The following is a 56,703-nucleotide window of genomic DNA, read 5'->3' as shown; positions in this document are numbered from 1 at the left end:
CTTGCGCACTCGCAGGTTGTCGCCGCTGCCCAGCTGATACCGCTGCAGCAGCAGGTCCTGAAATACGTCCAGCGTTTGAATGAGGCCCCAGGCAAAGGAGAGTATCAGCACCATCTCCACCACGCGCCGCAGCACCTCAAACGCCTTGGGATGCAGGGGCACCAGCGGCAGCACCAGCGACACGGCCAAAATCGGGAAAAATATTGCGCTGGCTGTACTCAGGTGCTGCACCACCGACCGCGCCAGGGTCGAGTCTTCGCGCCGGCCGTAAGCCCGCAGGCCGGCAAAGATGACCAGCTTGGCCACCAGCCCAATGGCCAGGCCGCCCAACAGGATGCCCAGGGTGGTAAAAATCTCAGGAAAATGCTCTAGGAGGTGGTCAAATTGTTCTTTCATACCAATTGCCGCACGGGTGGCGTGGGCACAACACAGGTGAATGAAGTGTACCCCCGGCGGCCCCGAAAGGTTAGGTGCCCGTGCGGCCAACGGCAGCCCCGCGCAGCCGCCGGCCCCGGGATTCGCCTTATTGCAGGCCGAAAGGCACTAAAAGCAGCTGCCTGAAGTTTGAGGCGTCCAATCAAATGATTTTACTTCTGCACATGCGGCAATTTGTTACGCTTCGCGCGCTTTGGGTTTTAGGCGCTTGGCTGGGTGTTTTTGGGGTGCAGTCGCTTCATGCTCAGCGCTTCGCGGCAATTGGCGACTATGGCCATGCCAGTAATTCGGAAGAGCAGGTGGCGGAGCTGGTGAAAAGCTGGAAGCCCGAATTTGTCATCACCCTCGGCGACAATAACTACGAGCAGGGCGCGGCCAGCACCATCGACGAAAACATTGGCCGCTACTACCACGAGTTTATTGGGGCCTACCGCGGGCGCTACGGCAGTGGCGCTGCCACCAACCGCTTCTTTCCCTCGCTCGGCAACCACGACACCTATACCCGCCACGGGCAGCCCTACCTCGACTACTTCTCGCTGCCCGGCAACGAGCGGTACTACGACTATGTGCGCGGCGATGTGCATTTCTTCGTGCTCAACAGCGACCCCTCCGAGCGCGACGGCACCGGCAGCACTTCCCGGCAGGCCCAGTGGCTGAAGGCCGAAATGGCGGCCTCCCGCTCGCGCTGGAAAATCGTGTATTTCCACCATCCGCCGTACTCATCGGGCACCCACGGCAGCAGCCCCAACATGCGTTGGCCTTTCCGCGAGTGGGGGGCCTCGCTGGTACTGGCCGGGCACGACCACCACTACGAGCGGTTGGTGGTAGATGGCCTCACTTACTGCGTCAACGGCCTGGGCGGGCGGAGCATCTACGGCACCACCGTGGCCTTGCCGGGCAGCCAGGTGCGCTACAACGCCGACTACGGCGCTCAGCTCATCGAAGCCAGCGCCGACAGCCTGCGGCTCCGCTTCATCACGCACACCGGCAAGCTGGTCGATGCGTTTACGCTGCACCAGGGCCTGAGCCCCGAGCCTCAGCTGCTGGCGGTGCTGCCCACGCCCTTTGTCGAAAAGGCCACCCTCGAATTCTCGCTGCCTACCGCCGATGAAGCCACCATCCGCCTGCTCGATGCGGCTGGCCGAGAGGTGGCCGTGTTGCACAAGGGGGCCCTGCGCGCCGGCCACCACCAGCTGCAATGGTCACGCGGAGGGCTGGCGTCGGGTACCTATTTCGTGCAGCTGCTGAGTGGCCACTTCAAACCCGTGATGCGAACAGTGGTGCTGTAGCAGCGGCCAGGACTGGGGCCTCAGCGCTTGTAAGAACGCGCCGTGCGGTGCACTTCCCGCCGCCTCGGGTCAGTTCCCTTCCGCAGACCAACCTCAGCGGCCAATCTCACGTTTGAGCCTCATCATTTTCATATTTCTATTTGATGAAGCTCTTCTTTTCCCTCGCGCTGTCCGGGACGCTGTTCTTGGCCCCGGGGCCTTCGGCCGTTGCCCAGCAGGCTCCTTCTCCCTACCGCACCGACCTTTTGAAGGACGGTGCCATCACTACTGGCCTCACGGCGCTGAGCGTAACCGGGCTGTTGCTGGTACAGAAAAAAAGCGGCCTGACCGATGCCGAATTGGCTGCGCTCGACCGCAACGACGTGCCCAAGATTGACCGCTTTGCCGCGGGCAAGTACAGCGACCGCGCCCAGCTGCTCAGCGACGTGCTCTGCTACCCTACGTTCCTGGTGGCGCCGGGCCTGCTGGCCCTCAACCCCAACGTGCGGGGCCGCTACGGGCAAGTGCTGGGCCTCTACCTCCAAACCATGCTCGCCGCCGATGCCGCCTTCACCATGACGGTGGGCACCGTGTACCGCTACCGCCCCTACCTGTACGGGCCCGAAGGCGGTAGCGGACGCAACGGCAAGATTGCCACTAACTCATTTTTTGCCGGCCACGTGGCCCATACCGGTGCGGCTACCTTCTTTGCCGCCAAAGTGTTTCACGACTTCAACCCCGACTCACCTGCCGAGCCCTACGTGTGGGGCGCTGCGGCCCTGCTGCCGGCCGCCGTGGGCTACTACCGCATCGAAGCCGGCAAGCACTTCCTCACCGATGTGATGGTGGGCTACGCCGTGGGCGCTACGGCGGGCATAGTAGTGCCCCAGCTGCACAAAGTAGCCGGGCGTGCGGGCGTATCGGTAATACCCCTGCAGGGCGTGAACGTGAACGGTCATTCGTACAGCGGCTTGTCCTTTAGCAAACAGCTGTAGCCGGAACTGCCTGCCAGATACCATTCATATAGCAAAGGCCACAACAAACATTTGCTTGTTGTGGCCTTTGCTATTTTGATTAGCTAGCGCATCAAATGCCAGAAATGCCGTTACGATTAATTACCGGGGCATCTTGGTTTTTGTTTTGGTCGCTTTGCGGGTTTTCCGATTGGTGTCGGTACCTGGCGCACCTTTTATCTCCTGTCCTACTTTGCTGGTAGGGTCAATAGGCTGCGAAGTAGTGCCAGCAGTGCGGTTGCCGGTGGGCGTGCGGGGGGTAGTGGTGCCGGGAGCAACAGGAGCGGTATCAGTATCCGTGTTAGCCGCACCATTGCCCGTAGCTCCGCTAATTTGTTGGCCGGTTTTGCTGGTTGGGTCTACCGGAGCTTCGGTGGTGCCGGCTGTGCGGTTGCCGGTAGGCGTATTGGGCGTCGTGGTCTGCGCTTGGGCGTTGATGCCAAAAGCGAGCGAAAGGGCCAAAGCTGGCAGCAGGTGCTTTATCATGAGATAATACGTTGAGTGGAAATAAGGAAAGGAAGCAGCGTGGTGCTTTTCTAAAAGGAGTAGTGGGTGTACGCGGCTGAGGTAAGGAGGTTAGCCACGTTTGATAAAGTCTAAGAGGACGAATGTGTACCAGTCCTCGTTCTTTTATAGTCAGCCTGCTGCTTCGGGCGTGGCCTATTAATTCACTCAGGTGCTCTAAGCGCATGGCTAGGTTGATTGCTATTCCGGTGCAAACCCTTCCGCTTGATGAATTTCTTAGCTGCAGCGTTGCACTTTTTTGTGCGGGTTTAGCTGTGGATAATTGGCTAGTTAAGACGAGCTGCATGCTGGCCCTTGCCCATACATATCTGAGCCGTATCAAGGAAAGCATGCCAGCCAGCGTGTTTCCAAAGAGACACTCTGCTTAGCTGACTAGTGCTATTCGCGGCATCAGTTATATAATGAGGACTAGTCGCTTAAATGCTCTACAACCGCTCGCCGCAGCGCCAGCAAAACTCAGCGTCGGGCCGGTGGCCGGCAGCCTGGCATACGTGGCAGACGGCCAGCTTAAATGCTGGTTCTGGCTGTGCCGGGCCGCGTGGCGCCACCATCTGGGCCGATACAATGCCCGTGGGCACGGCAATGATGGCATAGCCCAATATCATAAGGAGCGAAGCCAGCGTTTGGCCCAGAATGGTGACGGGCGAGATGTCGCCGTAGCCGACCGTCGTGACGGTGACCACGGCCCAGTACACACTTTTGGGGATGCTGGTAAAGCCGTTTTGCCCGCCTTCCACCACGTACATCAGCGTGCCCACCACAATGGTCATAGTGAGCACCGATGTGAGAAAGACCATGATTTTGTAGCGGCTGGCTTTGAGCGCATTCGTAATGAATTCGCCTTCGCCCACAAACTGACCCAGCTTGAAAATGCGGAACATGCGCAGCAGCCGCAGCGTCCGGATGGCCAGCAAGTACTGGCTGCCCGTGAGAACCAGCGCGGCCAGGGCCGGTATGGTGGCCAGAAAGTCAATTATCCCGAGCCAGCTGAGAGCATAGGCCACTGGCCGCCGCACCACCAGCAGCCGCGCCAGGTATTCCAGCAGAAATGCAATGGTAAAGGCCCATTCCAGCCCTCTTAGCAGGGCCCCGTACTGGCTGCTAATGGACCGCACGCTGTCCAGCATCACGGTGCCCACACTCAGCACGATTATAGCCAGCAGCAATACGTCGAAGGCCATGCCGGCCCGGGTGTCCGATTCGAATATGATGCGGTAGCCGGTGCGTTTCCATCCGGGGGCCGTGTCGCGGGGCTGTAAATCCATGAAGGCTCTATACTGGGGTGGGGGCAGCCAAGTGAAGAATTGGGAAGTAAGATGGGCCGACTACCTGGCCACCGTGCCCAGCACGGCGCTGCTTTCCAGCATGCGTACGCCTTTGGTTTGCATGTCGGCCCGGGCCGCCTCGAAACCCTCGGCGCTAATGGCCCGCGTGGCATCGGTAATCACGAAGGCCGCAAAGCCTGCGGCCTGGGCATCGAGCGCCGAAAAATACACGCAATAGTCGCCGGCCAGGCCCACTAGGTATACGTCGGTTACGCCGCGGCCGCGCAGGTAGTCGGTGAGGCCGGTGGCTTTGCGGTGGCCATTGTCATAAAAGGCGCTGTAGGAATCGATGTCGGGCGCCATGCCTTTGCGGAAAATGGCTTCCACCCGCCGGGTGTCCAGGGACGGGTGCAGGGCAGCGCCGGGCGTTTCCTGCACGCAGTGGTCGGGCCATAGCGTCTGGGGCAGGCCGTGCAGGTCGATGTGGTCGAAGGGCGCGCGGCCGGCGTGGCTGCTGGCAAAGCTCTCGTGGCCGTCCGGGTGCCAGTCCTGCGAGGCTACCACTAGGTCGAACTGCGGCTGCAAGGCATTGACCAGCGGAATAATGGCATCGCCGTCGGGCACGGCCAACCGGCCACCAGGCACAAAATCGTTTTGGATATCGATGAGCAAAAGGGCTTTCATGGGGCCAAGGTCGGGGAGGAGCCGGAAAAACCAAGTAAGTCGCGGCGAGTTACGTCTACGTTGCTGTCCATAAAGTCTCCAACTTCCTCCCCATGCCCGACCTTCAAAATCAGATTGCCTTGGTTACCGGTGCCACGTCCGGCATTGGCAAAGTCACGGCCACCGAGCTAGCCAAAAGCGGTGCCCACGTAATTATCCTGGCCCGTAACCCCGAAAAAGCCACGGCCACGCAGCGCGAGATAAAAGCCGCGGCCGGCCACGACCGAGTCGATGTCCTCCTGGCCGACCTCTCCGATTTCGAGCAGGTGCGCCAGGCCGCCGCCGATTTCAACGCCCGCTACCCCCGCCTCGACGTGCTGGTAAACAACGCCGGCCTCATTTTCGGTAGCCAGCGCCAGCTTTCCGCCGATGGCAACGAGCTGGGCTTGGCCACCAACCATCTGGGCCCGTTCCTGCTCACGGCGCTGCTCTTCGAGAAGCTGCGCGCCAGCCCCGCGGCCCGGGTCGTCAACGTATCCTCAATGGCCTACCGGTTTGCCAAGCCCAACCTCACCGACATTCAATCGGCGCAGAGCTACGGGGCCATGCGCGTGTACGGCAACACCAAGCTCTACAATATCATGTTCACGCAGGAGCTGGCCCGCCGCCTGCGCGCCCACGGCATTGCCAATGTCAGCACCAATGCCCTGCACCCGGGCGTGGTGGCCAGCAGCTTCGGCGAAAGTGCCGGCGGCTGGCTGAGCAAGCTGGCCCAGTTGGGCCGGCCGTTCATGATTTCGGTGGAGAAAGGCGCCGAAACCAGCCTGTTTCTGGCCAACGCGCCTGAAATGGCCACCATCAGCGGCGGCTTCTTCGACAAGAAGAAGGCCGTGCCCGTGCAGCACCCGTTCAATACCTCAGACCACGCCCGGCAGCTCTGGAAGCTAAGTGAACAGCTTACCGGTACGCAGTTTTTGGCGTAATTGGCGGGCTGGTTCCTCACTCTGCTTTCTCCGTGGCCCATGCCCAACGCTCCGCTTGACCTTGCCGCCTACGTTGCCCGCGTAGGCTACCGCGGCCCCCTCACGCACTCCCTCGAAACGCTGGTGGGCCTGCACCGGGCGCAGGCTTTCCGCATTCCTTTCGAAAACCTCGACATCCACCTCAACCGCCCCATTGGCCTCGAGCCAGCCAGCCTGGTCCAAAAGCTGGTGCACGAGCAGCGCGGCGGCTATTGCTACGAGGCCAACGGGTTGTTTCGGCTGGTGCTGCAGGAGCTGGGCTTCGCCGTGACCTGCCTGGTGGGCCGCAACCTGTTGGCCGGGCCTCCCTTACGCCCCCGTGCCCACCAGGTGCTGCTGGTAGAGGTGGAAGGCCAGCCCTGGCTGGCCGACCTGGGGTTTGGGGCCAACGGGCTCATCGAGCCCATTCCGCTGGAAGCGGGGCCCGAGCATCAGCAGTTCTTTGACCGCTACCGGCTGCAGGCCGCTCCCCAGCACAACTACCACCTGCAGCTACAGATGCAGGGCCAGTGGCAAAGCCTCTACACGTTCACGCTCGATGAGGCCCAGCCCAGCGACTTCCAAATGATGAACTTCTACTACTCGCAAGCTCCCGACTCGCCTTTCCGCAAGCAGCGCATCACCACGCTGGCCACTCCGGACGGCCGCATCAGCCTCATCGACCGCGAGTTGAAAATACGGCGGGCCGACGGCAGCACCAGCACCACGCCAGTAACCAGCGACGCGGCTTATGAGCAAACCCTGGCCACTCACTTTGGCATTCGGCTGCCGGCCGCGCTGCCTATTTAGCTGGCTTTGGGTCCGCGGCTTGCAGCACGCTCACCCACTGGGCTTCGGTTTTGGGCTTTTGGGTGTCGGCGGTAGTTTTCAGGGCGGCGGCCAGGGGCGGAGCGGCAGACTGCAACGTTTTTAGGTTTAGTTTGACGGGGGCGAGCCGTGCCTCCGGGCTGAGCAGGTAGTACGTCGACTTGTCCTCAATTTCGTCGGTGCGGCGGTCCTGGCTGTACGCTCCATAGTAGTCCGCTTTTTTCACCGTCTTGACGTAGTGTTTCAGCAGCGTGTAGCTGCCCTCGTGCAGTACTTCCACATAATCGGGGCGGTGGTGCTGCTGTGGGGCTTCCCGGAAGCGCCGGAACTCGCGCTGCCGCGCCGGTCCGCGCGCCGAGGCCGGTTCCTGAAGCACAAAGCGCACCACCTGGTGGTCGTCGAGCAGGAGGGAGTCTTTGGGGTGCTTGGCGTCCAGCATCAGCAGGCGGTGTTGCAGCACGTCGTATTTCAAGGGTACCGGGGCCAGGGGCATGCCGTTGTTCAGGGTCAGCAAAGCGGTTAGCCAGCGGCTATCGGCATAGGGTGAACCCACCACGCCTAAGCTGGTGGCCCCTTCTACTCGCAATGACGAGCCAGAGGCTATAGTAGCCATATTGGCCTGAACAGTAGCGGCATCCTTGCCCAGGCTGCCAGCCTGCCCATAGGCAGTGCCGGCCGCCAGAAACAAGAAGGCCGACAGCGGCAAAAAGCGAATGTTCATCAGTGAAAAGAGCCTAATATCAGAAATCGCAGAATCAATGTACTGCTTATTTCTGAATAGGCCGAGCTGCCAGCCAATGCCGCACTGACTGGCGCTTAGGCAAGGTGGCTACTCGGCTTTTGTAGGGCGCGCCACTCGTCTTCTAGAATGCCCATTTCGATGAGGCTCCAGTAGCCATCGCCGTGGCGTACCACGTCGCGCATCACGCCTTCCTGCTTAAATCCAGATTTCAAGTAGCAGTTGATGGCCGCGTGGTTAAAGTCATATACTCCCAGGCTGATGCGGTGCAATTTCAGGTCTTCGAACCCGATGCGCAGCAGGGCCTTCACCATGCCCTGGCAGATGCCGCGGCGGCGCTCGGTGGTGTTGCCCACCAGCACGCGGGTGAGACGCCCGGCGCGGTCGCGCTGGCTGATGCCGCCCAGGGAAATGTGCCCCACCGTGACGCCCGTTTTGGAATCAACGGCTTTGTAAATGAACACGCTGGGGTCGGCCAAATTGTTGGAACCTTCAATGTACCATTCGAGCCCCGCCCTGGTGAGCGGAAACGAAAACATCGAGCCGCTCCATTCTTTCATTAGCCGCTCATCGGCAACCCATTCTATCAGCTGGTCGAAGTCGGCGGGGGTGAAGGGTTCCAATGCAATCATATAAAGCGCGTAGTGCGGAGAACAAGGCCGAAAATAAGCCCGCAAGGTAAGGCGCGCACCAGCCTACCTAGCTAACTATCTACCGTAGGAGTATGTTAACGCCATTCTTTCCCTATTCATCCCCTTCCTTTCATGAACTTATCCAATAACACCATCTTGCTCACGGGCGGCGCTTCCGGCATAGGCCTGGCGCTGGCGGCCCGCTTCCTGCAGGCCGGCAGCCAGGTCATTGTCTGTGGCCGCCGCGCCGATAAGCTGGCCGAGGCGCAGCAGCAATATCCGGCCCTCATCACCCACGTCTGCGACCTCGCCAATGCCGCCGACCGCGTCGAGCTTATCCGATGGGCCACGGCGACTTTTCCAGCCCTGAATGTGCTGGTGAACAACGCCGGCGTACAAAACCGCATCCAACTGGCCGACGACGCCGAGGAGTGGGACGTTCGCCGTCAGGAGCTTGTAATCAACGTGGAAGCGCCCATGCACCTGGCCACGCTGGCCATTCCGCATCTGCGCCAGCAGCCGCAGTCCTATATCATCAACGTTACCTCGGGCTTGTCCTTTGCGCCAGCGGCCTTCGCGCCCATTTACAGCGCCACCAAGGCGGCTCTGCATTCGTTCACGCTGTCGCTGCGCCACCAGTTGGCACCTACGGGCATTGCGGTGCTCGAAATTGTGCCCCCGGCTGTGGACACCGACCTGGGTGGCCCCGGCCTGCACACCTTCGGCGTGCCCGTCGACGACTTTGCCGATTCCGTAATGGCCCGCCTCGCCGCTGGCGAGCAGGAGGTCGGCTACGGCACTTCGGAAGCGGCCCGGCTGGCATCGCGCGCCGAACTGGACGAGCGGTTTCGACAGATGAATAACCACTAAAGCAACCTGAGTAAGCTTTAACTAAGCTTGCGCCATCACTGCGCTAATACAAAAACAGGCCGTTGGGCCGAGCACTGCGCTCGGCCCAACGGCCTGTTTGGTAACACTAAGATAAGACCCGAGTCGAGGGACGATTGTCCCACAAAACGTGCTTATGAGTTAGTCGTCGTTGTCAGCGTCACTTCGATGTTGCCGCGGGTGGCGCGCGAGTAGGGGCACACCTCGTGGGCTTTGGCTACCAGCGCTTCGGCCTGCTGCTGGTCGAGGTTGGGGATGTTCACGATAAGGTCAACGGCCAGGCCGAAGTTCTCACCGTCTTTGCCGAAGCTTACATCGGCCTCCACAGTGCTGCCGGTGATGGGCATTTTGCTCAGGCGAGCCACCAGGTTCAGGGCGCCGTCGAAGCAGGCCGAGTAGCCGGCGGCGAATAGCTGCTCGGGGTTGGTGGTGTTTGGTTTGCCGGGGCCGCCCATTTCTTTGGGCGTGCTCAGGGGCAGGTCAATTACGTTGTCGGAAGAGATGGCGCGGCCGTCGCGGCCCCCGGTGGTTTTGGCTTTGGCGGTGTACAGGCGTTGAATGCTCATTGGGCTTGGTAAGGGTAAAAGGGTAATGCAGGTAAAGTGAAAACGTCTAATTTTTAAGTCAATAGGGTGACCAGTTGCTGGAGCTGGGTGCGCAGAACTGCCAGTTCGGGTGGAGCCATCTGCAGGCGTTCGGCTACCTGCTCCGGAATTTGCTGGGCGTTACGCTCCAGGCCGCGGCCCGCATCGGTCAGCGTAACCACCACCGACCGTTCATCGCGCGGGTCGCGCTGCCGGCTTAGCCACTGGCGCTGTTCCATGCGCTTAAGCAGGGGCGTAAGGGTACCGGAATCAAGCAGTAGCTTCTCGCCCAGCTGCTTCACCGACAGCGTATTGTGCTCCCATAACACCAGCAGCACTAGATACTGAGGGTACGTCACGTCCAACTGCTCCAGTAAGGGTTGGTAAGTTTTCGTGATGAGCCGCGAGAGGGCATACACCGAGAAGCACAGCTGATTATCCAGCTTGAGCAAGGGGTTTGGCGCACTTTCCGGAATCTTATCCATGATGGTGAAACTATAATTAGTTGCGTAAGTTTTAATTGTGTACAATCAATTAATAAATAAAACTAACCAGCTGCTGATAGACAGCTGATTAGTTTTATTCGACTGTGGTTTCAATAGCTTGTCGCAGGCTAACTAGAGCGAATTAGCCCGCCAGCTGCAACACCCGCTGGCTGCGCTCGCGCACGGCTGCCGTGAGGGCAGGGTCGGTGGCCATGCGCTCGCCAAAGGAAGGCACCAGCTCGCGCAAGCGCGCCTGCCACTCGGGAGTAGCCACGCGCTCCGAGAAGCACTTCTGCACCAAATCGAACATGATGGCCACGGCCGTGCTGGCCCCCGGCGAGGCCCCAAGGAGCGCCGCCACCGAGCCATCGGCTGAAGTCACCATCTCGGTGCCGAACTCGAGTACGCCGCCCACCTTTTTATCTTTTTTGATGACCTGCACGCGCTTGCCCGCCACTTCCAACTGCCAATCGGCTGGGTTGGCTTTGGGGTAGTATTCGCGGAGCACGGCCGTGCGCTCCTGCGGCGATTGCAGCACCTGGCCAATGAGGTAGCGCGTCAGGCCAAGGTTGCGGGCGCCAGCGTAGAGCAGCGGCCGAATGTTGCCCACTTCGATGGAGCGGAACAAATCGGTGTAAGAGCCCTTCTTCAGAAACTTGGTGGTGAAGCCCGCGTAGGGCCCAAACAGCAGCTCTTTCTGGCCGTTTATTTGGCGCGTGTCGAGGTGGGGCATCGACATGGGCGGCGAACCCAAAGCCGGTTTGCCGTAGACCTTGGCTTGGTGCTGAGCAATGACCTCGGGGTTACGGCACTTCAGCCACTGCCCGCTCACGGGGAAGCCGCCGTAGCCGTTGGCCTCGGGAATATTCGTTTTGTCGAGCAGAGGCAGCGTGCCGCCCCCGGCCCCGATAAACACAAAGCGCGCCCGCACAATGCGGTCCTGGCGGGTGGCCAGGTCTTTAACTTTTATGCGCCAGATGCCATCGGCCTTGCGCCGGAAGTCCTCCACCTCGTGGCCCAGGTGAAACTCCACACCGGGCTGCTCCTTCAAATGCTTGAACAGGCAGCGGGTTAGCGAGCCAAAGTTAACATCGGTGCCAATAGGCATGTGGGTGGCGGCCACGGGCTCGGTGGCATCGCGGCCGTCCATCACCAGCGGAATCCAGTTGGCAATCTGGGCGGGGTCCTCGCTGAACTCCATGCCTTTGAACAGGGGCGAGTGTAGCAGCGACTCGTAGCGCTTGCGCAGGTAGTTCACGTTGTCGGCGCCCCACACAAAGCTCATGTGCGGAATGCTCTGAATAAACGTGGTGGGGTCGGGCAGCTTGCCCTCATGCACCAGGGAGGCCCAAAACTGCTTGCTCATCTCAAACTGCTCGGCAATCTTGTCGGCTTTCGAAATGTCGATGCTGCCATCGGGGCGCTCCGGCGTGTAGTTGAGCTCGCAGAAGGCCGAGTGCCCGGTGCCGGCGTTGTTCCAGGCGTCGGAGCTTTCGGCGGCCACCGCGTCGAGGCGCTCATACACAGCAATGGTCAGGTTGGGGTCAAGGGATTTGAGCAGCACGCCCAGCGTAGCACTCATAATGCCCGCGCCGATGAGGACAACATCAGTCACGGGTTTGGCGGGATTTTGGTCCGTTGGGGTCATAGAAAAATTAAGGGAAAGGCCGCAGGCAATACGGAGGCCAGCCGTGCAGGGCTGTTTGTTCCTGAAAAAAACCAGTAGCTACCTTGCGAAGGTGAACGGTAAAACTCCCCTCCTCAGACGAGGAGGGGATGCTGGCGCAAAGTGCCAGCTGGGGTGGTTGAACTCGTTGAACGAAGAAAGAACGATTCTACTGCGAGTCGTTCGGGTGTCGTTCAACGAGTTCAACCACCCCCGTTCGAGCCGTTGGCTCGAACATCCCCTCCTTACTAAGGAGGGGAGTTTGACCGTTCTGTATTGCTTTCCCATCCCACCCATGCCCGACCTCGAACTGCCGCTGCTGCCCCTTCCCACCCGCGTCGACCCCGCCAATACCGCCGCTCCGCGGCTCCTCATCATCTACACGGGCGGCACCGTAGGCATGGCCGTGAACCGCAAAGGCGAGCTGGTGCCCATGCAGTTCCGGCGCCTCGACCGCAAGATGCCCGAGCTGGCCCGGCTGCCGTTTCAGCTGTCCCTGCTCAGCCTGCCCGAGCCCATCGACAGCAGCAACGTGACGCCCGCCGACTGGCTGTTTCTGGCCCAGCTCATTGGCCGTCACTACGCCGATTTCGACGGGTTTGTGGTGCTGCACGGCACCGACACCATGGCATACTCCGCCGCAGCGCTCAGCTACGTGCTTGAGCACCTAGGCAAACCGGTGGTGTTCACCGGGGCGCAGGTACCGGTGGGCGCCAACCGTTCCGATGCGCAGCGCAACATCATCACGGCCCTGGAAATTGCAGCCGCCCGGCACCCGCGGGCCCACACGGTGCGCGTGCCCGAGGTGTCTGTGTTTTTCAACGACATTCTAATTCGCGGCACCCGGGCCAAAAAAGTGGAAAGCCAGCAGTTTGCCGCTTTCAGAAGCGAGAACTACCCGCCGCTGGCCCGGGCGGGCATTGGCCTGGATTTCGACGACAAAAGCATCCGCCTGCTGCCCGGTGCCCGCCTCCAGGTGCATACCAACCTCGAAACCGGCGTGGCCGTGCTGCGCTTGTTTCCGGGCATCACTGAGGCCGTGGTATCGGCCATTCTGGGCGTTGCCGGCCTGCGAGGCTGCGTGCTCGAAACCTACGGCTCGGGCAATGCGCCCACGGCTCCGTGGTTTTTGCAGTGCCTGGCCGCGGCCCGCGCCCGCGGCGTGTGGCTGCTAAACGTGAGCCAGTGCGAGGAAGGCCGCGTGGTGCAGGGCAAATACGAAACCAGCGCCCATTTCGCGGACTTGGGCATCATCGGCGGCGACGACATCACGACCGAAGCGGCCGTTACCAAGCTCATGTTTGTGCTCGGTCTCGGGCTGGGGGAGGAGCGTACCCGGCAGCTGCTCACTCAGGACCTGCGCGGCGAAATCACGCTGTAAATCAATGAGCAATGAATAATGAGCATTGAGCAATAAGCCGCCCGCGTTAATTGTTCATTCCACATTGCTCAATGCTCATTGTTGCGCCCTATCTTTGCGCCACCAACCACCATCCTTGAGGGGTGTCCGAGTGGTCGAAGGAGCACGCCTGGAAAGTGTGTATGGCTCAAAAGGTCATCGTGGGTTCGAATCCCATCCCCTCAGCAAAAAGCCCGTTTCATCTTATGAAACGGGCTTTTTTATTGGGTTTTGTAACCAATGTTTAGGGTTTATTCAGCTTGTACCGTGGTCACACTTATTTCTGTGCGTGCCGTGTCGGCGGGCCGCGCAAAGGTGACCGACTGGTTGCGGCTGGCGCCCGGTGCCAACCCTCCAAAGCGGCCTTTGGTAGCGCCGACAACTTGGCTTTGCGCGTTGTAATAGGTCATCGTGTAGGTGCCTTCTGTGATTTCGGCTATCGTGGCGCGATTGGTAAATGTGAAAGTGTAGCCTTCGGGCCGCACCTGCACCTGGCTGGCCACCAAGCTGCGCAAGTTGCGCAGCTCGTAGCGCAGCAGCTCACGCACCAGGCGGGCATGCTCGGGGCTGTGCAGGCCTTGCTCGCGGTAGGCCGCGGGGCTGTCGATGACCGGGTTGCCGGTCTGGGCAAAAGCAGAAGTTGAGAAAGTCAACCCCATCAAAATGAGCAAATAGCGCATCGTAGGCAGAAATAAATCTAATTATTGTTCTGCTAAGGTAGGTTCGCAATCAGGCTGTGGAGCTTATATGTGATTGAAGCTGGGGCGTGGCCGCGGTGTTATCGCTGTGCTACGCCGCAACGCAAGCGCCCAAAACCCGTTACCTTGCCCGGCGTATTCGCACCAATTTGCGCCCTTGCTCATGGCCCCCACCACACCTGTCACGGCTGCTACCAGCGCCGTTGAAAAAGACAACAAGCGCATCACCCGCGGCTGGACCTTCTACGACTGGGCCAACTCGGTTTATCCGCTGGTCATTACTTCCAGCGTGTTTCCAATTTATTGGGGCACGCAGGCCGTCGATGCCCAAGGCAAAGACATCGTTAACTTTCTGGGCTACACGTTACCAGGCTCGTCCTTGCTGACTTATGCCATTTCGTTTGCCTTCTTGCTGATTGCCATTGTCAGTCCGTTTCTGACTTCGCTGGCCGATTACTCCGGCCGTAAGAAGCTGTTTCTGCAGGTGTTTTGCTACCTGGGCGCCACTGCCTGCGCCGGCCTGTTCTTCTTCACCAAAGGCACGCTGGTGCCTTCCACGTTTGTTTTCATCGCGGCTACGGTGGGCTTTTCGGGCAGCATTGTGTTCTATAATTCTTACCTGCCGGAAATCAGCTCGGAGGAAAAATTTGATTCATTATCAGCTCGCGGGTTTTCCATGGGCTACATCGGCTCGGTTATTCTGCTGGTGCTGTGCCTGGTGCTCATTGAGGGCCACGAACACTTCGGGCTGGAAAAAGCATTTGCCACCCGTCTCAGCTTTCTGCTTACGGGCATTTGGTGGGCCGGCTTCGCCCAAATTCCCTTTGCCACCCTGCCCGCCGACCCCGGCCGGCCCGCCGGCAGCACCAACGACAGCAGTTGGGTACTGAACGGTTTTCGGGAGCTGGGCAAGGTGTGGGCCGAACTCGAGCACCAGCCCAACCTGAAGCGCTTTTTGCTGGCCTATTTCACCTACAATATGGGCGTGCAAACCGTGATGTACGTGGCCACAATTTTCGGCGACAAAGTCCTCAACTTGGAGACGCAGGCATTGATTATCACCATCCTGCTGCTGCAGATTGTGGGCATTTTGGGGGCGTATCTGTTTGCCAAGCTCTCGGAGCGCATCGGCAACACCCGGGCCCTGAGCTGGGCCGTGTTCATCTGGATGCTGATATGCGTGGCCGGCTACTTTGTGCAAAAGGGCTGGTCATTTTTTGCGCTGGCTGCCGTTATCGGTCTCACCATGGGCGCCGTGCAGAGCCTGTCGCGCAGCACCTACTCCAAGATTATGCCCGAGAACAGCCCCAACAACGCGGCTTACTTCAGCTTTTTCGACGTGGTCGAAAAGCTGGGCATCGTTATCGGGACGCTCTCCTTCGGGGTTATCGCGCAAATAACCGGCTCGATGCGCAACAGCATTCTTTCGCTGATTGTGTTCTTTATCCTCGGGCTGGGCTTTCTGCTTACGCTGCGCGGCAAAAAACTGCGCGATACCACCGGCGCCGATGCCAGCACCGTGCCCGGCCCGCCGCCCGCTTCGCCCGTGACCAGCACCCCCGCTACGGCAAAGTAATTCGGGCGGCTTAGCGTCTCCTTCACTGCTCTTCTACGGCGCATGCCACCGCATGTGCTCCCATCCACCAAACCCACCTCATGCACACCTCCTCCCTCCAGCAAAATATCCTCGCCGAGCTCGACCACGAACTGGCCAACACCCGCAAAATGCTCGAACGCGTGCCTTTCGAACAGGCCGACTTCAAGCCCCACCCCAAGAGCATGTCGCTGTGGCAGCTGGCAACCCATGTTGTGAACCTGCTGGCTTTCAAAACCTTGTTTGTTCAAGCCAATTCCCGCGACTTCCTCGACCCCAATGCCCCCAAGCCCGGCCCCACGCCCACGTCTAAGGAGGAATTACTAAGCCGTTTCGACGAGTACAGCACCATCCTGATTGAGGCGCTGCACAGCAGCAACGACGAAAAACTCACCAACCACTTCCAGCTGCATCGCGGCGACCAGATTCTAATGGACCGCCCCAAAGGCGCCGCCTTGCGCATCATGGGCCTGAACCACAGCATCCATCACCGGGGCCAGCTCTCGGTGTACCTGCGCTTGCTCGACATTCCGGTGCCCGGTTTCTACGGTCCCAGCGCCGATGAAGCCGGCGGATTTTAGGGCCATAGCGAGCCTGCTGTCATTGCGAGGCGGAGCCGTGGCAATCCGTCCTGTAAGAGCCCGACAGTTCAATGAAACGACAAGCCCCGGTACTGCGCAGTACCGGGGCTTGTCATGTTATTAAGTTCGTCCCTGAGACCAGGACGGATTGCCACAGCTCCGCCTCGCAATGACGGACGCTTTGCCGCTACTTTTTCTCGAATACCTGCTTGCCTCCCACCCAGGTTTCCAGCACGCTGGCATTGCGCAGCTGCTCGTTGGGGGCCGCCAGCAAGTCCGTGCCCATCAGCACGAAATCGGCGAGCATGCCGGGCTTGATTTGACCTTTGCGCTTCTCCTCAAAGCCCGCGTGGGCGGCCCAGGTGGTCATGCCGCGCAGGGCATCGGGGCGCGAAATGGCGTTTTCCATCTGGTAGCCGCCTTTGGGAAAGTTCTTGGCATCTTGCCGGGCCACGGCAGAGTGGAAGCCATACAGCGGGTTGATGTCCTCAACGGGAAAGTCGGAGCCCAACGCCAGCTGCCCGTACTGCTTCAGCAGCTCGGCGTAGGCATATGCTGTTTTGGCGCGCTCGGCCCCCAGGCGCTCACCGGCCCAGTACATATCGGAAGTGGCGTGAGTGGGCTGCACTGAGGGCACAATGCCAAACTGCCCAAACTTGGGCATGTCGGCCGGCGTCACCACCTGCGCGTGCTCAATGCGCCAGCGCCGGTCTTTCTGACCTTTCAACGCCTCGCCGTAGATGTTGAGGATGATGCGGTTGGCCGAGTCACCGATGGCGTGGGTGTTCATCTGGAACTTCGAGGCGGCCAGTTCCTTCGCCAAAGCGCGGTATTCTTTTTCGGTGGAGAGCAGGAAGCCGGTTTCCTTGGGCTTATCGGCATAGGGCTCTACCAGGCAGGCGCCGCGGGAGCCCAGGGCCCCGTCGGCGTACACTTTAAAGGAGCTGACCGCCAGCTGGTCGGTGAGAATGGGGCCGTTTTTGAGGTAATAGTCTTTGTTGGCGGCCGTGGGGTTGAGCATGGCATACAGCCGCAGGTGCAGCTTGCCTTGCTGCTGCAGGTCGGCCATTTGCTCGATGTTGGCTCGGTCGAGGCCGGCGTCGGCTACGCTGGTCAGGCCCACGGCGAGGCAGTTTTGTTGGCCTTGCAGCAGTAGCTGAGCGGCTTCGGCAGGGGTAGGCTCTGGGATTTTATTGCTGACCAGTCGGGTGGCATTGTCTACGAGTAAGCCCGTGAGCCGGCCCTGCGCATCGCGCGCAATGGTGCCGCCGCTGATGGGCGTGGCCGCCGTGACCCCGGCCAGGTCCAGCGCCTTTTGGTTGACGAGCGCCGCATGCCCGTCCACGCGAATTATCAGGACGGGAACGTCAGGAAACAGGCGGTCCAGTGCTTCCTTCGTCGGAAACTGCTTGGTGGGCCAGTCGTTCTGGTCCCAGCCGCGGCCCAGCAGCCACGCCGCCTGCGGAAACTTCTGGCGGTGTGCTTGCAACTTCTCGAGTACGTCTTCCCAGGAAGTGGTACCCACCAAGTCGGCGGAGCTCAGCCCCAGCGAGTACCGGTAGAAGTGGCAGTGCGCATCATAAAAGCCAGGGTAGATGAACTGGCCTTTAGCGTCTACTTCCTTGGCTGCGTCAAACCGGGATTTGAGGTCAGCTGATGTACCAACCGCCACAAACTTGCCATCTTTTACTGCAAAGGCCTCGGCTTTCGCAAAAGTGGAATCTACAGTGTAGACCGTGGCATTGGTAACGAGCAAATCCACTGACTCACGTGAGCCTTGGCAACTGGCCAAGGCGCTCATCGCCAGTAGCGCCACTCCCAACTTTTGCCCCAACGGCTTGGTAAAATTCATCATAGGTAACGAAGTGATTTTAAATTTCAAACAAGAACGTCATGCTGAGCTTGCCAAAGCATCCTCACCGCAATACTAATTGAGTTTAGTAGTGCAGTAAAGATGCTTCGGCAAGCTCAGCATGACGTTATCTAGCTATTTGCTGAAGGGCCCGGTGGGCTATTCGAAGCGCATGTGCTTCACCGACTCGCCCGAGTTTTGCAGCTCCTGCAGCGACTCGATGCCGATTTGCAAGTGGCGCTTCACAAACTCAGTGGTCACTTTGGAGTCCGACTCCGACGTTTTCACGCCCTCGGGCGTCATGGGGTTGTCGCTCACCAGCAGCAGGGCGCCATGCGGGATGTCGTTCATGAAACCTACCACAAAAATGGTAGCCGTTTCCATGTCGACGGCCATGGCGCGCACGCGGCGCAGGTAGTCCTTGAACTCCGCATCGTGCTCCCACACGCGGCGGTTGGTGGTGTACACGGTGCCGGTGAAGTAGTCGAGCTCGTGCTTTTTAATCATCGACGACACGGCGCGCTGTAGGCGGAAAGAGGGCAGAGCCGGAATTTCCTTGGGCAGGTAGTCGTCGGAAGTACCGTCGCCGCGGATGGCCGCGATGGGCAGCACCAGGTCGCCGAGCTTGGTTTTTTTTAGGCCGCCGCACTTACCCAAAAACAGGGCGGCTTTGGGCTTGATGGCCGAGAGCAAATCCATTACCGTGGCCGCCATGGGCGAGCCCATGCCGAAGTTGATGATGGTGATGCCATTGGCCGTGGCGGTTTGCATGGGCTTGTCGAGGCCGCGCACTTCGCAGTCGAACTGCGCCGCAAACATGTGCACGTAGTTGCTGAAGTTGGTGAGCAGGATGTACTGCCCAAAGTCGCTCAAGGGCACGCCCGTGTAGCGGGGCAGCCAGTTATTGACAATTTCTTCTTTGGTCTTCATAAAGGGTAAATGAGTGTTTGAGCGACTGAGTGAATGATGGAGAAAGGACGCAAAACCCGATGCCACTCAGTCGCTCAGCTACTCAGTCACTCGATTTGGCCCCGTACCTTTGGAGGTGATGCAAGCCCTGGACCTGCCGCCTTTCGAGGCCAAACTTACACAATCGGCCACGAATCAACCGCTCATCTGGGATGGGCTCCGGCGCAAGCATGTGGTGCTCACCCCCGAAGAGTGGGTGCGGCAGCACGTGGTGCACTACCTCGCCAACCACCTCGGCTACCCGCGCGGTCTGCTGGCCCTGGAGCGCGGCCTGCGCTACAACCAGCGCCACAAGCGCACCGACCTGCTGGCCCTCGGCCCCGAAGGCAAGCCCCTGCTACTGGTCGAATGCAAAGCGCCCTCCGTGGCCATCGACGCGGCAGTGGCCCGGCAGGCCACCACGTACAACCAGACCATTGGAGCGCCGCTGCTGCTGCTCACCAACGGCCTGGTGCATTACTGCTGGCGGGTCAACTTTGAAACCCGCACCAACGAGCGGCTGGAAGAGATTCCTAGCTATGCCGCTGCGGTGCTGCTGTAGTCGCAGGCATAGGCGTGTAGCGCGAACTTTGTAGTTCGCGTCCCCGCGCCATCTGAGTTCGTCCACTGTCGCGGGGACGCGAACTACAAAGTTCGCGCTACATACACGCCGGAACCGCGCTAGCTTACGGTGGGCGGGCTGGGGTTGGTGATGGGCGCACCGCCCGACAACTGGCTCACCATGTCGTCAAGGATGGATTTGCTGTAGCCAATGCGGTTGGCGTACTCCATGCATAGGCCGTACTCGCGGGCGTCTATCTGGCCATCCTGCAGCATCATTTGCACCAGCGTTTGCAGCTCCAGGGTGCGCTGGATTCCTTCAGATGGCACGATGAAGCTGAGCACGCCCAGGTTGTCGGCAATCGGCATTACCTGGTCGGCGGTCAGGCCCAGTTTGGTACCAATTTGGAGCAAAAAGTCTCCTTCGTCCTTGCTCAAGTCGCCATCAGCGGCGGCTATCAAAACCAGGTTCTGGAAGAAGCCCAGCTTCTTCTGTGGGGTATTTAGTACGTCTTCGAGTGAATGAGCCTCTTGCATCTTCTTGGGTGGGTAAGTCAGTGAGAAAAGCGCCTTAGAAAGGCGGCTTCTTTGAACGGCGCCTCACCCGGAAGGTTATTGCCCGGCAAACTGGAATCTTGCGGGGCTGCTGGTATGGCCCCATTGCGTGTGCAAGAGTGAAGACTACTTATAAAGCCGGTTATCGAGCAGGCCATTCACGTAAAACTGCACGCAGGCCCGCAGCTCATCGCCGTATTTCTGCACCAGGGCGGGGTCTGGGTTAGCCACTGGCTGGTTCGGGATGAAATACGGCTGGTAGGGGTAAAGCTTCACTGTGTTGTCTCCTTTTAGCTCGGTCACGAAATCGGAGTGCACCAGGAAATAGGAATCGTCGTCGTGGAACAAGGCCCGCCCCGGACTGGCCGCATCAAACACCGAAGCGCCGAAGGGCAGCAGCGCCTTCTGCTCGGTGTGCAGGCCCAGCACGTCCAGCACCGACGCCGGAATGTCGGCTTGTTGGGTGATGCGCGTTGGGTTGGCCGTGGGCAGCGCGTGGCCCGGGCTAAACAGCAGCAGCGGCGTTTTGTGGTCGCCCAGGGAGTTGTAGTAGTTTGGCCGGTCAGTTTGCGAGGTGTGGTCGCCGGTGAGCACAAATAGCGTGTTGCTGAACCAAGGTGCCTGGCGGGCGGCCTGGAAGAAACGCCGCAGCGCAAAATCGGAATAGGCAATGGTGGGGTGAATGGGCAGCGTGCCCTTCGGGAACTTGCCCTTGTATTGGGCCGGTATCGTGAACGGGTCGTGGGCGCTCAGCGTGAATAGCGTAGCAAAAAAAGGTTGTTTGGTGGTGCCCAATTGCTGGTTGAAGTATTGCAGGTAGGGTTCGTCGAAAATCCCCCAGTGCCCGTCATAGTCGGGGCTAGCCGCGCCGCCAGGGTATTCATTTAGGCCATAGTAGCGCTGCATGCCCGCAATGCCGGAAAAAATATCGAAGCCCATGGTGCCGTTGGCCCCGGCGTGGTAAATGGCCGTGGTGTAGCCGTGGCGCCCCAGCATGTCGCCCAGCCCGTGCAGCTCCGCCGTCTGGAAGCTGGACGTGATGAAGGGCTCCTCCATCAGCGAAGGCAGGCCGGCGAGCACCGCCGGCAGCGCCTCAATGGAGCGGCGGCCGTTGGCATAGTTGGCCCGCATAAGCAACGACCCAGGCGCCGTGGCCAACGAATCAAAAAATGGCGTGTAGCCGCCCTGGCCGCCGTTGTCGACACCGGTATATTCCGAGGCCAGGCTTTCGAGCAGCAGCACCACCACGTTGAGCGGGACTGCCGGAGCTGGCCGCTGCGCCAGCGGCACCGCCCCCAGGTTGGCTAGCACGGCCGCATCGGTGGGGAAGTAGTTTTTGCGCTCCACCTTGGCTTCGTCCAACGATTTGAGCACGGTGAAGGTGCTGTTCAGGGCCAAGTGGCCCAGCACGGCGGGCTGCTGGTCAAACGCCGCACCGGTGCGCAGCGGCTTTAGCTGCCAGCCCCCGCGCAGGCCCAGCACCACCAAGCCCACCAGCAGGATAATCTCGATGCCGCGCAGCACCCATTGCTTGCGGGTTGCCGCGGCCCGTTCCTCGGCCGGGGTGGGCATGGGGCAGAGCCGCCACAGCAAGTACACCATGCCCCCCAGCGGAATTAGCAAGTACCAATAGTGCTCCACAATCTGGCCCGACTGCCGCGCAATGTCGCCCCCTACCGTCGTGAACTCGTTGCTCAGGCGCCGGCCAATAAACTTGAAGTATTCCCAATCGATAACGTTGAGCAGGAAACCGGGAAAGTTGACCAGCACAAAGAGCCAGCGCAGCCCCCGTTGCCCACGCCGCGCCGATACCGGTATTACCACCGAAAGCAGCACCAGCAGCAGGTTGAGCCACAGCAGGGCCGCAATATCAAAGCGCAGCCCGTGCACAAACGCCAGGAGCACCGCGCCGGCATCTATGCCTCCGAATGTGCTGAAGTTGAGCAAGTAAAAGCCCAGCCGCAACAGCGTGTACACCCCCAGCAGCAAGGCAAATCGACGCATCAACAGACGGATGGCAGGCGAAGGAAGCATCAATTGAGAATTAATAATTGGCAATTAATAACTGATGTTATGCATTGGGTGAAGTACCACCAAAGGTGTAGCGCTACTGCCCACTGCTTAACCGCAATCAAGAATTTAAAGAACATGCTCAACACATAAAGGCCTTCCCAACTGATAGTTGAGAAGGCCCTCTTAATTAATGACTGTTAGTCAATCTAAACAGCGGCCAGTTCGAGCACGGTTTCAACGTTCACGAGGGGCAGGCCCCATGCGTCGGCTACGCCTTTGTACACTACTTCGCCGTGCACCACGTTCAGGCCGAGGCGCAGGGCCTCGTCGCGGCGGCAGGCTTCCTGCCAGCCTTGGTTGGCCAGTTTCACGGCGTAGGGCAGGGTGGCGTTAGTCAGGGCCAGGGTGCTGGTGTAGGGCACCGCGCCGGGCATGTTGGCTACGCAGTAGTGCACCACGTCGTCGATGATGAAGGTCGGGTTTTCGTGGGTGGTGGGGTGGCAGGTTTCGATGCAACCGCCTTGGTCCACGGCCACGTCAACTACCACCGTGCCGGGACGCATGCTCTTCAGCATGTCGCGGGTGATGAGGTGCGGCGCCTTGGCACCGGGAATCAACACCGCGCCCACAATCAGGTCGGAAGTTTTGATGGCTTCGCGGATGTTGTACTCGTTCGAGTACTGCGTCACCACGTTTTTGGGCATGAAGTCGTCGAGCTCGCGCAAGCGGTTCAGGCTGATGTCCATGATGGTAACCTGCGCGCCGAGGCCTGCAGCTACTTTGGCAGCCTGCGTGCCTACTACGCCGCCGCCCAGTACCAGCACGTTGGCCGGCTTCACACCAGGTACGCCGCCCAGCAGAATGCCGCGGCCTTTCAGGGGCTTCTCCAGGTACTTGGCACCTTCCTGCGGAGCCATGCGGCCAGCTACTTCGCTCATCGGAATGAGCAGGGGCAGGGCGCGGTTGCTGAGCTCCACGGTCTCGTAAGCGAGGCAGATGGCCTTGCGCTCAATCATGGCGTGGGTCAGCTCTTCGCCGCTGGCGAAGTGGAAGTAGGTGAAGAGCAGCTGATTTTCTTTGATGAGGGGATACTCTTCGGCAATAGGCTCTTTAACCTTAATAATCATCTCGGCCTGCTCATACACATCGGCGATGGTGGGGAGCATGGTAGCGCCGGCCGTGGTGTACTCGTCGTCGGAAAAGCCGCTGCCTTCGCCGGCGGTATTTTGCACGAGGAGTGTGTGGCCGTGCTTGCGCAATTCGGCGACGCCGGCGGGCGTGAGGCCCACGCGGTTTTCATTGTTTTTAATTTCCTTAGGAACGCCGATTATCATGAGCGGAGTGGTGGGAGTGAAGGTTGAGGCTGAGGTGAGAATTCGTGGCGTAAAGATAAGGGGCCGCCGCCCCTCAGGCATTGCAAAATACTTTGGCATTGCGCCGCCACGCCTAAACCACCCCGCAAGGATTAGCGTTCGGCTAACAGCCCGGCCATATCCAGCGCCCGGGTATACATCTGCACGCTGCCATCGGGGGCGATGGGCCACTGGGCCTGCGGCCGGTCCCAGTACAATTCCACACCGTTGCCGTCGGGGTCGTCCAAATAAATGGCTTCCGAAACGCCGTGGTCAGCCGAGCCCGTGATGGGGTAGTTGGCCGCCGCCAGTTGTCGGAGGGCCTGGGCTAAATCGGCCCGCGTGGGGTAGAGAATGGCCGTGTGGTAGAGCCCTGCGCCGTGCTTGCGAGCAGGCGGGCCGCCGAGGCTGTTCCAGGTATTCAAACCAATGTGGTGGTGGTAGCCACCCGCCGAAATAAAAGCCGCTTGGTTGCCAAAGCGCTGCATGACTTTAAAGCCCAAAATGTCGCGGTAAAACGCCAGGGATTTCTCCAGGTCCGTGACCTGCAGGTGGATGTGGCCAATGCGCGTTTGGGCGGGCACTTCATAATCAGGGCCTGCGTGCTGAGGCGGGTGCGAGGCTGCGTCTTCCATATGAACAGTGGGTAAAGTAGTTAGAGAACGGGGTGTGAGGTAGCAACTTTTAAATTCACCAGATTTTTGAAAAAACTGGCCGTGGTCTGTTTCGTTGAGGGGGTAAGGCTTCTACAGCTTACCCAAGAAAAAAGGTCTCACCTAAATGGCAAGACCTTCGTTCGTTCAACAAAAAAAACGTGAATACAAAGACCGTTTTTTCTGTAATGTTCTACAGGACTAGAGATTACTGCGCCGCCTCAAAGATTAGCCTCGGTTTCGCTGCTTGGGCGTCGTAGAGAAACAGTTTGTTACCTTCTAATTCGTACCGGGCAGTCTGAGCCAGCGCCGATAAATAGCGGTTGGACAGGAAAGGACTGGCGCAGCTGCTCTGCATGGTGCCCATCTGAGAAAGCGAGAGCTGTTTGGTAGCAGTAGTCAACGCAAAACGAGCCGAGATGGCATCACAGGCCGCCAAGCCCACTGCGCGGTTGTCGATGCGTTTGAGTTGGATGTAGGAATCGTAGTCGTAGCTAAAGCTGGAAACCATGACCGGCGTCTCGTCCACTTGTTTCAGCATCCAGCGCGTTTCCAGCAGTTCGTACTGGGGCTTTGCCTCGTTTGCCGCTTTGCCACAGCCACCGAGAGCGGCAGCCATGCCCAAACCCAGGATGGCACACAAACTATAGGTTCTCATCCGCTTTAGGGTCAGAAAAGCCATGGGTAAAAAGGAGTTGGGCTCCAGGTCTCCTTACTTAAACGGAACGGCCGTGCTGCTTTCCTTCACCATACTGTTACCGCTAAGGTCGCGCACTATGTTAGCCTTCAGCGTGATTTTTGCGTCGCCGCTCAGGTCGTTTGAGGAGATGGTTACGGCGTCGCTCATCTGGCCCAGCTGGCGCTGGCTGTAAATGAGGTCGACGGTGGCGCTTTGGCCCGGCGCAATGGGTGTAGGAGGCGTCTTGTAGCCTACGCAGTAACAGCCCGAGGTGAGTGAGCCCAGCACCAGCGGCGTCTTGCCAGTGTTCTTTACGGTGAAGCGGGCGGTGGGCTGCTGGCCGGCTTCCATCTTGCCGAAGTCGTGGGTGGTTTTGTCTACCACCATGCGCGGCGACTGCGCCAGCTGAGCGGCCGTCAGCGTGGGCTTGATTTCGTCTTTGGTCAGCACCGAGCCTTTGATGGTGAGCACCTTGCTGGGCTCGGTGGCGTTGCTGGTTACGGTCACGGTTTTGTTGAACACGCCGGGTCGGCCGGCGCTGCTGTACATGGCCTTGATGATGCCGGTTTTGCCGGGCAGCACGGGCGTCTTGGTCCAGTCGGGGGTGGTGCAGCCGCAGCTGGCCTGCACGTTGGCAATGACCACGGGCTGGTTGCCGGTATTTTTAAATTTGAATTCGTGGGTCGCCATTGTGCCCTCGGGCACATTGCCGAAGTCGTGGTTGTCGGATTCAAATTGCATCACGCCCTGAGCGTGTGCGCTGATGCCAAGTGCCAGCAGGCAGAGGGTAAGTAACTGTTTCATAATCTTGCGAGTTGAACTGATAACCCAGGCGTGCACAGCTTCGTGCCCCTTAATTACGTTTAACAATAAAAGCGGCCGAATGATAATGGCCCTGCTCGCGAGTGTCCGACTGGCCAGGGCATTAGCCCCCAAATATACGCCGAAACCCCTCGCCCAAATCCCGCGCACGGCCTACCCGCTCCCGATTCCGTATTTTTGCACCGCGGCCCTGCCGCATCGTCCTTCCTGTTTTATCCCACCCTTCCCTTTTGTTTACTATGCCCGCTGCCGAAACCGCTGTGCCCGCGCTATCCACACCCCTTTCCAAAGTCGATTTCCTCGATGACTACCGCTTGGCTTGGGAAAGCCGCCTGGCGTCCTTAGCTGGCCGCAAGGAAGTATTTATGGGCAAAGCCAAGTTCGGCATCTTCGGCGATGGCAAAGAGGTGCCGCAGCTGGCTATGGCCCGCGCCTTCCAAAACGGAGATTTCCGCTCGGGCTACTACCGCGACCAGACCTTCATGGTGGCCATCGGCCAGCTCACCTGGCAGCAGTACTTCGCCCAGCTCTACGCCAACCCCGATGCCGAAGCCGAGCCCGCTACCGCCGGCCGCGCCATGAACGGCCACTTCGCCACGCGCATGCTCGACGAAGACGGCAACCTCATCGACCTCACCCAAACCAAAAACTCCTCGGCCGACGTGTCGCCCACCGGCTCGCAGATGCCGCGCCTGCTGGGCATGGCCTACGCCTCAAAGCTGTTCCGCCAAAACCCCGAGCTGCATTCGCTCACCACGCTGTCGAACAACGGCAACGAGGTGGCTTTCGGCACCATTGGCAACGCGAGCACCTCGGAGGGCATGTTCTTCGAGACCCTCAATGCCGCTGGCGTGCTGCAAGTGCCCATGCTGGTGAGCGTGTGGGACGACCACTACGGCATCTCAGTACCCGCCGAATACCAGACCACCAAGCAGAGCATTTCGGAAATCATGTCCGGCCTGCAGCGCGAGGGCGAAGGCCTGCAAGGCTTCGAGATTTTTGTGGTGCGCGGCTGGGACTACCCGAGCCTAGTAGACACCTACCAGCGGGCCGCCGCCATGTGCCGCGAGCAGCACGTGCCCGTGCTCATCCACGTCACCGAGCTCACGCAGCCCCAGGGCCACAGCACCAGCGGTTCGCACGAGCGCTACAAGAGCAAAGACCGGCTGAGCTGGGAGGAAGCCCACGACTGCCTGCATAAGCTGCGCGAGTGGCTGCTGGCCGAAGGCCACGCCTCCGAAGGCGAGCTCGACGAAATTGAGAAAACCGCCGCCGCCACCATCAAGACGGCCCGCACCGCGGCTTGGTCGGCTTTCTTCGATGCCATCAAAGCCGAGCGCGACGAAGCCGTGGTCTTGCTAGACAAGCTGGTGGCTGATACCGGCACCGAAAATACCCTGCACGAAATGGTGGGGCAGCTGAAAGCAAACCCCACGCCCATTCGGGCCGACATTGTGAGGACCATGCGCCGCGCCCTGCGCCACGTGCGCAACGAGAAGCGCAGCGCCGGCCGCCGCGCCGTGCAGCGCCACCTAGAGCAGCTGCTGGCCGAAAACGCTGACCGCTACAACTCCAACCTCTTCAGCCAAAGCGAACTCGCCGTTGGCAACATCGAAGAAGTGCCCGCCACCTTCGCAGCCGATGCTCCGCAGGTTGACGCCCGCGAAGTGCTGCAGGCCTGCTTCGATGCCAATTTCCAGCGCGACCCCAGCATCTTCGCCATCGGCGAAGACGTGGGCAAGATTGGCGACGTGAACCAGGCCTTCGCTGGCCTGCAGGACAAGTTTGGCGAGCTGCGCGTGACTGATACCGGCATCCGCGAGTGCACCATTGTGGGGCAGGGGATAGGCGCCGCCCTCCGTGGCCTGCGCCCCATCACTGAAATACAGTACCTCGACTACCTGCTCTACGCCGTTCAGATACTGAGCGACGACCTGGCTTGCCTGCAGTACCGCACCAAGGGCGGCCAAAAGGCTCCGCTGATTGTGCGCACCCGCGGCCACCGCCTCGAAGGCATCTGGCACTCGGGCTCGCCCATGGGTATGATTCTGAGCAGTCTCCGCGGCATGCATGTGTGCGTGCCCCGCAACATGACCCAGGCCGCTGGCTTCTATAATACCCTATTGCGCAGCGACGAGCCCGCCTTGGTGGTGGAATGCCTGAACGGCTACCGCCTGAAGGAGCGGATTCCGAGCAACGTGGGCGAATTCACCCTGCCGCTGGGCCGCCCCGAAGTGCTACAGGCCGGCACCGATGTAACGGTGGTAACCTACGGCTCGATGTGCCGCATTGTGATGGAAGCTGCCAAACAGCTGGCCGAAGTTGGCATTTCGGTGGAAGTCATCGACGTGCAAACCCTGCTGCCCTTCGATACCGACCACCTGATTGTGGACAGCGTGCAGAAAACCAACCGCGTGCTATTTGCCGATGAGGACGTGCCCGGCGGCGGTACTGCTTTCATGATGCAGCACGTGCTCGACGAGCAGCAGGCCTACCGCTTCCTCGATGCGCAGCCACTCTGCCTCTCGGCACAGCCCCACCGCCCGGCTTACAGCTCCGACGGCGACTACTTCAGCAAGCCCAATACCGAAGACGTGTTCGACACGATATACGAGCTGATGAGCGAGGCTGAGCCCGAGCGTTTCCCCGAAATCTATTAAGGCAAGTAAAATGCTGGGCCGGTACTACTGGCCCAGCGTTACTTCGCTGGTGGTGACCTTGTTGCTCTGGTGCAAAGCGCGGTCCATGATGCTAATTTCAGCCCGAAAGACCTGACCCGATTTAAAGATTACCCCATCAAGGGAGATGGGCAGCTTGTAGCGTAGCGTGCCCCGGATGGGGCCGGGCTTCGCATCGGGGTTGAGGTTTTTTTCGAGGCGGGGATATGTTCCGTCGTACTCGCCCGGAACACCGCCCGGATTGTAAGCCACAAACCGGCCATTGCTCTCCTGCAAATAAAGCTGAATGAAGTAGTTGTAGCTGAAACCGCGTCCGCTGGGGCCGCCCGTTCGGCTGTTGTAGGGAGCATTCCTGATATCATTGGACGATAAGCCCAGGTCGCCGTCGCCATCCTTGTAGTTCACGGCAAACTTGAGGGTATCGGTCGCCAGGTTGCCTCCCCCGGGACGGTTGCGCCCTACTGTAAGTTCATTGAACTCAATTTCGGGCACAATGTCATAATCAGGTGCACTGATGCAGCCATTGAGGCCCGCGGCGGTTAAGCAAACAAGGGCAGTCGCGCTCAGGGGACGAAACAGGTTCATACGTACAGGAAGTGAGAAGTCAGAAGCACAACGGCCTAAGTGGGCCTAAAGTACATTTTTTCCAACGAATAGCAGGCTCGGTTGGTTCTACTTGCTTTACTAACTACGCCGCCCGGCCATGAGTTTTCGTTCCGATTTTCTGCAGCAGCTGCCGCACCTAACAGCAGCCACTTTTGAGGCGGCAGCGCTGGCCTTGTTTCGCCACCAGGCAATTCATTGTCCGCCCTACGCCGAGTACCTGGCCACGCTAGGTCGTACCCGACAGGGCCGCACCCAGTTGGGCAGTATTCCTACCGTGTCCCGCTTGGTCGATATTCCGTTTCTGCCCATAGAGTTTTTCAAGTCCCACGAGGTACGCACCGAGCCGCCGGAGTGGGCGCCGGAGGAGGAGTTTCTCAGCAGTGGAACCACGCTGCAGCAGCGCAGCCGCCACCTGGTGCGCGACCCGGCGCTGTACCGCGAAAACGCGGCCCGCATTTTTGAGCACTCCTACGGGCCGCTCACTGGCTGGACGTTTTTAGCCCTGCTGCCCTCGTACCTGGAGCAGGGGCAGTCGTCGTTGGTGGCCATGGTCGACTATTTTGCCCAGCAATCGGGCCAGACGCAGCCAGCTTTTTTCTTGCACGACCACGCCGCGCTGCGCGCAGCCCTGCGCCGAGCCAAGCAAGAGCCAAACCGCCGCGTGATGCTCATTGGCGTGAGCTATGCCCTGCTGGACTTCGCGGCCGCCACTGGGCCCGCGCCCGAGCTGCAGGGCCTCACCGTGCTCGAAACCGGTGGCATGAAGGGCCGCCGCCGCGAAATGATTCGCGAGGAGCTGCATCAGGAATTACAGCTAGCCTTTGGGCCAGCCGGCATTCACTCCGAGTATGGCATGACGGAGCTGCTCAGCCAGGCCTATTCCCTGGGCGATGGCCGATTCCATTGCCCCGCCCCGCTGCGCGTGCTCCTGCGCGAGCCCTCCGACCCCTTCTCCGTGGCAGATTACCGGCCCGATGGTGCCATCAACGTCATCGACTTGGCCAACGTCGATTCCTGCGCTTTCATCGAAACCAAAGACCTGGCCCGCATGCACCCAGATGGTGGGTTCGAGGTGCTGGGGCGCATGGATAATTCGGATGTGCGCGGGTGTAATCAGCTGGTGTAGCTAACGAGCTGTCATTGCGAGCACAGCGAAGCAATCCGTCTTGTAAAAACCAGACATTTTCTTAAGCGACAAGCCCTACCGGGTACAACCCCGGCACTGCGCAGTGCCGGGGTTGTACCCGGTAGGGCTTTGTCACATTATTAGGTTGGTCGCTGAGAGCAGGACGGATTGCTTCGCTCCGCTCGCAATGACAGGATGAATTACTTCCCCGCAAACGCCTTCGCGTCGCCTTCCGAAATGGTGTCGTCGCTCATTATCACCAAGCGCTCCACCACGTTGCGCAACTCGCGGATATTGCCGCGCCAGTCCAGCCCTTTGAGGTACTGTAAGGCCACCGCATCTATCTTCTTGGGTTTGTTGCCGTAGTCGGCGGCGATGTCGTTGAGGAACTTCTGAATCAGGTCGGGGATGTCTTCGCGGCGGTCGTTGAGGGGCGGCACCTGAATCAGAATAACCGAGAGGCGGTGGTAGAGGTCTTCGCGGAAATTCTTGTCGGCGATTTCCTGCATCAGGTCTTTGTTGGTAGCGGCGAGCACGCGCACATTCACCGAAATCTCTTTTTCGCCGCCCACGCGGGTGATTTTGCTTTCCTGAAGCGCGCGCAGCACTTTGGCTTGGGCCGAAAGGCTCATGTCGCCGATTTCGTCGAGGAAGAGCGTGCCGCCGTCGGCTTGCTCGAACTTGCCGATGCGCTGCTTCACGGCAGAGGTGAACGAGCCTTTTTCATGCCCGAAAAGCTCACTCTCAATCAGCTCCGAGGGGATGGCGGCGCAGTTTACTTCCACCATGGGGCCCTGGGCGCGCTGGCTGAGCTCGTGCAGCTGGCGGGCCACCATCTCCTTACCGGCACCGTTGGGACCGGTGATGAGTACGCGGGCGTCGGTAGGGGCCACCTTTTCTATGGCCTTGCGTACGGCACCTAGTGCCGACGATGCGCCCACCATCTCGGAGCCTTTGGCTACGGATAGCTTCTTTTTGAGCGTTTTGGTTTCGGTCACCAGCTTGGTGCGGTCGAGGGCGTTGCGCACGGTTACCAGCAGGCGATTGAGGTCTGGCGGCTTGGAGAGGAAGTCGTAGGCGCCTTTTTTGGTGGCTTCCACGGCGGTGTCGATGCTGCCGTGGGCCGATACCATGATGAACGCGGCGTCGGTGCCCATAGCCTGGGCGCGGGTCAGGACTTCGAGGCCGTCCATTTTCGGCATTTTGATGTCGCAGAGTACTACGTCGTATTTCTGCTGAATGAGCATGTCGAGGCCGGCCGGGCCGTCTTCGGCCTGGTCGACGGTGTAGTTTTCAAACTCAAGTATTTCTTTGAGCGTGTGCCGGATGGCACGTTCGTCGTCGATAATGAGGATGCGGGGCATGGAAACGGGCTTGGTGAGTCGAGGCCGAAAGTAACGAAAAGCAACGCGACCGTAGCGGTTTCTCGCAATTCGCGAACGCAAAACGTGGCGGCAATTACGCTTTAGCCGTATTGAGCCCTGCACGGGAATAATCCTTTCCGGAGGCTTCTATCTTCGCTAAAGCGCCGGCCATGGCCATGGGTAAAGCCTTGTTTCGGCTCTTTCTGAAAACCATCGCGCGGCTACGCTTGTCCCAGTAAAAAATTTAGCTGATTCGACTTACTACATGAAAAGTACCCTCTCTCGATACTTGCTTCTGTCAACGGCCCTGGCCGGAAGCATAACCTTGCTGGCTCTCAAAGCTGAAGACAAAGTGGTGGCCGATGCCGACAACGCCGGGCTGAAGCTGCCCGCTGGCTTTGGCGCGCTGGTGGCTGCCGAAACCGGCGGCCGCGCCCGGCACATCACCGTGACGCCCCAGGGCCTGATTTACGTGAAGCTGAACCGGCCCAACGCCGCCGGCAAAGGCATCCTGATGCTGCGCCCCACCGCCAACGGCAAAGCCGAAGTAGCGGGGGCAATCGGCAGCTACGGCGGCACGGGCATCTACAGCACTGCGGATTACCTGTACGCGTCCTCCGATGAAGACGTGTACCGCTACAAGCTCAACAGCAAGGGCGAGGTGGCGAATCCGGCGCAGTCCGAAAAAATCGTGTCGGGCCTTATCAACCGTCGCCAGCATGAGAGCAAGTCCATTACCTTGGACAAAGAGGGCAACATCTACGTTAACATCGGCGCCTACGCCAATGCCTGTCAAGTGAACGACCGCCAGAAAGGCTCCAAGGGCAGACCCGACTGCCCCATTCTGGATTCGGCCGGCGGCATCTGGCAGTTCCGGGCCGACAAGCTAAACCAGCGCTACGCTAACGGCACACGTTACGCCACCGGCCTGCGCAACGTAGTTGGCCTCGACTGGAACGCCCAGGCCAATCAGCTGTTTGTGATGCAGCACGGCCGCGACCAACTCAGCGATAATTGGCCCGAGCTGTTCACCACCAAGCAGTCGGCCGAGCTGCCCGCCGAGTGCATGTACGCCCTCAAAAAAGGCGACAACGCCGGCTGGCCCTACCTCTACTACGACCCCGCGCAGCGCAAGAAAATGCAGAACCCCGAGTACGGCGGCGATGGCAAGAAAGAAGCAACGGGCAACTACCTGGAGCCCGCCGCTGCCTACCCGGCCCACACCGCTCCCAACGCGCTGCTGTTCTACACGGGCACCATGTTCCCCGAGAAGTACCGCAACGGCGCGTTCATCGCCTTCCACGGCTCCTGGAACCGCGCCCCCGAGCCGCAAAAGGGTTACTATGTAGTGTTTCAGCCGTTCAAGGATGGCAAGCCTTTTGGTGACTACGAGGTGTTTGCCGACAACTTTGCGGGCTCGCCTGAGAAGGCCGCCGCTGGCCGCCCCGACCACAAGCCCTGCGGCCTGGCCCAGGGCACCGATGGCTCGCTCTACGTGTCTGATGACAAGAAAGGCACGATTTATCGCATTGTCTACGCTAAGAAGTAACCAGTTTTAATGAAGCAGTTTCTCATCCTCTTGGGGGCCCTGGCTTGGTTTATCGAGCCGGCCGCTGCCCAAAAGAAACCCGCGCCCAAAGCCAAATCAACCACCCCGGCTAAAGCCTCGGCAGCGGCCAAGCCCGCGGCGGCGCTGTCACCCGCCGCGCTGGCTCCCGGCAAAGCGGTCTACAGCCAATACTGCCTCACCTGCCACCAAGCCGATGGCGGGGGAGTAGACCGCATGAACGCTCCCCTCAACCAAACTTCTTGGGTGCTGGGCGAAAAACCCCGCTTGGTAAAAGTGCTGCTCAATGGTATGCAAGGTGTCGAAATCGATGGCGAACAGTACGCTAACGTAATGCCCGCTTTCGACTACCTCACCGACCAGCAGATTGCCGACGTGCTGACTTATGTGCGCAACAGCTTTGGCAACAAGGCCAGCGCTGTGAGTAGCGCTGAAGTGAAGGCTGTGCGGGCGACGAATAAAAAATAGAACAGTCGGAAGACCACAATAAAAAACGGCCGCCCTTGCAAGGGCGGCCGTTTTTTATTGTGGTGATGGGTCTATAAGCCGGGTTTTGTGCGCGCCCGAGGGCACGTCCCCACCATTTATCTAGGCCAGTCCTCGCGGAAAGGCTCCATCAACCTACCCGCTGGCGCCGGACGAGCCGCCCGGTGCCGATGCAGCCGAAGCTGCGCCGGCGTACCAGCTTATTTGGTCTTTCAACCCCTGAGGTTTACCCAGCCGGGACGGTCACCCGCCCGCTGGTGCGCTCTTACCGCACCTTTTCACCCTTACCGGCCGCCCGAAGGCGACGTAGGCGGTAGTTTTCTGTGGCACTGGCTGTCCTGGTTTGCATTATGCGCGCCAGTCCTTCCCGTTAGGAAGCAGGGTGCTCTGCGTTGCCCGGACTTTCCTCGTCGCCCGAAAGCGCCGCGGTGGGGCGACCCATCACTGCATGCAAAGGTACTCAGCGTTTAGGGCTGACTGTTTCTGATGCGTAAAAGTTCTCTTAAATCTTCAAGATAATTATCGGTCACTTCTTTTTTGAATTTACTGAGACTTTCTAGGCCTTGGATAGAGGCTTGCAAAAGCACATCGTGTCGTTTCCCCAGAGTTGCTATAGCCGCAATAGCGGCATCTTGCGATGCAACACCAACAGGAATAGATATAACTGCTTGCGAAAGCAAATCAACGAAATTTAAATTGTTGCCAGATGCAATTAAGCAGCGCATTGTATCTGGTTGCATTAGCATTTCAATTGCTTTTTCAGAAACTTAGTACGTGCCCCTGGCATGGGCGATTCCCATGAGTTCACTAAACAATTTTAGGAGGTTGATATCTGCTTCCACTCCAGCAGCTTTGTTTAGCCTTGTTTCTGAGGAGGCTTTTATTCGATACTCTTTAAGAGAAAGCCAAATTCCAATAGAAGTAGAAAGTATTCCAATCACCACTGCAAGCGGGACACATACCTCTTTTATAAGAATACCCAGTGTTTGAAGTTGCTCCATAAAGACACTGTTGGCTCTAGTCAAATAATCACTTCCCCTCCCACACATTATCCTGCGGGTAACTATCCGACACCAGTGTGCTGCCAAGCATCACAAGCTTCACTGGTTGCTTGGTGGACACGGGCACGGTGACCGACGTAGCGCCCGTTTCCCACACGGCAATGGTGCGATGAATTTTCTGGGTTGAATTGTCAGCGAAGGTCACCGTTAGGTCGACGGGGACGGGCTTGCTGCCTTTGGCTTGCACCACGATGTCGTAGCCGGCGCCGGTTTTGTTCACGTTGGCAATGGCCAGGTCCGGGTAGCCAGCATCGAAAAACCAGCGCTGCCAAAACCAGTTGAGGTTGCGGTCGGCTCCGGCATTCATGCTGTTGAAGAAGTCGTAGGGCATGGGGTGCTTGCCGTTCCAGTTGCGGATATAGGTGTGCAGCGCCTTGGTAAACAGCTCGTCGCCGAGCAAATCCTTCACGTAGAGGTAGCCCATGGCGGGCTTAGGGTAGGAGTTCAGGAAAAACGGTATGCCGCTCTGCTGGGTGCTGAGCGTGACGATGGGCGCGTCGCTCTCCGTGGCGGCGCTGGCAGCGTAGCGGGCCACACCGTAGTCGTCTACTATGGTGGGGTCGATTATCGGCGAAATCAGCCACTCGCCGATGGTAGCCCAGCCCTCGTCCATCCAGCCGTACTTCGTTTCGTTGATGCCCATGTAGAAGGGGAACATCGTGTGGAAGATTTCGTGGTCGGTCAGCTCAATGGCGTCTTTGCGTGTCTCGGTGGGGTTGTCGTTCACCATCATGGGGTACTCCATCTGGTCGAGGCCGTCGAACACGGTTTCGTGGGCGTAGGGGAAGGGCCATTTGGGGAAGGTGTAGCTCATGGCTTCCACCGTTTTGCGGGCGAAGTGAATGACTTCCTCGTAGTCTTTGTGCTCGGGCTTGTACACGGCATCGACGCGGGTGCGGCGCTTGGTGGCGGGGTCTACCACGAGGCTCGTTGATTGCCACACGTAGTGGTCGGCCGTGGCGAAAACGAAGTCCGTAACGTTTTGCGCCTCAAAACGCCAGGTGTTTTGAGCATTGGGCGCGGTGATGTCGCGACGCTTGGCATCTTCGGCTGAAATGATGGCGGCTACGGCATCCTTGCGCTCGGCATCCTGCAGGCGCTTGGCGTATTTCTTGGTAAGCACTTGGCTGGCGTTTTTGAGGTCGCCGGTGGCCCACACCACAAAATCCTTGGGCACGGTGATGGCCGCCTTGAAGTTGCAGAAGTCGTTGTAGAACTCCTGGTCGCCAGTGTAGGGCTGCTTGTTCCAGCCATCGATGTCGTCGTACACGGCAATGCGCGGAAAGAAATAGGCCACGAACGCCGCCCCCGGCTCCACCTCGCCGGTGCGCTGGTGCGAGCCTTTGTTGAGTGTGTAGGCGTAGGTTACCTGCACATTGGCGGCCTGCCGCGAGCCGAGTGCCCGACGCAGCGGCACCGTCATGTTGGTGGCTTGAATGGCCAGCTTCTTTACATCGAATACTTCCCCGTTGATGGTCAGGGCCGAAATGGTCATGCCCTCGCCCACGTCTTCGGGAGAGAAATTGCGAGTGCGCGGCGCGCCCTTTTGGTAGATGTTGGTGTAGAGCTTGAACCAGATTTGGCGCAGCGAATCGGGGCTGTTGTTCTGGTAGGTGATGGCCGCGGTGCCGGCCACAAGCCGGGTAGTCGGGTCGAAGCTGACGGTGAGGTTGTAGTCGGCGGTGTTCTGCCAGTAGTTGGGGCCTGGCAGACCGCTCTCGGCGCGGGTGCCTTTGGTGAAAGTAGCCTGGAGGTTGCGCGGGATGGGCAGCGGTTGCTGCGCTAGGGTCGCAAAGCTGAGGAATAAAGAAGCGAGCAGTAAGGGCAGGCGCATGAAAGATGAAGTGAATAAGGATTATAAAGCCAAGACACAAGAACGTCATGCCGAGCGCAGCCGAGGCATCTCGCGTGCAGCAGTATTCCCAATCAGTGGGTTCACTACAACACGCAAGATGCCTCGGCTACGCTCGGCATGACGCTGTTTCTGCTATTTACGCCAGGGCCATGCCCCAAGAAGTTATTTCAGCCGCACCAGCGTGGCGCCGAAGCCAAACTTCTCCTTGCGGGCGTCCTCGAAGAACTTGATGTCCTTATTCCGGCTGAGCTGGCGATGTATTTCCTTGCGAAGCACCCCATTGCCCATGCCGTGAATGAACACGATTTCGTGCATATTGGTAGCCAACGCGCGGCTCAACGCGTCCTCAAACGCATCGAGCTGAATGCGCAGGATGGCCGTGTTCGACAGCTCTTCGGTGTTGTCGGAGCGCAGGGCCTCCAGGTGCAGGTCGAACTCGTGGGACGGAGCTACTACGGGCGCGGCGGGAGCCGGAGCGGCGGCCGCAACCACTGCGGCGGGCTTGGCCGGAGCATCACCGGTCAGTTGGGCTTTTAAAGCCGCAGCATCAACACCAGCGGGCTTGGCGGGAGCGGCAACTGGGGCGGGGGCTTCCTGCGTCAGCTGCTCGGGCGCGATAGCCGCGGCGGCTTTCTCATCCAGCTGAAACAAGTAAGCATCCTTTTGGATAACCGGCGCCGGGCGAATGCTGGAGTAGAAGGTGCTGGCCTTGAAGCCTTGGCGCTTGGTGAGCAGCTCGTAGGCCGCCTCACCGTTGTGGCGGTGGGGAAGGAGCTGGAAAATCACGGCGGGCCAGGTCTCAAAATCCTTCATGTGCAGGAAGGACAGGGGCTTGGTGCTGGCCTTGGGGCCGAGCTTGTCGGCGGCCAGGGCGCGGTAGGGCCGGTCGCTGGTTTCCTCGCCGTAGGTGTAGAGCACGTCGGCCTCGGTGTTGTTGATGAGCGTGACGGCCAGCAGCTCGGGCGACTGGTGCACCAGGGCCAGAAACAGCCCCTTGGCCGCCGCGGCTTGCTTGCCTGCGGGAGCTGCGGTGCCTCCCACTTTGGCCACTCCCGCACCCTTGGAGGCTACGGCGGCCAGGGCCTCCTGCAGCGAGGGCTGAGCAGACTTGGTGGCCGCTGGCTGGGAGGGCCGCTGGCTGCGGTCTTTTTTGCTGGCGTTTGCGTTTTTGCCGGGCACCTGGCCCACGCGGTAGTCTGGCGCCGTGCGGTCGAAGTTGTTGCCTTCTTCCTGGGCCACCACCACTACTTCGCGGCGCAGCACGGGAATGGTAAAATCATTGTCGATGGCTACTTCCACCAACTCGCTGTCGAGCAGGCGGGTAACAATTCCTTCTTCGGTGCCGGTGAGCAGGCGTACTCTATCTCCTACGTTCATAATATCACGGATTGTCGCTGGCTAGCGCTGTTTTTCTTACGTCAGAAACAGCGTTTCTGGCCGCGTGGGTTCTGCAAAAGTACGGTTCAGCAGGGGGCGGCGGGTTTACCCTGATTTTCGGCCGCCCTGCGCTCTACATATAGAGCCCGTGAAATCGAAAACCGTTGCGCCCATTGTATTGCAGCGCCGGCGCGGGCAAGTGGAAGATGCTAAGGGTATAAAACACCTTTTTCAGGAGCGGGCTCCGGGTAGGAATGCGCCGCAAATCCACATCCAGCGACAAAAAATACTGGCGGTAGGAGTTCAGGCCCAGCGCCCGGTTGGCAGCGTCGTCGTTGTACACCATTTCCTGCCCGCTGTAGCCAATGGCCGGCTGCAGCCAGCGGGGCCAGCGGTTGCCGGGCTTGAGAAACGCGCCCACGTCGGTGCACAGCCAGTAGGTCTGGCCGTTGTAGTCTTTGAGCCAGCGTTCGGGCACGCTGCGACCCAGCACGTTGGGGCGCTGCCGGGCGTAGGGCGTGAGGTGAAAGGACCACTTGGGCATGATGCGCACGTCGTGCCAAGCCAGCTGCTGGGCCAGCAGCGCCGCCGAGCCCAGGAAATTAGCCGCCAGGTCGGTGGCCGAGGCGCCATAAGCGGGGTCACGCGCATCGAGCAGCTCCAGAGGGCTTTGGATGGCAAACCCCACAAAGGAGCCGTACCAAATGGATTTCTTTTCGCTCAGGCCCGCCCACCGGAGCATATCGACGGCGCCGCGGCTGATTTGGAAAGCTCCCCAGAAGTGGCCGGCCTTGTCGAGCTGCTTCCACTCGGGCCAGTCGTTGAACCAGCGCATGGACGCCCGCTCGCCGGTGTACCACGAGGTGGTGAGCCCTGTGTAGATAATGCCGTAGCCGACGGCCGAGCCGCCCACCAGCAGGCGCAGTCGGCGCTGGCGCTGTGCCACCGAATCGGGAGGCACCGCCGCGGCCTGAGACGCAGGTACTTGCGCGGCCACGGAGTCGGGAGAGGGCAAGGCTTGGGCAGCGCTGCGAATGGGCGCGCCCGGTAGAAAAAAAAGAGTTGCTGCCGCCGCTAAATACCACTGCCGCAGCACCAAAATAAAGCGGGAAGAAGGCATTATGAGAGCACAAATGGGCAGCAAAGGTACGGCGCAACCCAACTGCTGGCGGCGAGCAGACAGTATCTTGCAGCTTGCTTTCCCGTAGAGCCAGTGGCGTTCCCACCCGCCGGTGCTACACGTTCCCACCATTCACTCCCACCAACCCATTTTCAATGCAAACATTTCGACGCTTAACAGGCCTGCTGCTAACGCTGCTGGCCTGGACGACCCAGGCGCAAGTGGTCACAACCCAACCGGTGTTCTTCTCCGAAACCACACCGGTAACCATCACTTTCGACGCCAGCCAGGGCAACTCCGCCCTGAGAGACTTTACTGGCCCGGTCTACATCTGGACCGGTACCGTGACCAACCTGAGTGCCAACAACACCACGTGGCGCAACGTGAAGAGCCCTACTTTTAACCAAGCCGACCCCGCTGCGCTAATGACGCGCGACGCGACCAACCCCAACCTTTACCGCATCACTTTCACGCCCCGCACCTTTTACCCGGTGCCCGCCAACGAAACGATACTGCGGCTGGGCATGATTTTCAAGAATGCCGATGGTTCGATAGTCGGCCGTGCCACTGATGGCGGCGATATTTTCATCGACGTGTACCAGGGCGGTGCGGCCGTGCGCATCACCAACCCCGCCCGCTCGACCAACCCGCAGTTTGTGGCCCCGAACGTGGCCCTGCCCGTGGCGGGCGAGAGTGCACAAGCTGCCAACCTGGTCCTGACCCTAAACGGCACCCAAATTGCGCAGGCCACTAACGCCACCACCATCAGCGGCAGCGCTACGCCTACTTTGGCTGGCCGCAATGTGCTGAAGCTGACGGCCGGCACTGGTGCCACGGCCGTGTCCGACTCAGTTATTCTCATTGTGCGCCCCACCGTCACGGTGGCGGCTTTGCCCGCTGGGGCACAGGAAGGCATTACCTACCTGCCCGGCGGCACCTCGGTTATTCTGGCCCTCACTGCCCCAAACAAGCAGTTTGTGTACGCCGTGGGCCAGTTCAACAACTTCCAGGCCGATGCCTCGGGTTTCATGAACAAAACCCCTGATAACAACATGTGGTGGGTGCAGCTCAATGGCCTCACGCCCGGCCAGGAATACGCCTATCAGTACCTGATTGACGGCACCATCCGCGTGGCCGACCCCTTCACGGAAAAGGTGCTGGACCCCAACAACGACCGGTTCATTCCCGCCGTCACCTACCCCGGCCTGACCTATCCGGCTGGCCAGACGGGCATCATGTCAACGTTCCAAACCAACCAGACGGCCTATCAGTGGCAGACTAACAACTTCACGCGCCCAGCCAAAGCTGACCTCGTGATTTATGAGCTGCACCTGCGCGACTTCATCGAGCGCCACGACTTTCAAACCCTTCGCGACACCCTCAACTACATCCAGCGCCTGGGCATCAACTGCATCGAGCTAATGCCGGTGAACGAGTTTGAGGGCAACGACAGCTGGGGCTACAACCCCAGCTTCTACTTTGCCGTGGACAAATACTACGGCACCAAGAATGCCTTCAAAGCCTTCATCGACGAAGCCCACCGCCGCGGCATCGCCGTGGTCATCGACATGGTGCTGAACCACTCCTTCGGCCAAAGCCCCATGGTGCAGATGTACTCCAACGGCGGCGAACCCACGGCCGATAACCCCTGGTTTAACCGTGTGGCCCGTCACCCCTTCAACGTCGGCTACGACATGAACCATGAAAGTCCCTTCACACGCGCTTTCAGCAAGAAGGTGATGGATTTCTGGGTGAATGAGTTTCGCGTCGACGGCTACCGCTTCGACCTGAGCAAGGGCTTCACCCAAGTGAACACCGGCAACGACGTGGGTGCCTGGGGTCGCTACGACCAGTCGCGTATCAACATCTGGAACGACTACAATACCCACATGCAAAACACGCGCTCCGGTACTTACGTCATGCTGGAGCACTTTGCCGAAAACAGCGAAGAACTGGTGCTGTCCAACGCCGGCATGATGCTTTGGGGCAACATGCACGGCGCCTACGCAAATGCCATCAAGGGCGCTACCGGCAGCTCCAATTTCGCGGGTGCTTACCACGTGGACCGCGGTTGGCAGCAGCCCAACCTGATTTCCTACATGGAAAGCCACGACGAGCCACGACTTGTATACGAAGCGCTCACCGCTGGCTTGTCCAACACCTCGGGCTACAACGTCCGCAATCTGCCCACGGCCCTGTCCCGTATGGAGATGAGCGCAGCTTTCTTCCTGCCCATTCCCGGCCCCAAGCTGATATGGCAGTTTGGCGAGTTTGGCTACGACATCGACATCAACCTGAACGGCCGCACCGGCGCCAAGCCCATTCTGTGGATTCCTTACCTACAGGACGCCAACCGCCGCCGTGTGCGCGATACCTATACCAACCTCATCGCCCTGCGCAAGCTCCCCGGCTACAACAATGCCGCCTTCACCTACCAGCTGGGCGGTCAGTCGAAGTCGATGCACCTCACCAGCCCCACACTCAACGTGACGATAGTAGGCAATTTCGGCGTCTTTGGTGACCAGATTAACCCGCAGTTTCAGCAAGCCGGCAAGTGGTACAACTACCTCACCGGCGACAGCATCACGGTGGCTAACCCCAACGCCTTGCTGACGCTGAATGCCGGCGATTACGCAGTTTACACCAACACGCGCATTCGCCGCGTTGCCCTGGCTACGCGCGGCAGCCAGCAGCAAAATACCTTCCGCCTCAGTGCTGCGCCCAACCCGGCCAGCAACAGCACCACCGTACGCTACGAATTGCCCGTGGCCGGTACCGTGCAGTTGTCGGTGCGCAACGTGCTGGGCCAAACGGTGCTCACGCTGCCTGCCGTGAAGCAAGCCGCCGGCTCACGCAGCCAAGAGCTGCCGCTGGGCAAGCTCGCGCCGGGTGTGTACTTGGTGCATCTTCGCGCCGATAGCCGCCAGCAGGTGCTGCGCCTGGTAGTAGAATAAAGAACTCGAAGCCGACCACCGGCCATAAAAAAGCCCGCCTGTGTATCAGGCGGGCTTTTTTGTGGCCGGTTGGTTAGCGGCCTTCTTCGTGGTACCCCACCAAGTCGTCGATGGGGGAGCGGATGATTTTGCCCACTTCCATGCCGTGCCCGCGGGCCACTTGGGTCAGTACGTCGCGGAAATTATAGCCTACCGAGCCCACGCAGTTGAAAGAGTAGTCCTGGTAGCTGGGGTAGTGCACCACCAGGTTCTTAAAGAACGTTTCGAAGCCTTCGAGCACGATTTCGCGGCAGTAGCTCACGTTGTTGTGGTCGTAGGTGAATTTGGCGAAGCTGGCCAGGAAGCGGTTGGGCAGCGGCTGGTTGTAGAGCCGGTCCAGAATGTCGTTGCGGGAGCCGAGCTTGTAGGTTTCCTTAAAGGATTCCTGCAGGCCATCGGGGAGGAGGCCGCGGAGGTAGTCGCGCAGCAGCCGCTTGCCGAAGTACGACCCCGAGCCTTCATCGCCCAGGAAGTAACCCAGCGAATCGACATTGTAAGTGATTTTTTCACCGTCGTAAATGCAGGAGTTCGTTCCCGTACCCAAGATGGCGGCAAAGCCGGGCTTGCGGCCCAGCAGGGCGCGGGCCGCGGCTAACAAATCTTCGGTGACGGTAGCAGTAGAATTGGGAAACAGCTCACGCAGTGCGGCGGCAATTACTTCCGCTTTTTGGGGCGAAGAAACACCTGCACCGTAGAAGTGAACTTCTTTGACTTCTTCCCGCTGCAAGGTGTCGGGCAGGTTTTTGCTAAGCGAAGCCGTAATGGCTGCAGTATCCACAAAGTCAGGGTTGTAGCCTTCCGTATTAAAGTATACCCGGTTTTGGGTGTCATCGAGCAGGCACCAGCTGCATTTGGTGGAGCCACCGTCGGCAATTAGAATCATATCAAACAGGTTGTGTTAGAGGGGATGGCGAAAGTAGCAACTAGCGCGAGAACCGTGCTTACGTAATAAATGCAAGCAGAGAAGGGAACATTCGCTTATTCATTTGCGGTGTGGTACTTAAGTATGAATTTTATTGCTTATTTAAGTATATTTACCAAGCTTGTTACCGGCCCCTCAAAAGTTTGGTAGAAAGCACAACAGTATTTTTTATTCCCACCCTTTACAGTAAAAACTGTCATGAAAAAACTGTTTACTCTTGCAGCAGCCGGTGCTATGGCTATTGGAACTCTCAATGCGCAGGCTCAAATAACCGTTGACGGCGTGCTAAACGCGAATGAAATCGGAACGGCTACCACCGGCCGATACGTGCTGGTGGGCAAATACACCAACCCCCGTGGTTTTGGAGATTGGGGCTTGCTGAGCGTTTACGCTGCCAACACTGCTGACAAGCTATACTTCTTCATTGCTGGTACCGTTCAAAACGAGATTAGGAGCGCTACAGACTCTGACATTAATGCGCTGCAACTTTACATCGACCGCCCCGGCGTAGATGGCGCCTCCGCCTCTCCAACTGCACTGCCTAAACCTGCGGCAAGCATTGGTACTTCGTTTTCAGGCATGGAGGCCAAAATGGACCTAGCGCCCGACTTGGCTGTGGCCATAAAAGGCAACGGTACTGCTAACCAGTTCCAGGTAGATGCCATTTCGTACACGTCGGCAACCGTAGCATTCGACCGGGTGCTCACCACCACAGCTGGCCCGTTGGCAAACACAGGCACGGCCCTTACGCTGGCCGCAACAGGCACAGCCGCTCCGTTCGCGGCTTTGGCTAATGCTCGCATGGCTTACCGCAATTCCACTGACGGCAAGGTAACCAGCAACCCTGGCTACCGCGCCACAGCCACCGATGCTGGATACGGCGAGGCTGGCTCCTATGGTTGGGAAATTGAGTTTGACCGCCGTGAAATGGGCCTGACCACCAACGGCCCTGTTGTTAACATCTTCGTGCTTCAAAACAACCGTGGTGGCGATTATTTGTCTTCCGACTTTATTCCGCAGACAACTACTCCGCTTACTACCAACAGCGGCAACCCAGCCAACGCTAACACGGTCGATTTTGCTACCATTGCTGGCACGCAATCAGCCGCCATCACGCTGGCCACAGTAGCGGCCAGCACCCGTGCCGCCAACGAAGCAGCTATCGCCATGGGCGTGTATCCAAACCCCGCCAATGGCACCGCCACGGTGGCCTATAACGTGGGCAACCGCTCCGAAAAAGTAAACATCGTGCTGACTGACTTGGTAGGCCGTCAGGTACAAGTGCTCTCGTCTGGTCTGGAGTCGGCCGGCGTGAAAAGTAAAACCGTGACTACTGCCGAGGTAGCGGCCGGCACGTACCTCGTGCGCGTGCAGGTTGGCGACAAAGTAGCCACTCGTAAAGTGGTGCTGCTGTAAAACGTATAGCTCGGCTCAAAAGGAAAGGTCCCGCATCACTTACGATGCGGGACCTTTCCTTTTGAGCCGAGCTATACGTTGAGTACCCAAGGAAGAGGAATTGTATACAAGCCCAATGTGGTGACTAACTTAGGTGTAGTAATTGCTTTCTCCACAAGCCACTTATTAAAAAAGGCCCCCATCCTGTTCAATGGATGGGGGCCTTTTTTAATTCTTCTCAATTGCTGGTATTGAAGCCAGCTTATTGCAAAGTATAAGTTAAGTTATTAAGATTAAACTTAAGAGTATACATGCCGGTCGTTGGTATCACAATGTTAGGACCATCGAGAACAAGAGTACCTGTCCCACCGCTGTTACGAGCATTAGCACCGTAGTTAGTGGCTACGTTGTTTACATTCCATTGCGCGTTTTTGCGAAACTTGAATTCGCCAGCATTCAGCGTGCGAGTCAAGTCATAAGTTCTGGTATCGCAGTTGTAAGTCAGAGGCACATCCGTGTTCCAATCGACGCCTGCGGTCCCAATGATGGACCATACATCAGCATTAGGGGGCAAGCACACTGTGTAAGCCGTTACAGTCATTGGTACCGGGGCCGACACGAAAGTTTGCGCATCAGTGCCTACTACGGCGGCCACACGCACAAATACCGAGGTTGCAACACCGGGGGTTATGCCCAGATTGATGAGGCCCGAATTGAGCTCTCCAACTGTTACTGATTTGGTGGAGCCTGTGCCTGCTTCAATGTTGAAAGGGTAGCCGAAACCAGTGGCCGACTTGGCTACTTGAAGCCGATAGGTAACGGCTGGGGCTGTGGGGCGGTCGGTGCCACTAATGGCAAATGAACTCACGGGCGTCCACGTAAAAGCCGCGGCGTTTTGAGCGCTGTTTGCTTGGGTTAGCACAACGGTGCTTGTCGAGGTGCTGAGGGTAATGGCATTGGAGGGCGCAATCGTGACCTTGTCCTCATCTTTTTCGCAAGATGCAAGGGTAGTCACTGCCAACAAGCCTGCTACCACTTGGGTAAGCCAGTTCTTCATGATTCGTTTTGATTAGTGATTACAAGAAAATTCTTACTTCTCATTCCATGCTGTTACACTCGCGGCGTTGCGGCCTGCGGGTGAACGAGGCCAGTAGCAACCCAGGCAGATTTACGATAGGTTGATACAAGCATACAAACGGGTGAAAGATGTAGTTCTTGAAATGTATGATTTAAAGGCAAATGAGGATGGGCCGTGGCGTACGGCCCATCCTGCTAAGGTATTTTAGTACCCCGGGTTCTGCCGAAGGTTGGAATTAGCCGTGAGGTCAGACGACGGAATTGGGAAAATCGTCCGGAAAGGTTCCACTGCGCGCCCTGCAGCCACCCCGCCCTTCCAAGGCCAGAGGTAGGTTGCTTCTACAAAGCGGTTGTAGCGGATAAGGTCGGTGCGACGCGTAGCCTCCCAATGCAACTCCCGAGCGCGCTCGTCGAGAATGAACTCCGGGGTCATCTGCGCATTGGTGATGGCGCTGCCTGCCGCGTTCCGGAAAGCCCGGGCCCGAATCTGGTTCACATAGCCCAGCGCGATAGCGCGGTCGGCGTTGCCGCGGGCAGCTGCTTCGGCATAAATCAACATCATGTCGGACAAGCGCAGCATCGGAAAGTCAACTCCGGAGAAGTTCAGCGAACCGCCCAAGCCCGTACCGTTCGAAGTGATGTTGCGGTACTTAATCACGCCCAGTCCTTGTGTGAACTGGCTGAGGTCGCTGATAGCAAGGGTCTGGCCAGGAGCCCAGAACCGGCCGCGGGTGTCACGAACCGTATCACCGCCTGCCAAGAAAAACTTCTCAACTAAAGCACTGGTGGTGCGCAAGCCACCCCAACCGGTAGATTGGCCCACGTAGCGCTGCCACGCGCCGTCGGCACCGCTGGTAGCGCCGTTGACGAGGAAAGTGGTGCCACCGAAGCTCTGAACGCGCGTGATGTCGAAAATTACCGGCCAAATGATTTCATTGGCGGCGGGGGGCAGGTTGTTGTCAGCTAAGAAGTTGCGACCATAAGCCGAAGAAGCGGCACTGGCAGTTGTCGACAGCGAGTAGCCCGAATCAATTACCTTCTTGGCTTCTTCAGCAGCCTTGGCAAACTCGGGAGTTCCCGTGTACACCCCAGCGTTCAAGTACATGCGAGCCAAGTAGCCGTGTGCGGCAGCTTGGTCGACACGGCCATACTCGTTGGTGCGGGCCGGCGCCAGCTCGGTGCTGATGGCCTGCAATTCAGACACCACGTAATCGTAGAGCTGCTTGCGGGTGTAGTAGGGGGGGCGCGACGCACCTACGGCATCGTTCTCCGTCACAAAAGGACCGTTGCCAAACAGGTCGATGATGTGCGAGTAAGCCACTGCCCGCAAAAAGCGCGCTTCAGCCCGAAACAGCTTGCCCTGCGCCTGCTCACCACTGCCCAAGCGGCTGCTGAGCTTATCGTCCGTTGCCTCGCGAATGAATTCGTTGCAGATAGCAATTTCGTAATAGGACCGGTTGTAGAGACCACGGAGCAGGGGGCCGTTGGCATCCCAGTTCATGTTGTGCCACTCTTGCACACCCGGGTCGTTCCAGGCAATTACCGCCTCATCAGTGGTCAGTTCCTGCGCACTCCAGTACTGACGGATGTAGTCCGAAGTACCTGCGTCGATGCCCCGAATGTCGCCCGAGCCGGGACCGGATGGGCCGGTGAGGGCAAATCCGCCGTACAGTTTGGCAAGCACCTGCTTGTAACCGTTCAGGTCGACGTACACTTTATCTGGCGTGAGCTCAAACTTGGGTGTCTGGTCCAGGTCTTTCATGCAAGACGTGGTGAGGCCAAGCAAAGCCGTGCTCAGGGTGAGGGCCGTGAGCCCTCGGTATAAAGAATTTTTCATATACGGTGGGAATTAAAAGCCGAGAGCAAGGCCAAGGGTATAAGTCCGGGCCCGGGGATAAAAACTGTTATCAATACCAAAAGTCGCTTGACCACTGAGGGCGTCAACAGAAGCAATTTCAGGGTCAACACCCTTGTACTTCGTAAGCACAAAGGCATTCTGAACGTTGCCAGTCACGCGCAACGTGGAAGCACCCAGTACTTTGCCAACATTGTAGCCGAGCGATATGTTCTCGCAGCGCAGGAACGAAGCGTTCTGTACGTAGTAATCCGAGAACAACTGCTGGCGCGTGAAGCCGGTGTTGAGCACGTCGGGGTTCAGGTTGCTAACAAAGTTGGTCGAGCCCTGGGCATTGGCAAAGTTGCCGAGGCCGGCCGCGTTGGCGTTGTACACGTAGTTGCCTACGTTGCCGCGTAAGGTAAAGGCAAAAGTGAATTTTTCGTAAACCACGTTCGAGCTAAAGCCTAAGGTTACCAGCGGGGCGGGCTGCTTGTAGTAGTAGTCACCAACATCCGCGTTAGCGGCGTTGCGTTCGCTGTTCACATACAGTCCCTGAACGGGCCGTCCATCGGGGCCATATACTTGGCGGCGAACATAGAACGTGCCGACGGGCTGGCCCACAGCGTTGATTTGAATGAAGTTGCCAGTGCCACCAGGAATGGAACCAACATTGTATCCAGGAAAACCTTCCTGCTGAGACCCTAAGTCGGTGATTTTGTTAACATTGTAGGCACCGTTCAGGTTCACATCCCAGGTAAGATTCTCGCTGCGGAAAACGCCATAGTTTAAGCCTAGCTCAACGCCACGGTTGCGCAACGAGCCAATGTTGGCGTTCAAGCGGTTGGTGAGGTTAGAACCAGCCGACTGGTCTACTTCGGCGAGCAGGTCGCTTGCCGTGCGCTGGTACACGTCCAGGGTGGCCGTGAGGCGGTTATCCAGGAAGCCGAGGTCAACACCAGCGTTGTAGGTGTTCGTGGTTTCCCAGGTCAGCACCGAGTTGTAGCCTTGAGGGCTGTAGGTAATGCCAGGAATAGTATTGCCGTTGCCAAAAGGGTACTGCGAAGTAGAAGAACCCACTACGTAACGCGGTTGCGTGTCGTAAGCACCGCCAATGTCCTGCTGGCCCGTGCGGCCGTAGCCGGCCCGAAGCTTCAGTTCCGATAGCGTGTTATTGTCTTTCAGGAACTCTTCGTTCTTAACGCGCCAGGCCAAGCCCAGAGCCGGGAATACACCGCTGCGGAAACCTTTGCGGAAACGCGAGGTTTGGTCATTACGCACGGTGGCAGTCACCAGGTATTTGTCCTGTACGTTCATCGTGGCACGGCCGAAAAAGGATATCAGCACGTTCTTGTCGTAGAAACCTGGCAAGCTCAGCGTTTCGCCGCGGGTAACGAGGGTGTCCCGGTTTGAGCGGTAGTCCAAGAAGTTAGGCCCTTGGTTGATAAACGACTGGTAGGCGTGGCCAGCCTGCACGTCGAACTTTGTGCCGCCAAACTGCTTGCCATAAGCTAAGTAGGCTTCCAGCAATTTCATGTCTCTATCCTGTGCGTACTGGGTGAACCGGCCGCTCAGGCCTGGGTCGGGGGAAACTTCGTAGTTGCCAAAGTCATTCGGTGAGATGACGTTGTTGCCACGTCCGCGCGATGCGTCAAGGCCGAGGTTCAGGTTGGCACGCAGGCCTTCAACGCCATGCACCTTGTAGTCGAACTGCACGTTGCCGATGAGGCGCTTCACGTTGCTGGTGTTGTTCGAGTTGTTAAGGGCTGCTACGGGGTTGGCAGGGGCATTGCCCAGGGGAGCCCCGGTGGTGGGGTTCAGGAACTGGGAATAACCACCAAATCGCGTAAATCGAGCTTCGTTGGAACGCACGGGCTGAGTAGGGTCGTAAAGCGCAGCCCCTGCCACGGTGCCGTAGTCAACGAAACGGTTGTCAATAACGCTACCTTTAGCGTTGATGTCGATGCGCAGCCGGTCGTTCAGAAGCGTAGGCGTGAGGCTAACCGAGCCTGTGTTACGCTTCAGCTGGTTGGTGATGACAATACCTTCTTGGTACAGGTTGCCATAAGACACGCGAAACGGCACCTTGGCCACGCTGCCAATGAGGCTCACCGTGTTGTCGAAAGTAGCAGCAGTTCGGAAAATCTCATTCTGCCAGTTGGTGTTGGCAGTACCCAATGAAGCAATCTGTGAAGGCGAGCCAAACTGGTTAATCTGCCGACGGAATTCATCGGTCGAGAGCGTCTCGTAGCGACGCGCCACTGTTGAAACGCCCGTTTGCGAGTTTAATTCTACGCGCAGCTTTTCTCCCTGAAGGCCGCGCTTGGTGGTGATGAGAATAACCCAGCCCGAAGCCCGGTTGCCATAAATGGCCGTAGCCGAGGCATCCTTAAGCACGGTGAACGTCTCAATGTCGTTGGGGTTAATCAGCGACAGCGGATTCGAAGCACCACTGATGGTGGTTTTGTCTACTGGCACACCATCAATTACATACAATGGGTCGCTGTTGGCGTTAAGCGACGAGTTACCGCGAATCCGGATAACGTTGGCGGCACCTGGTGCACCACCGCCCGTCGTGATGCTTACACCGGCCACTTTGCCTTGAATCAGCTGCTCAGGGGTAGTAACCTGGCCTTGCACAAACTCCCTAGAGTCAACTGTGGCCACGGCCCCGGTCACGTCCTGCCGACGCTGCGTGCCGTACCCCACTACCACTGCTTCGGACAGTTGAGTAGCGTTTTCCACGAGTGCAGCGGAGGTTTCGGTGTTTTGGCCGGCCACCACCGTCACCGGACGGCGAACGGTGTTGTAGCCCACAAACGAGATAACCAAGGTCTGGGCACCGGCTGGCACGTTCTGAATGCTGTAAGTGCCATCTACGTTGGACGAGCTGCCCAATGAGGTACCCTCAATGAGCACTGTTGCACCTGGGATGCCTTCGTTCTTACTGTCGGTAACCCGACCGCTAACGGAGCCTGTTTGGGCATAGGCCCCCGAGGGGAATCCTAGACCGGCGAATAATAGCAGAAACAGTAGTTTCGCTAGATAAGGGTGTTTCATGGGAAACGGGATTTGGTGAGAATTGTGAGTGGTGGGAGAAATAAAAAAAATGGGAAACGGCGTGCAAGTTACCTATACAATAGCATTTAAGCCTGTTTTGTAGGGATTTTTGTCTTGTTCTGAAGTCATTTGAGCATAGCGTGCGGCAGTAACGGCGAGGCTGCTAAGCAGGTTGTTGGCATTAATTGATTTTAATACATCTATAGGTAGGAAGACATGGGCTACTGAAAACCCAAGGCTGTGTAAGCAAGCAGTTGTTACAGGAGAGTGTCTGAACCTAATTGGACAGCATTGGCAATCTGTGTGCAATCGTTTGCAGGACAATGCGTAGTAGGCAACAGGCCCATTTTTCAAGCTTATATGTAGTGCGACTTAGCTAAGCTATGACAAACTCAGCCTAACAGCAATAGCTCAAGATGCAAACCGCTAAGCGTTAAACTTGGTTAAATTTAACGATTAAATAATCAAGGAGTTGACGTTGGTTTGAGCGGGATTTTTGATAAAGCAAGCATGTTCAAAAATCGTTACGAGGGGTGTTGTGGGGGTGAAATCATTAAAGTTTTCGAGTAGGTGTAGCATCTCTTATGAATCGAATTTCTCCGCAAATTATCTTCAAGCTGTATGTGCTGATATTTTAATAATATACTGATATACAGAATATTGTGAAAAAAACACTAAAATTTTATTGTTCATTTCATAGCACTCGGGCTGAGTCTTAGATGGCTGTTTGGCTCGCTCTGTATTTAAGCTCCAACCAAAGCTCTAAAAAAGAGGAGTCATAGGGCAGCCCAATGGTACTGTTGCTGCCAGGGCATCAAGCCAAATACCTTGCAGGGCCAATCTATCATCGTTACTTTTGGCTTTTCCTTAGAAGATGAAAAAGCGCCTACTGCTCATTCTTTTGCTCTGCGTGGCCAACTCAGCCATCGTACTCGCGCAAAGCCGCTCTAGTGCGCGGAATTCTGCTTCCAGAAACCGCGCACCAGCCGATGGTGCCAGAGGCCCGCAAGGGCGCCTGAACGATGATGGACAGCCCGAGGTATTTGTTGGAAAAATCAAGCTGAACAAGCCTGTAATCGTTTATTACGAACAGGCGGCGCCCGGCAAAGCAGTGCAGCAACTTATTATGGCCGAGGAAAACCTGGGCTTGCTCAAAACGCTGGACCTGGAGGAGCTCATCAACCGGCGCGAAGTGTTTGTTGATGGCCTGAGCAACCGCCCTCTGCCCGGGAGCGACCAGACCAAATACCGTTTGCTCGGCACCAGCGCCGTAGCCGAGGACACGCGCCGCCCAGCCGGCGACGGCCGCAGTTTCTACTCCCGCCTGAAAGTGCCGGCATCTGGCGTTCTGTACGTAGTGCGCGAGTCAGCTGAAGAATACCGGCATTTCGTGAAGGGACCGCAGAAAAAAGGCTCTTTTCTGGATTTCCAAATCAATGGCCTTCCAGGCATCGATTCCGTAAGGGCCGTGTACACGCTGCGTAAAATGGATTCGGCGGAGCAGGGTACTGGCGCAACAATTCGGTAGAGGTAGTAAGAGTGAAGGCAATCTGGATTCTGCGCTTGGCAATCATTCTTGCCATGCTAGCTGGCCCCGCCACCGCCCAAACGGTGCTGAAGATTACCCGCGTGCCTGCCAACACCCCGCCGGACGACACCCTTTTTGTGGCCGGCTCCTTCAATATATGGAACCCTCACAATCCGGCTTACAGCCTGATTAAAACCCCGGACGGCACTTACCAAATAACCCTGCCTGCCTCGCTGGGTCCAGTCGAGTACAAGTTCACCCGGGGCAGCTGGGAGAAAGCCGAAACCGGCCTCGACAAGCAGCCCCTGCCCAACCGCCGGGCCAACCTGCAGCAGGCAGCGGTCATCACCCACGAAGTGCTGGCCTGGAGCGAGGCGGGCGCGGCCCCCACGAAGAAGCACACCGCCACGCCGCAGGTACACACGCTCAGCGACAACTTCCGCATTCCGCAGCTGGGCCGCACGCGGCGGGTGCTGGTGTATTTGCCTGCCGACTACAGTGCCAAGCCCCAAAAGCGCTACCCCGTGCTGTACATGCACGACGGCCAGAACGTGTTCGACGACGCCACCAGCTACAGCGGTGAGTGGGGCGTGGACGAGACCCTCGACAGCCTGCGGGCCACCGGCCAGGACCCCGTCAGCTGTATCGTCGTCGCCGTCGACAACGACAGCCAGCACCGTTCCGATGAGTACATCCCCTGGCGCAATGCCGAAATAAAGGCCGGTGGCCAGGGCAGCGCCTACGTCGATTTTCTCGCCCTCACCCTCAAGCCCTACATCGACGCCAAGTACCGTACCCGGCCCGACGCCGCGCATACCGGCATTGCGGGTTCTAGTCTGGGCGGACTGATATCGGTGTATGCAGCCCTAAAGTACCCACGCGTGTACGGTCGGGTAGGGGCTTTTTCGCCGGCCTTCTGGGTTTGCAACGACTCCCTGAAGGCTTTCGCCAAAACGCACCGCCCGGCTTCCAGCACCCGGTTTTACTTCGTGTGCGGCCCCGAAGAATCAGAAACCATGCTTCCGCTTACCGCAGCCTGGCGCGACAACCTGCGCGCCCAGGGCGTGCCGGCCTCCAACCTGTCGTTGCGCGCGCCTGCCGATGGTCAGCACCGCGAGTGGTTCTGGCGGCGGGAGTTTCCGGCGGCTTACCGGTTTATGTTTCGCCCAGCGGCCGAGGGAGTAAAAACAACCCGGTAAATTTCATAAATGGCAGAGGAGTACTTTTGCAATAATGCTGATGATAATAAGCAACTGCTACGAAGCTTGCAGTGTTATTTTAAGGCCGTTGCTGCTATTTTAACAAAGTTGCTTTATCTTTGCGACGCGTTTCAGAAAAGCGCTTTCCCAAAAATGACCTTACATCGTACTTCCCAGGCTTGGTGGTGGCAGCTCCGAAACATCGGACCGGACTGCCTGTGCGCCTAGTGAAGTCACCTTTGATTTTGCCTTTGACCACAAAAGCCCGGCCGCAAGCCGGGCTTTTTGCATTTTATTCCAGCTAAGGCCATTTGTTGGTCTTCCTCGTTCAACCCACGCTTCCCAGTGTCTTACCAACTTACCACTGCCCACCGCCGCCTGCTAGCCGACACCGTGACTCCGGTGGGGCTATACCTGCGCCTGCGCGACCAGTACCCCAACTGCCTCCTGCTGGAAAGTGCCGACTACCACGGCCAGCAAAATGCTTTTAGCTACCTGGCCTGCGAGCCCTTGGCCACGTTTGAGTTGCGGCGGGGCGGCGAGTTGCGCCAGTCCTTTCCCGATGGCCAAGTGACCACCCAGCAGCTTCACGAGCCGCGCCAGGCCCTGGCAGAGCTGCGGAAATTTGCTGCCGCTTTCGTGCCCGATGCCGCAGCGGCCAAAATGCCCTTCATTAGCACTGGTCTGTTTGGGTATATGGGCTATGAAGCGGTGCAGAGCTTTGAAGATGTGACCTTCAACGCGGCCAAGATTCCTGCCGGCAATGTGCCGCTCATCCGCTACGGCGTGTATCGCTACGTTATTGCCTTTAACCACTTCCGTCAGGAGCTATTCCTGTTTGAGCACGGTGTGGCCGGCCACGAAACCGAGAACAACGGTCTCGACCGCCTCGAGAACTTGGTGCGCAACCCCAGCGTGCCCGTGTTCAGCTTCGCCACGGTGGGAGAGGAGTCCAGCAACCAAACCGACACCGAGTTTCTGGCGCGCCTCACCCAAGGCCAGGCGCACTGCATGCGCGGCGACGTGTTCCAGATTGTGCTCTCGCGCCGTTTTCAGCAAGGTTTCTCGGGCGATGAGTTCAACGTGTATCGGGCGCTACGCTCTATCAACCCTTCGCCCTACCTGTTCTACTTCGACTACGGCGACTACAAAATCTTCGGGTCCTCGCCCGAGGCTCAGGTGCTGGTGCAGGGCCGCGAAGCCAGCCTGTATCCCATTGCCGGCACCTACCGCCGCACCGGCGACGACGCCGCCGATGCCGCCGCCGCCCAGCGCCTGGCCGCCGACCCCAAGGAGAATGCCGAGCACGTGATGCTGGTGGACCTGGCCCGCAACGACCTGGCCCGCCACGGCACCGAAGTGAAAGTGCGGACCCTGCGCGAAATTCAGTTCTATTCGCACGTCATTCACTTGGTTAGCCACGTCACGGCCCAGCTGGACGCGGGTACCGACACTTTGCAAGTGGTGGCCGATACCTTTCCGGCCGGCACGCTCTCGGGCGCCCCCAAGCACCGCGCCCTGCAGCTGATTGACGGGCTGGAGCCCACAGCCCGCGGCTATTACGGCGGCTGCATCGGCCACCTGGGCTTCGATGGCAACTTCAACCACGCCATCATGATTCGCTCGTTTTTGAGCACCGGCAACCAGCTTTATTTCCAGGCTGGCGCCGGTGTGGTGGCTGCTTCCAGCGTGCAATCTGAACTGGAAGAGGTGCACCACAAGTTGGGCGCCCTACGGGCAGCGCTTAAAGCAGCTACTGATGTTTATTAGTACAAGGAACGTTATGGAAACGTTATGTCGAGCGCAGCCGAGACATCTCGCGTGCTGCAGCAATTCAATCATTCAACGACGCACGCGAGATGTCTCGGCTGCGCTCGACATGACGTTCTTTTTATTTTAAGTCTATGAAAATCCTCGTTCTCGACAACTACGATTCTTTCACCTACAACCTGGTGCACCTGCTGCGTGAGTTGGGCCACGGCGCCAACCTAACCGTGACCCGTAACGACCAGATGCCACTCGAGGCTGTGGCCGCTTACGACGCCATCATGCTTTCGCCCGGCCCTGGAATTCCGGCCGAAGCCGGCTTAATGCCGCAAATCATCAAGACCTATGCGCCCACCAAGCGGATTCTGGGCGTGTGCCTGGGGCATCAGGGCTTGGCCGAAAGCTTTGGCGCTACGCTCTATAACATGCCCGCAGTGCTGCATGGTGTTGCCAATGAGGCGGAAGTAACGGCCCCGGACGAGCGGCTTTTCGCCGGCCTGCCGCCGCGATTTCAGGTGGGCCGCTACCACTCCTGGGCCGTTCGTCCCGAAACCATGCCCACCGAGCTGGAAACCACGGCCCGCGACGCCAACGGCGAGGTACTGGCCTTTCGTCATCGGCAGTTCGATGTGCGCGGTGTGCAGTTTCATCCTGAGAGTATTTTGACCGAGCACGGCCACAAAATGCTGGAAAATTGGTTGAGTTAAACAACTGCATAAAATGGGCGTCATGCTGAGCGCAGTCGAAGCATCTCGCTCGCATCGTTGAACCAGAGGTCAGCGCAGCTAACGATTAGGTTACTACTACACGCGAGATGCTTCGGCTGCCCTCAGCATGACGTTCTAAAAAACAAGCGTTTTGAAACACATCCTCAACAAGTTATTTGACCACCAGCCCCTGACCCTGGCCGAGGCGCACGCCGCCATGCGGCAGCTGGGCGAGGGCGGCGCCAACCCCGCCGAAACGGCCGCCTTCCTGGCCGTGTACCGGATGCGGCCCATCACGGTGGCGGAATTGGCGGGCTTCCGCCAGGCCCTGCTCGACCTGAGCCGCGACCCTCAGCTGGGTACCAACGAGGTGCTAGACATTGTAGGCACGGGTGGCGACGGCAAAGACACCATCAACATCTCCACGCTAGCTTGCTTTGTAGTGGCCGGCGCGGGTGTGCAGGTGGCCAAGCACGGCAACTTTGGGGTGTCGTCGGTGTGTGGGGCCTCAAATGTGCTGGCGCATTTTGGCTACGACTTCGAAGCCAGCACCGACCAGTTGCGTCGGCAGCTGGAGCGGGCGGGCATCTGCTTTTTACACGCGCCGGCCTTTCATCCGGCCATGCGCCACGCCGGGCCCATTCGGCGGGAATTGGGTTTGCGTACCTTCTTCAATATTCTGGGGCCGTTGGTGAACCCGGCCCGCCCGGCGGCCCAACTGCTGGGCGTCTTCAGCCTTGAGCTGCAGCGGCTATACCATTATCTCATGCAGCCTACGGGCACACGCTACGCCGTGGTGCACGCCCTGGATGGCTACGATGAGCTGGCCCTGACCGGTCCCGCCAAAGTTGTTTCCTCCCAAACCGGCGAGCAAATGATAACTGCCGAAACGCTGGGGTTAGCCGCCTGCGCGGCCGCCGACCTGGCTGGTGGCAGCACTGTGGCCGCCTCGGCAGGCATTTTTAAGCAAGTGCTCGACGGTGGCGCCACGCCCGCCCAGCGCAACGTAGTAACCGCGAACGCCGCCCTGGCTTTGCAATGCGCCCGCCCGGCGCTGAGCTGGGACGACGCCCTGGCCCAAAGCCGCGAATCGCTGGATACGGGCGCTGCCCGGCGCGCCTTCGAAACGATGCTCGCGACTCAATAAATCAATCGGTAGTACCGACAACCAATAATTGACCACCATACGCCCCATGTCTCAGCCCACCATCCTGCAAACCATCGTCGCGCACAAGCGCAAAGAGGTAGCTACCCGCCGCGAGCTGGTGCCCGTTAAGCTGCT

At 58.7% G+C, this 56,703-nt stretch carries 50 protein-coding genes, 1 tRNA gene and 1 other RNA gene (2 of these 52 only partly in view); 22 read left to right on the top strand and 30 right to left on the bottom strand.

Going from position 1 to position 56,703, the window contains the following annotated elements; all coding sequences use genetic code 11:
• Positions 1–396: the 5' end (the start) of a mechanosensitive ion channel family protein gene (locus BMZ66_RS05280; RefSeq protein ID WP_092669703.1), read on the bottom strand. 726 nt of this gene lie to the left of the window's left edge; the window shows 396 of its 1,122 coding nt (coding positions 1–396); its start codon is at positions 394–396; the stop codon falls past the left edge of the window.
• 203 nt (positions 397–599) lie between these two features.
• Here BMZ66_RS05280 and BMZ66_RS05275 point away from each other — a divergent pair, with 203 nt between their 5' ends.
• Together BMZ66_RS05275 and BMZ66_RS05270 are read left to right on the top strand one after the other, a co-directional pair.
• Positions 600–1,724 (top strand): metallophosphoesterase, encoded by a 1,125-nt coding sequence (locus BMZ66_RS05275; protein WP_177204600.1) that lies wholly within the window; start codon positions 600–602, stop codon positions 1,722–1,724.
• A gap of 143 nt (positions 1,725–1,867) precedes the next feature.
• Positions 1,868–2,698 (top strand): phosphatase PAP2 family protein, encoded by an 831-nt coding sequence (locus BMZ66_RS05270; protein WP_092669699.1) that lies wholly within the window; start codon positions 1,868–1,870, stop codon positions 2,696–2,698.
• Positions 2,699–2,818: 120 nt separating this feature from the next.
• On the opposite strand, the gene BMZ66_RS05265 is transcribed toward BMZ66_RS05270, so the two are convergent.
• The 3 genes from BMZ66_RS05265 to pncA all read right to left on the bottom strand — a co-directional run bounded on the left by BMZ66_RS05265 (position 2,819) and on the right by pncA (position 5,190).
• On the bottom strand, positions 2,819–3,202 hold the full coding sequence (locus tag BMZ66_RS05265; RefSeq protein WP_092669697.1) for a hypothetical protein: 384 nt from the start codon (positions 3,200–3,202) through the stop codon (positions 2,819–2,821).
• Positions 3,203–3,666: 464 nt separating this feature from the next.
• Positions 3,667–4,506 (bottom strand): ion transporter, encoded by an 840-nt coding sequence (locus tag BMZ66_RS05260; RefSeq protein ID WP_092669695.1) that lies wholly within the window; start codon positions 4,504–4,506, stop codon positions 3,667–3,669.
• 60 nt (positions 4,507–4,566) lie between these two features.
• Complete coding sequence (gene pncA / locus BMZ66_RS05255; protein ID WP_092669693.1) at positions 4,567–5,190, bottom strand: bifunctional nicotinamidase/pyrazinamidase; 624 nt, start codon at positions 5,188–5,190, stop codon at positions 4,567–4,569.
• Between the two features lie 92 nt (positions 5,191–5,282).
• On the opposite strand from pncA, the gene BMZ66_RS05250 reads away from it, so the two are divergent.
• Both BMZ66_RS05250 and BMZ66_RS05245 read left to right on the top strand, forming a co-directional pair.
• On the top strand, positions 5,283–6,152 hold the full coding sequence (locus BMZ66_RS05250; protein ID WP_092669691.1) for an SDR family oxidoreductase: 870 nt from the start codon (positions 5,283–5,285) through the stop codon (positions 6,150–6,152).
• 39 nt (positions 6,153–6,191) lie between these two features.
• Positions 6,192–6,980 (top strand): arylamine N-acetyltransferase family protein, encoded by a 789-nt coding sequence (locus BMZ66_RS05245; protein WP_092669689.1) that lies wholly within the window; start codon positions 6,192–6,194, stop codon positions 6,978–6,980.
• Here the strand turns inward: BMZ66_RS05245 and BMZ66_RS05240 are convergent.
• The gene (locus BMZ66_RS05240) at positions 6,973–7,719 is read right to left on the bottom strand and encodes a hypothetical protein (protein WP_092669687.1); all 747 of its coding nucleotides are present in this window, start codon (positions 7,717–7,719) and stop codon (positions 6,973–6,975) included. The two genes, BMZ66_RS05245 and BMZ66_RS05240, sit on opposite strands and share 8 nt — an antisense overlap.
• A gap of 95 nt (positions 7,720–7,814) precedes the next feature.
• The gene (locus BMZ66_RS05235) at positions 7,815–8,369 is read right to left on the bottom strand and encodes a GNAT family N-acetyltransferase (protein WP_092669685.1); all 555 of its coding nucleotides are present in this window, start codon (positions 8,367–8,369) and stop codon (positions 7,815–7,817) included.
• Between the two features lie 132 nt (positions 8,370–8,501).
• On the opposite strand from BMZ66_RS05235, the gene BMZ66_RS05230 reads away from it, so the two are divergent.
• Entirely contained in the window at positions 8,502–9,239 is a 738-nt protein-coding gene (locus BMZ66_RS05230) for an SDR family oxidoreductase (protein ID WP_092669683.1), read from the top strand.
• 152 nt (positions 9,240–9,391) lie between these two features.
• Here BMZ66_RS05230 and BMZ66_RS05225 read toward each other — a convergent pair whose 3' ends face one another.
• The 3 genes from BMZ66_RS05225 to BMZ66_RS05215 all read right to left on the bottom strand — a co-directional run bounded on the left by BMZ66_RS05225 (position 9,392) and on the right by BMZ66_RS05215 (position 12,004).
• Positions 9,392–9,823: an organic hydroperoxide resistance protein gene (locus BMZ66_RS05225; RefSeq protein WP_092669681.1), complete on the bottom strand. Its 432-nt coding sequence runs from the start codon at positions 9,821–9,823 to the stop codon at positions 9,392–9,394.
• Between the two features lie 53 nt (positions 9,824–9,876).
• Positions 9,877–10,326, bottom strand: a complete 450-nt coding sequence (locus tag BMZ66_RS05220; RefSeq protein WP_092670293.1) for a MarR family winged helix-turn-helix transcriptional regulator — start codon at positions 10,324–10,326, stop codon at positions 9,877–9,879.
• A 142-nt stretch (positions 10,327–10,468) separates the two neighbouring features.
• Positions 10,469–12,004: a malate:quinone oxidoreductase gene (locus BMZ66_RS05215; protein WP_262507570.1), complete on the bottom strand. Its 1,536-nt coding sequence runs from the start codon at positions 12,002–12,004 to the stop codon at positions 10,469–10,471.
• Positions 12,005–12,287: 283 nt separating this feature from the next.
• Between BMZ66_RS05215 and BMZ66_RS05210 the strand changes: the two genes are divergently transcribed.
• Positions 12,288–13,373 carry an asparaginase gene (locus BMZ66_RS05210; RefSeq protein WP_092669677.1) on the top strand — a complete coding sequence of 362 codons (1,086 nt, stop codon included), beginning with the start codon at positions 12,288–12,290 and terminating at the stop codon, positions 13,371–13,373.
• A gap of 116 nt (positions 13,374–13,489) precedes the next feature.
• A tRNA-Ser gene (locus tag BMZ66_RS05205) sits at positions 13,490–13,577 on the top strand.
• Between the two features lie 65 nt (positions 13,578–13,642).
• Here the strand turns inward: BMZ66_RS05205 and BMZ66_RS05200 are convergent.
• Positions 13,643–14,071 (bottom strand): hypothetical protein, encoded by a 429-nt coding sequence (locus BMZ66_RS05200; protein ID WP_092669675.1) that lies wholly within the window; start codon positions 14,069–14,071, stop codon positions 13,643–13,645.
• 181 nt (positions 14,072–14,252) lie between these two features.
• On the opposite strand from BMZ66_RS05200, the gene BMZ66_RS05195 reads away from it, so the two are divergent.
• Positions 14,253–15,665: an MFS transporter gene (locus BMZ66_RS05195; RefSeq protein ID WP_092669673.1), complete on the top strand. Its 1,413-nt coding sequence runs from the start codon at positions 14,253–14,255 to the stop codon at positions 15,663–15,665.
• Positions 15,666–15,745: 80 nt separating this feature from the next.
• Positions 15,746–16,264: a DinB family protein gene (locus tag BMZ66_RS05190; RefSeq protein WP_092669671.1), complete on the top strand. Its 519-nt coding sequence runs from the start codon at positions 15,746–15,748 to the stop codon at positions 16,262–16,264.
• Between the two features lie 187 nt (positions 16,265–16,451).
• On the opposite strand, the gene BMZ66_RS05185 is transcribed toward BMZ66_RS05190, so the two are convergent.
• Both BMZ66_RS05185 and BMZ66_RS05180 read right to left on the bottom strand, forming a co-directional pair.
• The gene (locus BMZ66_RS05185; RefSeq protein WP_092670291.1) at positions 16,452–18,116 is read right to left on the bottom strand and encodes an amidohydrolase; all 1,665 of its coding nucleotides are present in this window, start codon (positions 18,114–18,116) and stop codon (positions 16,452–16,454) included.
• Positions 18,117–18,275: 159 nt separating this feature from the next.
• Positions 18,276–19,046, bottom strand: a complete 771-nt coding sequence (locus BMZ66_RS05180) for an AMP nucleosidase (RefSeq protein WP_092669669.1) — start codon at positions 19,044–19,046, stop codon at positions 18,276–18,278.
• Positions 19,047–19,164: 118 nt separating this feature from the next.
• On the opposite strand from BMZ66_RS05180, the gene BMZ66_RS05175 reads away from it, so the two are divergent.
• Positions 19,165–19,626: a type I restriction enzyme HsdR N-terminal domain-containing protein gene (locus BMZ66_RS05175; protein ID WP_092670289.1), complete on the top strand. Its 462-nt coding sequence runs from the start codon at positions 19,165–19,167 to the stop codon at positions 19,624–19,626.
• Positions 19,627–19,745: 119 nt separating this feature from the next.
• Here the strand turns inward: BMZ66_RS05175 and BMZ66_RS05170 are convergent, their stop codons facing one another.
• The 6 genes from BMZ66_RS05170 to BMZ66_RS05145 form a co-directional block, all read right to left on the bottom strand.
• On the bottom strand, positions 19,746–20,162 hold the full coding sequence (locus BMZ66_RS05170) for a tellurite resistance TerB family protein (RefSeq protein ID WP_092669667.1): 417 nt from the start codon (positions 20,160–20,162) through the stop codon (positions 19,746–19,748).
• 144 nt (positions 20,163–20,306) lie between these two features.
• Positions 20,307–22,214, bottom strand: a complete 1,908-nt coding sequence (locus tag BMZ66_RS05165; RefSeq protein WP_092669665.1) for an LTA synthase family protein — start codon at positions 22,212–22,214, stop codon at positions 20,307–20,309.
• A gap of 185 nt (positions 22,215–22,399) precedes the next feature.
• A complete protein-coding gene (ald, locus tag BMZ66_RS05160; protein WP_092669663.1) occupies positions 22,400–23,527 on the bottom strand; it encodes an alanine dehydrogenase in 1,128 nt (375 codons plus the stop codon).
• Positions 23,528–23,658: 131 nt separating this feature from the next.
• Positions 23,659–24,180, bottom strand: a complete 522-nt coding sequence (locus BMZ66_RS05155; protein ID WP_092669661.1) for a VOC family protein — start codon at positions 24,178–24,180, stop codon at positions 23,659–23,661.
• 226 nt (positions 24,181–24,406) lie between these two features.
• Entirely contained in the window at positions 24,407–24,880 is a 474-nt protein-coding gene (locus BMZ66_RS05150; protein WP_092669659.1) for an META domain-containing protein, read from the bottom strand.
• 30 nt (positions 24,881–24,910) lie between these two features.
• Entirely contained in the window at positions 24,911–25,681 is a 771-nt protein-coding gene (locus tag BMZ66_RS05145; protein ID WP_092669657.1) for a DUF1573 domain-containing protein, read from the bottom strand.
• Positions 25,682–25,938: 257 nt separating this feature from the next.
• Between BMZ66_RS05145 and BMZ66_RS05140 the strand changes: the two genes are divergently transcribed.
• Positions 25,939–28,359, top strand: coding sequence for an alpha-ketoacid dehydrogenase subunit alpha/beta (locus BMZ66_RS05140; protein WP_092669655.1), 2,421 nt, complete (start codon positions 25,939–25,941; stop codon positions 28,357–28,359).
• Between the two features lie 24 nt (positions 28,360–28,383).
• Here BMZ66_RS05140 and BMZ66_RS05135 read toward each other — a convergent pair whose 3' ends face one another.
• Complete coding sequence (locus BMZ66_RS05135; protein WP_092669653.1) at positions 28,384–28,962, bottom strand: hypothetical protein; 579 nt, start codon at positions 28,960–28,962, stop codon at positions 28,384–28,386.
• Positions 28,963–29,080: 118 nt separating this feature from the next.
• On the opposite strand from BMZ66_RS05135, the gene BMZ66_RS05130 reads away from it, so the two are divergent.
• A complete protein-coding gene (locus BMZ66_RS05130; protein ID WP_092669651.1) occupies positions 29,081–30,109 on the top strand; it encodes an acyl transferase in 1,029 nt (342 codons plus the stop codon).
• A gap of 200 nt (positions 30,110–30,309) precedes the next feature.
• On the opposite strand, the gene BMZ66_RS05125 is transcribed toward BMZ66_RS05130, so the two are convergent.
• On the bottom strand, positions 30,310–31,473 hold the full coding sequence (locus BMZ66_RS05125) for a sigma-54-dependent transcriptional regulator (RefSeq protein WP_092669649.1): 1,164 nt from the start codon (positions 31,471–31,473) through the stop codon (positions 30,310–30,312).
• 265 nt (positions 31,474–31,738) lie between these two features.
• On the opposite strand from BMZ66_RS05125, the gene BMZ66_RS05120 reads away from it, so the two are divergent.
• Positions 31,739–33,022, top strand: a complete 1,284-nt coding sequence (locus BMZ66_RS05120; protein ID WP_092669647.1) for a PQQ-dependent sugar dehydrogenase — start codon at positions 31,739–31,741, stop codon at positions 33,020–33,022.
• 9 nt (positions 33,023–33,031) lie between these two features.
• Complete coding sequence (locus BMZ66_RS05115) at positions 33,032–33,508, top strand: c-type cytochrome (protein ID WP_092669645.1); 477 nt, start codon at positions 33,032–33,034, stop codon at positions 33,506–33,508.
• Positions 33,509–33,566: 58 nt separating this feature from the next.
• On the opposite strand, the gene rnpB is transcribed toward BMZ66_RS05115, so the two are convergent.
• The 6 genes from rnpB to BMZ66_RS05095 all read right to left on the bottom strand — a co-directional run bounded on the left by rnpB (position 33,567) and on the right by BMZ66_RS05095 (position 38,939).
• An RNA gene (rnpB, locus tag BMZ66_RS05110) (RNase P RNA component class A) lies at positions 33,567–33,971 on the bottom strand.
• A gap of 22 nt (positions 33,972–33,993) precedes the next feature.
• Positions 33,994–34,266 carry a hypothetical protein gene (locus tag BMZ66_RS25045; RefSeq protein WP_143080062.1) on the bottom strand — a complete coding sequence of 91 codons (273 nt, stop codon included), beginning with the start codon at positions 34,264–34,266 and terminating at the stop codon, positions 33,994–33,996.
• Positions 34,267–34,293: 27 nt separating this feature from the next.
• Entirely contained in the window at positions 34,294–34,527 is a 234-nt protein-coding gene (locus BMZ66_RS25040; protein ID WP_143080061.1) for a hypothetical protein, read from the bottom strand.
• A gap of 28 nt (positions 34,528–34,555) precedes the next feature.
• On the bottom strand, positions 34,556–36,421 hold the full coding sequence (locus tag BMZ66_RS05105; RefSeq protein ID WP_092669643.1) for a M1 family metallopeptidase: 1,866 nt from the start codon (positions 36,419–36,421) through the stop codon (positions 34,556–34,558).
• Positions 36,422–36,604: 183 nt separating this feature from the next.
• Entirely contained in the window at positions 36,605–37,819 is a 1,215-nt protein-coding gene (locus BMZ66_RS05100) for a Smr/MutS family protein (RefSeq protein ID WP_092669641.1), read from the bottom strand.
• Between the two features lie 133 nt (positions 37,820–37,952).
• Positions 37,953–38,939: a DUF2279 domain-containing protein gene (locus tag BMZ66_RS05095; protein ID WP_092669639.1), complete on the bottom strand. Its 987-nt coding sequence runs from the start codon at positions 38,937–38,939 to the stop codon at positions 37,953–37,955.
• A 155-nt stretch (positions 38,940–39,094) separates the two neighbouring features.
• Between BMZ66_RS05095 and BMZ66_RS05090 the strand changes: the two genes are divergently transcribed.
• The gene (locus tag BMZ66_RS05090) at positions 39,095–41,893 is read left to right on the top strand and encodes an alpha-amylase family glycosyl hydrolase (RefSeq protein WP_092669637.1); all 2,799 of its coding nucleotides are present in this window, start codon (positions 39,095–39,097) and stop codon (positions 41,891–41,893) included.
• A 73-nt stretch (positions 41,894–41,966) separates the two neighbouring features.
• On the opposite strand, the gene BMZ66_RS05085 is transcribed toward BMZ66_RS05090, so the two are convergent.
• On the bottom strand, positions 41,967–42,815 hold the full coding sequence (locus BMZ66_RS05085) for an N-acetylglucosamine kinase (protein ID WP_092669635.1): 849 nt from the start codon (positions 42,813–42,815) through the stop codon (positions 41,967–41,969).
• 273 nt (positions 42,816–43,088) lie between these two features.
• On the opposite strand from BMZ66_RS05085, the gene BMZ66_RS05080 reads away from it, so the two are divergent.
• A complete protein-coding gene (locus BMZ66_RS05080) occupies positions 43,089–44,270 on the top strand; it encodes a T9SS type A sorting domain-containing protein (RefSeq protein WP_214606949.1) in 1,182 nt (393 codons plus the stop codon).
• 241 nt (positions 44,271–44,511) lie between these two features.
• On the opposite strand, the gene BMZ66_RS05075 is transcribed toward BMZ66_RS05080, so the two are convergent.
• The 3 genes from BMZ66_RS05075 to BMZ66_RS05065 all read right to left on the bottom strand — a co-directional run bounded on the left by BMZ66_RS05075 (position 44,512) and on the right by BMZ66_RS05065 (position 50,220).
• Complete coding sequence (locus tag BMZ66_RS05075; RefSeq protein ID WP_092669631.1) at positions 44,512–45,306, bottom strand: SusE domain-containing protein; 795 nt, start codon at positions 45,304–45,306, stop codon at positions 44,512–44,514.
• A gap of 225 nt (positions 45,307–45,531) precedes the next feature.
• Positions 45,532–47,163: a RagB/SusD family nutrient uptake outer membrane protein gene (locus BMZ66_RS05070; RefSeq protein ID WP_092669629.1), complete on the bottom strand. Its 1,632-nt coding sequence runs from the start codon at positions 47,161–47,163 to the stop codon at positions 45,532–45,534.
• Between the two features lie 12 nt (positions 47,164–47,175).
• Positions 47,176–50,220: a SusC/RagA family TonB-linked outer membrane protein gene (locus BMZ66_RS05065; protein ID WP_092669627.1), complete on the bottom strand. Its 3,045-nt coding sequence runs from the start codon at positions 50,218–50,220 to the stop codon at positions 47,176–47,178.
• An 874-nt stretch (positions 50,221–51,094) separates the two neighbouring features.
• Here BMZ66_RS05065 and BMZ66_RS05060 point away from each other — a divergent pair.
• From BMZ66_RS05060 to trpC, 6 genes are all read left to right on the top strand, one after another.
• Complete coding sequence (locus tag BMZ66_RS05060) at positions 51,095–51,748, top strand: hypothetical protein (protein ID WP_092669624.1); 654 nt, start codon at positions 51,095–51,097, stop codon at positions 51,746–51,748.
• A gap of 35 nt (positions 51,749–51,783) precedes the next feature.
• Entirely contained in the window at positions 51,784–52,947 is a 1,164-nt protein-coding gene (locus BMZ66_RS05055; RefSeq protein ID WP_143080060.1) for an alpha/beta hydrolase-fold protein, read from the top strand.
• A gap of 345 nt (positions 52,948–53,292) precedes the next feature.
• The gene (locus BMZ66_RS05050) at positions 53,293–54,717 is read left to right on the top strand and encodes an anthranilate synthase component I family protein (RefSeq protein WP_092669620.1); all 1,425 of its coding nucleotides are present in this window, start codon (positions 53,293–53,295) and stop codon (positions 54,715–54,717) included.
• Between the two features lie 134 nt (positions 54,718–54,851).
• Positions 54,852–55,421 carry an anthranilate synthase component II gene (locus BMZ66_RS05045; RefSeq protein ID WP_092669618.1) on the top strand — a complete coding sequence of 190 codons (570 nt, stop codon included), beginning with the start codon at positions 54,852–54,854 and terminating at the stop codon, positions 55,419–55,421.
• Between the two features lie 151 nt (positions 55,422–55,572).
• Positions 55,573–56,568: an anthranilate phosphoribosyltransferase gene (trpD, locus tag BMZ66_RS05040; RefSeq protein WP_092669616.1), complete on the top strand. Its 996-nt coding sequence runs from the start codon at positions 55,573–55,575 to the stop codon at positions 56,566–56,568.
• A gap of 46 nt (positions 56,569–56,614) precedes the next feature.
• Positions 56,615–56,703, top strand: partial view of an indole-3-glycerol phosphate synthase TrpC gene (trpC, locus tag BMZ66_RS05035; protein WP_092669614.1) — the start only. It continues 736 nt past the right edge of the window; the window shows 89 of its 825 coding nt (coding positions 1–89); its start codon is at positions 56,615–56,617; its stop codon lies off the right edge, out of view.

This window comes from Hymenobacter arizonensis, assembly GCF_900115775.1.
Classification (GTDB): Bacteria; Bacteroidota; Bacteroidia; order Cytophagales; family Hymenobacteraceae; genus Hymenobacter; species Hymenobacter arizonensis.
The sequence above is the reverse complement of the archived record's forward strand: the minus strand, read 5'-3'. Positions and strand labels throughout refer to the sequence as shown.

Coding starts and splice junctions, on each gene's coding strand:
- BMZ66_RS05275 (WP_177204600.1), top strand. CDS start 600: ATGCGGCAATTTGTTACGCTTCGCGCGCTTTGGGTTTTAGGCGCTTGG.
- ald (WP_092669663.1), bottom strand. CDS start 23,527: ATGATAATCGGCGTTCCTAAGGAAATTAAAAACAATGAAAACCGCGTG.
- BMZ66_RS05085 (WP_092669635.1), bottom strand. CDS start 42,815: ATGATTCTAATTGCCGACGGTGGCTCCACCAAATGCAGCTGGTGCCTG.
- BMZ66_RS05235 (WP_092669685.1), bottom strand. CDS start 8,369: ATGATTGCATTGGAACCCTTCACCCCCGCCGACTTCGACCAGCTGATA.
- BMZ66_RS05195 (WP_092669673.1), top strand. CDS start 14,253: ATGGCCCCCACCACACCTGTCACGGCTGCTACCAGCGCCGTTGAAAAA.
- BMZ66_RS05225 (WP_092669681.1), bottom strand. CDS start 9,823: ATGAGCATTCAACGCCTGTACACCGCCAAAGCCAAAACCACCGGGGGC.
- BMZ66_RS05230 (WP_092669683.1), top strand. CDS start 8,502: ATGAACTTATCCAATAACACCATCTTGCTCACGGGCGGCGCTTCCGGC.
- BMZ66_RS05270 (WP_092669699.1), top strand. CDS start 1,868: ATGAAGCTCTTCTTTTCCCTCGCGCTGTCCGGGACGCTGTTCTTGGCC.
- BMZ66_RS05260 (WP_092669695.1), bottom strand. CDS start 4,506: ATGGATTTACAGCCCCGCGACACGGCCCCCGGATGGAAACGCACCGGC.
- BMZ66_RS05100 (WP_092669641.1), bottom strand. CDS start 37,819: ATGAACGTAGGAGATAGAGTACGCCTGCTCACCGGCACCGAAGAAGGA.
- BMZ66_RS05265 (WP_092669697.1), bottom strand. CDS start 3,202: ATGATAAAGCACCTGCTGCCAGCTTTGGCCCTTTCGCTCGCTTTTGGC.
- BMZ66_RS05135 (WP_092669653.1), bottom strand. CDS start 28,962: ATGAACCTGTTTCGTCCCCTGAGCGCGACTGCCCTTGTTTGCTTAACC.
- BMZ66_RS05210 (WP_092669677.1), top strand. CDS start 12,288: ATGCCCGACCTCGAACTGCCGCTGCTGCCCCTTCCCACCCGCGTCGAC.
- BMZ66_RS05080 (WP_214606949.1), top strand. CDS start 43,089: ATGGCTATTGGAACTCTCAATGCGCAGGCTCAAATAACCGTTGACGGC.
- BMZ66_RS05045 (WP_092669618.1), top strand. CDS start 54,852: ATGAAAATCCTCGTTCTCGACAACTACGATTCTTTCACCTACAACCTG.
- BMZ66_RS05120 (WP_092669647.1), top strand. CDS start 31,739: ATGAAAAGTACCCTCTCTCGATACTTGCTTCTGTCAACGGCCCTGGCC.
- BMZ66_RS05200 (WP_092669675.1), bottom strand. CDS start 14,071: ATGCGCTATTTGCTCATTTTGATGGGGTTGACTTTCTCAACTTCTGCT.
- BMZ66_RS05060 (WP_092669624.1), top strand. CDS start 51,095: ATGAAAAAGCGCCTACTGCTCATTCTTTTGCTCTGCGTGGCCAACTCA.
- BMZ66_RS05185 (WP_092670291.1), bottom strand. CDS start 18,116: ATGAATTTTACCAAGCCGTTGGGGCAAAAGTTGGGAGTGGCGCTACTG.
- BMZ66_RS05240 (WP_092669687.1), bottom strand. CDS start 7,719: ATGAACATTCGCTTTTTGCCGCTGTCGGCCTTCTTGTTTCTGGCGGCC.
- BMZ66_RS05095 (WP_092669639.1), bottom strand. CDS start 38,939: ATGCCTTCTTCCCGCTTTATTTTGGTGCTGCGGCAGTGGTATTTAGCG.
- BMZ66_RS05115 (WP_092669645.1), top strand. CDS start 33,032: ATGAAGCAGTTTCTCATCCTCTTGGGGGCCCTGGCTTGGTTTATCGAG.
- BMZ66_RS05220 (WP_092670293.1), bottom strand. CDS start 10,326: ATGGATAAGATTCCGGAAAGTGCGCCAAACCCCTTGCTCAAGCTGGAT.
- BMZ66_RS05150 (WP_092669659.1), bottom strand. CDS start 24,880: ATGGCTTTTCTGACCCTAAAGCGGATGAGAACCTATAGTTTGTGTGCC.
- BMZ66_RS05075 (WP_092669631.1), bottom strand. CDS start 45,306: ATGAAGAACTGGCTTACCCAAGTGGTAGCAGGCTTGTTGGCAGTGACT.
- BMZ66_RS05065 (WP_092669627.1), bottom strand. CDS start 50,220: ATGAAACACCCTTATCTAGCGAAACTACTGTTTCTGCTATTATTCGCC.
- BMZ66_RS05090 (WP_092669637.1), top strand. CDS start 39,095: ATGCAAACATTTCGACGCTTAACAGGCCTGCTGCTAACGCTGCTGGCC.
- BMZ66_RS05190 (WP_092669671.1), top strand. CDS start 15,746: ATGCACACCTCCTCCCTCCAGCAAAATATCCTCGCCGAGCTCGACCAC.
- BMZ66_RS05245 (WP_092669689.1), top strand. CDS start 6,192: ATGCCCAACGCTCCGCTTGACCTTGCCGCCTACGTTGCCCGCGTAGGC.
- BMZ66_RS05170 (WP_092669667.1), bottom strand. CDS start 20,162: ATGCAAGAGGCTCATTCACTCGAAGACGTACTAAATACCCCACAGAAG.
- BMZ66_RS05165 (WP_092669665.1), bottom strand. CDS start 22,214: ATGCTTCCTTCGCCTGCCATCCGTCTGTTGATGCGTCGATTTGCCTTG.
- BMZ66_RS05250 (WP_092669691.1), top strand. CDS start 5,283: ATGCCCGACCTTCAAAATCAGATTGCCTTGGTTACCGGTGCCACGTCC.
- BMZ66_RS05145 (WP_092669657.1), bottom strand. CDS start 25,681: ATGAAACAGTTACTTACCCTCTGCCTGCTGGCACTTGGCATCAGCGCA.
- BMZ66_RS05175 (WP_092670289.1), top strand. CDS start 19,165: ATGCAAGCCCTGGACCTGCCGCCTTTCGAGGCCAAACTTACACAATCG.
- BMZ66_RS05180 (WP_092669669.1), bottom strand. CDS start 19,046: ATGAAGACCAAAGAAGAAATTGTCAATAACTGGCTGCCCCGCTACACG.
- pncA (WP_092669693.1), bottom strand. CDS start 5,190: ATGAAAGCCCTTTTGCTCATCGATATCCAAAACGATTTTGTGCCTGGT.
- BMZ66_RS05155 (WP_092669661.1), bottom strand. CDS start 24,180: ATGGAAGACGCAGCCTCGCACCCGCCTCAGCACGCAGGCCCTGATTAT.
- BMZ66_RS05140 (WP_092669655.1), top strand. CDS start 25,939: ATGCCCGCTGCCGAAACCGCTGTGCCCGCGCTATCCACACCCCTTTCC.
- BMZ66_RS25045 (WP_143080062.1), bottom strand. CDS start 34,266: ATGCAACCAGATACAATGCGCTGCTTAATTGCATCTGGCAACAATTTA.
- BMZ66_RS05070 (WP_092669629.1), bottom strand. CDS start 47,163: ATGAAAAATTCTTTATACCGAGGGCTCACGGCCCTCACCCTGAGCACG.
- BMZ66_RS25040 (WP_143080061.1), bottom strand. CDS start 34,527: ATGGAGCAACTTCAAACACTGGGTATTCTTATAAAAGAGGTATGTGTC.
- BMZ66_RS05105 (WP_092669643.1), bottom strand. CDS start 36,421: ATGCGCCTGCCCTTACTGCTCGCTTCTTTATTCCTCAGCTTTGCGACC.
- BMZ66_RS05125 (WP_092669649.1), bottom strand. CDS start 31,473: ATGCCCCGCATCCTCATTATCGACGACGAACGTGCCATCCGGCACACG.
- BMZ66_RS05130 (WP_092669651.1), top strand. CDS start 29,081: ATGAGTTTTCGTTCCGATTTTCTGCAGCAGCTGCCGCACCTAACAGCA.